Origin of the sequence: Chryseobacterium sp. 22458 (assembly GCF_052044975.1) — a bacterium.
Lineage (GTDB): Bacteria > Bacteroidota > Bacteroidia > Flavobacteriales > Weeksellaceae > Chryseobacterium.
The window spans coordinates 57,122-114,357 of sequence record NZ_JBQEOA010000007.1; the positions used below are offsets into that span (position 1 = coordinate 57,122).

Below are 57,236 nucleotides of genomic sequence, written 5' to 3' on the forward strand. Positions count from 1 at the left end.
AAACTGTTTCTTTCTCCTTTTTACAGGCTACCAGTAGAAATGCAGAAAATAAAATGATTAGGTATTTCATGTGTTGTGGTTTTAATATTTTTTAGCCTCTTGCTCTTTCCAGTAAGGTCATCATCAATAAAGAAAGAATTACCAGGCTTTCTTCTTCATCATCAATATCGATCAGTCTGTCAAGTTGGAATCTTCTTCCGAAGAATGAAGGCATTTTTTTCAGTTTAAAATAGGCTTTTCCATCAATTCCTGTTACCGTGTAAGACGGATTAAGGAAATATCCGGTAAACATTCCGATGATAGGAAGTTCACCCACAAAACTGTCCCAGAATCTTACCCAAGCGCTGTCTTCCTGAACTTTAAATTTCGGCTGGTCATTAGCATCAAGGATATCATAGCTTGCTTTCCAGATAGAACGCATTCCTTTTCTAGCCAGTCTTCCGAAGTTTTTATTATCAACAATGTCATTCAAAGAATAAGAAGCATTGAAATCAATCCATTTGTTGGCTCTGATTCTGAAAAGTTCCTTCGATTTGCTCTCATCATTGAAAACGATTACATCTTCCTTCAGTTTAAACATTTTCTGACGAACGTAAGCTACATAATTTCCGTTTTTGTCAGTGATGTTGAAGTCGCTTGCTAAGGTAGTGATTTTGAATTTGAAATCCAGCGGATAGTTAAGGTTGTTAAGTACCATGTTAGTTTATTTTTTTCATATTTAATTTAAGCCGCAAATATAAATGTTTTTTTAGAGTTCTATGGTATCGGATGGGATGGGAAATTTTAAAATATCAAAATGAGACATTGTGTGAACGGAAGTTGAAGATTGGAGACCCAAAAACTCCTCTTTACAATAGATCATTTTCCTCAAATAATCCTTATTTTTGTACTTATGGATTATCCAAGTAAAGTGCTGGCAAAAGCGGTTGATGAGATCTCGGGATTGCCCGGTATCGGAAGAAAGACTGCCCTAAGATTAGCATTGCATTTATTGAAACAGCCCAATTCCAGAGCCGTGAGCCTTGGAAACTCCCTGATTAATCTTGTCAACGAAATAAAATACTGCAAAGAATGTCATAATTTCTCTGATTTTGACATTTGTGAGATCTGCAGTAATGAGAAAAGAAGCGAAGAACTGATCTGCATTGTTGAAGATGTAAGAGATGTTATCGCCATAGAAAATACCGGAAAATATACCGGAAGATATCTGATCCTCGGCGGCAAAATATCTCCGATGGAAGGAATAGGGCCCGGTCAGCTGAATATTCCAAGTATTGAGAGAAAAGTGAATGAAGGCAAGGTAAAGGAATTTATTTTCGCTCTGAGTGCCACGATGGAAGGAGATACAACAGCCTATTATATTTACAAGAAATTTAAAAATGCTAATGTGAATTTTTCAAGCATTGCAAGAGGAATTTCAGTAGGGGATGAGCTGGAATATGCTGATGAAATCTCCCTGGGAAGATCAATCGTCAACAGGTTACCATACAACGAAAAGGATTAATATGAAGCTGTCCGTTATTATTGTCAATTATAATGTAACCCAATTGCTGCGAAACTGTCTTTTATCACTTCAGAAATATATAAAGGAAGTAGAATATGAGATTGTGGTTATTGATAATGCTTCTACAGACAGGTCGTGGAAAGAACTTATTCCTGAGTTTTCAGGTGTACAATTTATAGCTTCTGAAGTTAACGGAGGTTTTTCAAAAGCTAATAATCAGGCCATACAAACAGCAAAGGGAGAATATCTGCTGCTTTTAAATCCTGATACGGAATTCGAAGGTTTTTATATGAAAGAACTTCTGGATTTTGCTGATTCCCAAACTGATTTCGGATGTATGGGAGTTCGGATGCATGATGCGGAAGGCAACTTTCTGCCGGAAAGCAAACGCTCAGTTCCGGACATGTTCAATTCGTTTGAAAAGCTGTTCACCAATTTCAGAAAAAACAATTCGAAATCCTATTACAGGAATGATCTGGAGGAAAATGAAATTGCTGAGGTAGAAGTGATTACAGGTGCTTTTTTATTGGCTAAAAAAGAAGTGTATCAAAAGATAGGCGGTCTGGATGAAGCTTATTTTATGTACGGGGAAGATATCGATCTCTGTTATACTTTTTTAAGGAACGGCTATAAGAATTTCTATTATGGAAAAGCTTCCATTCTTCATCATAAAGGGGAAAGTACAATAAGGGATGAAGTATATCTGCAGAGGTTTTACGGAGCGATGCAGATCTTTATTGACAAATATTATAAAGACACAAAACCGATGCAATACTCATTTTTAAAAGCCGGGTTAAAACTTCGTCATCAGATTGAAAAGATCAGATTGAAATGATAAATTTTTCTACAGTTAACTTTTTATTTCTTTTTTTGAAAAATTGAATCTGAAGTATATTACAATAGAAAAGCAACTCAATTGAGTTGCTTTTATTGTATATAAGATGATCTTCTTATTTTGTAGGTGCTGCCGGAGTAGATACCGGAGCAGTAGTTGTTGTGGAAGAAGCCGGAGCAGATTTTTTAGCCGGAGCTTCTTTCTTGGCAGGTTGTTGCTGAGTTGCAGCGGCCTGTGAAGGTTTTCCTGTAATAACAACGCTTAAAAGGATAAGAACAATGATAGTTCCGCCCAGAGTCCATGTTGCTTTTTCCATGAAGTCATTGGTTCTCTGTACCCCGAACTGTGCAGAAGATGCACCTCCGAAAGTACTGGAAAGACCTCCTCCTTTTGGATTTTGAGCCATAACGATAATTACCAATAAGACACTGGCAATCATAACAAGAACCATCAATAGTGTAAATATAGTATCCATTAATTCTGATATCTTTTTGAATGGGCAAATTTAATCTTTTTTTACTGAACAACAAAAAAAGATGTCGCCAAATGTTGATAAAAATAAAAACGGCAACATTTGTTACCGTTTTTTCTATAAAAATACGATGTTGTTATTTAAAATCAGCATCTGTAGCTTTATTGATTTCATAGGATTTTACCTTCATAGTCATCTCCATTCCCATTTGATTGACGGAGAGTGTATAAGGCATTTTCACCCCGTTTACCTCTTTGTAGTCAGAGAACGTTGTAGGGATGGTCATTTCCTGCCCCTGTGCCTTTACTTTTTTAGTTTCTCCGGTTTTCAGCCCGGTAGCAACACTGTAGTAATAGGTTGTATTTCCTCCTTTAATTGCATAGGAATCTTCTCCATTGATTTTCTCAATTCCACCTAATTTATAATCAGCAGATTTTGCAAAGCTCAATTCTTCAAACAGCTCAGGAGTCTTTTGTTTTTCAGCAATTTCTTCAGGTGTGATGTCTACTTTTTTACCCATTTGCTCAGAATACCCTGTTTTTCCGTCAAATACCTGCTTCTGCATTACCTGTCCCATGGCTGTTACGGTGGTCACTTCTTTTCCCCCTTGTGCCTTAATGATTTTAAAATCAATATTCTGTCCCTGCATAGACATGGAAGCATTCATGGTGTAAGAAGAAATTTTAGCTACATTGGCTTTTCCTCCGATCGCATTGATGTATTTATCAACAACCGTTGAAACTGTTACGTTGGCATCAACTTTTTGTACAGTTGGCTTAGCTACAGGGTTGGCCTCTTTATCGAAATATTTTACCGGATATCCCAATTTCTCTAATCCTTCAGCGATATCTGATGCTTTACCGGCAATGAAAATTCTGCTCTGATTAGGAAGTATGGTTGTTTTTACAGCATTAGAGACGTCTGCAGATGTAACCTTGTCAATAGATTTCAAATAATTGGTGTAAAAGTCTGCCGGAAGATCCTGAACCTTTTGATTCAATGCAAATCTTGCAATGGTTTCAGGCTTTTCCAGAGACATGATGAAAGCTCCTTTCAGTTTTGCCTTGGCATTGGCAAGCTCTTCAGGCTTTACCGTTGAAATGGCATTAAGTTCATTCATCATTTCCTTTACAGCCTTATCTGTCACTTCATTTCTTACACTGGTTTCAGCTGAAAAATCAGGAGAATATTTACTGGCACTCATACTGGAATAAGCTCCATAAGTAAAACCGTTCTTTTCTCTGAGATTCATGAAAAGTCTGGCTTCACCACCCCCTCCTAAAATATAATTGGCGATGGTTGCAGAGAAATAGTTCGGATCTTTCATTTTAAGATTGTTGAGGTTGCTAACAGAAAGTACAGATTGTACTGCTGACGGTACATCAACTATATTAATCTCAGTTTTAGCCGGATTGGATGCCGGTTCTAAAGCTGCAAATTTTGTATTTGATTTTTTCCAGCCTCCAAAAGCCTTCTCAATCAATGGTTTTACCTGATCGTATTTTACATCTCCTACAATAACCAGGTAAGCATTATCCGGAGCGTAATATTTATTATAAACATTCTGAACATCTGCCAGCTGGATCTTGTTGATAGATTCTACTGTTTCAAATTCTCCTCTTGACGTATTTTTTCCATACATCAGGGCATTAGAAACTCTTTCAGCAATGGAAGAGGCATTTTTTTCATCAGCTTTCAGGCCTTCAATGATTCTTTCTTTAGCATTCTGAACTTCTTCGGCAGAGAATTTTGGATTGATGATAGCATCAGCCATAAGTCCCAATACTTCAGGAAAATATTTTGAAAGAGAATTGGATGCCGCACCATTAGACGAGAAGCTGATATTAGCCCCTAGAAAGTCAACTTTCTTATTGAATTCATCCTTGCTCAGGTTAGTGGTTCCATTGTCAAGCTGCTCTGCCATAAGTGAGCTTACCCCTACAATATTTCCTTCATAGTAAGGAGGTCTGTCCATAGAAAGAGTAGTGTTTACTCTGGGCAGTTTATTATTCTCAACAACCATTACAGTAAGCCCGTTGCTTAGCTGGAAGGTTTTGGGTTTTGCAATGTTGATGGCAGGAGTTGGCCCTGGTTTTGGCATTGCATTAAGATCTATTTTTTGGGCAGAAAGCATTCCTGTAAATAAAAATGCCGCTGCTATATAAGTGAATTGCTTTTTCATGGGGTAAATTATTTTTTCTCAGGAACGTAGTTGATGATAATTCTTTGGTTGGAGTTCAGATACTTTTTCGCAGCATTCTGAATATCCTGTCTGGTGATGGATCTGTAGATGTCAATTTCTTTATTGATCAGATTGGTATTTCCCATCAGTACGTGGTTGGTTGCCAATGAAGCGGCAATCCCCTGAATACTTGAATTCTGATTCACAAACTGATTTTCAAACTGATTCTGAATTTTCTGATAATCTTCTTCAGAGATCAGAGTTGTCTGAAGTTTTTTGATCTCCGCATCAATATCAGCCTGTAGAGTCTGCTTAGTGGTCTGTCCCATCGGGATAGCAAAAAAAGCAAAAATACTGTAATCCTCAAGCCCTTGATTGAAAGCAGCTACCTGAAGCGCTTTTTTATCCTGATCTACCAGTTTTTTATATAAAACCGATGATTTACCATTGCTTAAATAAGAAGAAAGCATATCCAGTACATAAGCATCTTTCTCTTTATTAGCAGGTGTTCTGTAAGCAAAAACGTATGCAGGAAGCTGAATGTTAGGATCTGTAGCTGTAACTTCTTTTTCCTGAGTGATCGGAGCATCTTTCGGGAAATCTTTCGGATAAAGAGTTCCTTTTGGAATTCCGCCGTAATATTCCTGAATCCATTTTTTAGTCTGTTCAGGTTTAATATCTCCAGCAACTACCAAAGTAGCGTTGTTCGGAACATAGTATTTTTTATAAAAAGCCTGGAACTCTTCAAGCTTGGCAGAGTTAAGATCTTCCATAGAACCGATCGTAGGCCAGTTGTATGGGTGGTTAGTAAAAAGGTTTTTCTGAATGGTAGGGAAAAGATTTCCGTAAGGCTGATTATCCATTCTTAATCTTTTCTCTTCTTTCACTACTTCTCTCTGAGTATCTACACCAATCTGGTTGATCTCTGCATGACGCATTCTTTCAGCTTCCATCCAGAGGCCAAGTTGTTCGTTATTTGAAGGGAAAGTTTCGTAGTAATAGGTTCTGTCGTTGGTTGTATTGGCATTATTTTGCCCGCCGTTTGAGGAAACGATCTTGAACCATTCGCCTCTTTTGATATTAGGAGTTCCTTCAAATAAAAGGTGTTCAAAGAAGTGTGCAAAGCCGGTTCTTCCTTTTACCTCATCTTTTGCACCTACATGGTACATTACCCCTGTAGTGACTACCGGAGCAGAATTATCCTGATGAAGAATGACATGGAGACCATTGGGAAGATCATACTCTTCGAATTTGATTTGCTGTGCATTCAGCATGAGCCCGAAGAAAGCTACGGCAGCAGCAGAAAGAAATCGCTTTTTCATAAAGTTAGAAATTGTTTGGCTTATTAGTAGGAAAAGTGAATTAAATGTTACATTTAAAAGCCTGTAATGTATTAAAAGTATACTTATGTTTTAAAAGAAACCTTAATAAACACCAGTGATGAATTTCAAAATTTGAATTCTCCTTTGAATACCTTAATTTTGTATTCCCAAAAATTTTTTTGCAGCATGGATTATCTGAAAGGACTCAATGAATCACAATATGAAGCCGTTACCTCTTTACAAGGCCCTTTGATGGTACTTGCCGGAGCTGGTTCCGGGAAAACACGTGTGCTTACGATGCGTATTGCCCACCTGATCCACAACGGAATAGATCCTTTTAATATCCTGGCACTTACCTTTACCAATAAGGCAGCCCGTGAAATGAAGGAACGTATTGCAAAAGTAGTGGGAGACAGTAATGCAAGAAGTCTTTGGATGGGTACTTTTCACTCGGTTTTTGCAAGGATTTTAAGAATTGAAGCACATTATCTGGGCTATCCCTCCAACTTTACCATCTATGATCAGCAGGACGCTCTGAATGTGATCAAAAAGGTACTGAAAGATATGAACATCGATGCCGATCTTTATAAACCGAAAAAAGTTCAGGCAAGAATTTCCACCTATAAAAATAACCTGATTACAGTAAAAGCCTATTTCAACAATCCGGAACTGATGGAAGCTGATGAAAAAGCCAATATGAAATTCATCGGTCAGATCTATCAGAGGTATGTGGAACAGTGTTTCAGAAACGGATCGATGGACTTTGATGATCTGTTGTTAAAAACGAACGAATTGCTGACCCGTTTTCCGGAAGTACTGGCGAAATACCAGGACAGATTCAGATACATCATGGTAGATGAGTACCAGGATACCAACCATTCCCAGTATTTAATTGTAAAAGCTTTGGCTTCAAAATTCGAGAATATCTGTGTGGTGGGGGATGATGCACAGTCTATCTACTCTTTCCGTGGGGCAAATATTTATAATATCTTAAACTTTAAGAAAGATTACCCTGATGCGATAACCGTATCTCTGGAGCAGAATTACCGTTCTACCCAGAATATTGTCAATGCTGCCAATGTTGTTATTGCCAAAAACCTGCAGCAGTTTAAGAAAAACGTTTTCAGTGATAATGAAGAAGGTGATAAGATCAAAATTTACCGCTCACTTTCGGATGCGGATGAAGCCAACTTCGTAGCCGGAAATATCTGGGAACTCCGAAACCGTGATCAGAGAAAGTACAGTGATTTTGCTATTTTATACAGAACCAACTCTCAGACCAGAGCATTTGAAGATGCTTTGAGACGTAAAAATATTCCATACAAAGTATATGGCGGGCTTTCTTTCTATCAGAGAAAAGAAGTGAAAGACCTTATCGGTTATCTGCGTCTTCTGATCAATGAGAATGATTCCGAAGCGCTAATGAGAATTATCAATTATCCGGCAAGAGGAATCGGGGAAACAACCCAGAATAAACTGATTGTTTTTGCAGATGCCCATAATGTTTCCGTATCTAAAGTACTGGACAATCTTCCGATGTATGCCCCTCAGCTGGGTCTCAACAACGGTGTTCTCAACAAACTGAATGATTTCTGGTCAATGATCAAAGCTTTCCAGGTATTACTGAAAACCGAGACGGCTTACAGTGTAGCAATGGAAGTGGCAAAACGAAGCGGACTGATCAAATTTCTGAAAGACGATCAGACCCCGGAAGGCATTTCCAGAGTAGAAAACGTTCAGGAATTAATGAACTCTATGCAGGGATTCATTGAAGAGCAGATGCAGCTGGAAGACGGAGATCCAAGCCTTTCGAATTTCCTTGAGAATATTGCCCTTTCTGCTGATACTCAGGATAAAAATCTTGAGGATGATATGGTTTCCCTGATGACGATTCACCTTTCAAAAGGATTGGAGTTCCCGGTGGTACATTTGGTGGGACTTGAAGAAAATCTTTTCCCGAGCTTCATGAGCTCAGCCACCAGAGAAGACCTGGAAGAAGAGAGAAGACTTTTCTACGTTGCCCTTACCAGAGCTGAAAAGCAGGCATTTTTCTCCTATGCGGTTTCCCGTTTCCAATGGGGGAAAATTACAGATGCTGAACCTTCGAGATTCTTAAGCGAAATTGATGATGAATATATTGAATTCCTTAATCCTGCACTGGAAAAGAGATTTATCAATAATTCCGGAGTGAAATCCAATATTTTTGACGAGCATCCTTCGGAAATGAAAAGCTTCAAAAAAGTTGAGAAAAAGAGTATTAACAGGGATGATCATTCAAAACCCACACCGGAACCAAGAAAGCTGAAGCCGGTGAGTACAGCCAAAATCATCAATCCGAGCGGAGCATCTTCTCAGGATATTGAAGTGGGTGATAAAGTAAGACATGACCGTTTTGGTATAGGAGAGGTTACTTTCCTGGATGGAACCGATCCCCAGAACATCAAGGCCAAAGTTGTCTTTATGCATGAAGGTGAGAAAAATCTGATCCTTAAATATGCAAAACTGACTAAGATTTAATTTCAAAATAAAAATATAAAGACAACGGATTCAATTATTGGATCCGTTTTTTTTATTTAAACGTAAAGTTCGCAGAGTTTCTATTTGAACTGTTTCATTTTTTGTTCGCAAAGTCGTTCCACTTAGCTAAGACAAATCCTCTGCTGAACGAAGTGTCGTTGCGGCCTGAAGAATAACCGATAAATACATTATTTCTTTGCGAGCGTAGCGTTTTTTATAAAATTCATTTTAAGGTTGACCTTCTGTAAAAACATGTTTTTTATGATATTTCCTTAATTTATCATAACTTTAAGTGAGGGATAGAAACAAACTATAATTATTTTTTAGAAAAACAAAGTCTATCTGTTTTGTAGACTAATAAATATATTTTACATTTGCACCTTGCAAAAACATAAATGTTCAATCAAAATTTCTAAACTATATGAAAAATAAAACTATTGTTTCGGCCTCTGTGTTATTTTTCCTGGGAGTTTTTACTTACGGACAGGAAAAGGACAGTATCAAAATAAAAAAAGACAGTGTCAAAACCAATATTGTAGAAGAAGTGGTGATCCTGGGATCAAGGGGAGGGGCAAGATCTAAAGTAGACAGCCCGGTTCCTGTAGATGTATTCAATGTAAAAGAATCATCAGTTATTCTTCCGCAAACCAATATCGGGCAAATCCTGAATGCTGTTGCCCCGTCTTTTACTTCTACCATTCAGACCAATTCGGATGGTACGGACCATTTGGATCCTGCACAGCTCAGAGGATTGGGACCGGATCAGGTATTGGTTTTGGTAAACGGAAAGAGAAGACATACATCAGCCCTGGTTAATGTGAATGGAACACCGGGAAGAGGTACGGTAGGAACTGACCTGAATGCCATTCCTTCTTTTGCTTTAAACAGAATTGAAGTGCTGAGAGACGGTGCCGCTGCCCAGTACGGATCAGATGCCATTGCCGGAGTCATCAATCTTGAGCTTAAAAAAGATACGGGAAAACTTGGAGGACAGATCAGCTATGGTGGAAATTTAACGCCTACAGCAAATGATCATACCGGAGATTTTGACGGCCAGAATATTCAGCTCGATCTGAATTATGGAAATAAAATCGGAACAAAAGGAGGTTTTTTTAACATTACCTGGACCTCACAGTTCAGAAATCCTACCTACAGAGCCGGAACAGAAAGCGGAACACTCTATAACGCTTATAATGCAATCGAACAAAGAGCCCTGAATGACGGAGTGAATCTTTCTTCACTTTTTACAGATATCGGCAATACGCCTAACTCGCAGCAGATTGTTGATTATATCCATCAATATGCACAGAACGTAAGTTATTTTACTCCGGATTTACAAAATAAAATACAGACTGCCAATACAATCGGAGCTTTGCAAAATGTACTGAAGACGGGAGCATTTACTACCGATGAACTTAATTACATTACAGATCAGGAACTTGCCTACAGAGGGCAGACCAGAAAGGACTTCAATATGCAGGTGGGGCAGTCCAAACTGAATAACCATCAGCTTTTTCTGAATGCTGAAGTACCTGTCAGCGATAACTGGAAGGTGTATACTTTCGGAGGGTATAGTTTAAGACATGGTACATCCGGTGGTTTTTACAGAAGACCGAGAGAAAACAGAACTTTTACCGGATTATATCCTAATGGTTACCTGCCTCAGATCGGGACAGATATTCAGGATATTTCAATGGCAGCAGGAATCAAAGGAAAATGGGAAGGATGGAATATTGATTTTAGCAATACTTACGGGCAAAATTCATTTACTTATAACATCAGTAATACAGGAAATACCTCGATGCGTTTTGCTTCGCCACAGGAATTTAATGCCGGAGGTTTAAGATTTTCACAAAATACAATCAATTTAGATTTCTCAAAAAAGTATGACGTTTGGGAAGGAATTAATGTTGCATTCGGTGCCGAACATCGCTACGAAAACTTTAAGATTACAGCAGGAGAAGAAGCTTCTTACGCTACTTATGATGTTTTCGGAAATGTATACAGAGATAATTCTCAACAAAGACCTACTGATTTCTTTGGGCAGCCACTGCCGGGAGGTTCACAGGTATTCAACGGATTCAAACCTGAGAATGCCGTAGATAAGAACAGACAGTCTGTAGCAGCTTATGCGGATGTTGAATTGAACTTTACCCATTGGTTACTGGTAGATGCAGCTGCGAGGTATGAAAATTATTCAGATTTCGGATCAACATTTAATTACAAATTGGCTTCAAGAATTAAGGTAGCCCCTGATTTTAATCTGAGGTTTGCAGGTTCCACCGGATTCAGAGCTCCGTCTATCCATCAGATCTATTATAATGTAACTTCCACTTTGTTTACCAATAATCAGCTGCTGGAAGTAGGTACATTCAGCAATGATTCTCAGCTGGCAGCACAGTTGAATATCCCTAAACTTAAACAGGAAACCTCAAAATCTGCAAGTATAGGATTTACTTATAGAATACCATCAGTAGGGTTGACATTCACTGCTGACGGATACTTTACAAGAATAGACAACCGTATCATTCTGACAGACCAGTTCCTGAGAAAAGATGTTCCTTCGGGAGCACAGACAGAGTTTGATAATTTTAGGATCAACGGTGCTCAGTTTTTCACCAATGCTATCGATACGGAAACCAAAGGACTCGATGTGGTTATTGCTCATAATACCAGATTTTCAGATTTTAAACTGGATAATAACTTTGCCATCAACCTGAACCAAACCAAGCAGGTAGGAGATATTCATTCATCAGGACTTTTACAGTCACCTGCACTGGAAAAGATTTATTTCTCTGAAAAATCAAGAGTATACCTGGAAGAAGCAGTACCAAGAGTAAAAGCCAGCCTTTCCAACACCTTATCATGGAAGAATGCAAGCTTCTATCTAAGAAATACCTATTTCGGGAAAGTAACCGGAGCTGATGTTCTGGATGCCAACGGAGACGGCATCGTTGAATTTAATGAGCACCAGAAAATTGCAGATAAAGTAATTACCGATATATCTTTGGCTTATCAGTTTACGAAGAACATAGGATTGACTTTAGGGGTAAATAATGTATTTGATATTTATCCTACCAAAAACCTTCCTGCTTCTACTAATAATGATCAGTTTATCTATTCCCGTTCCACATCCCAGTTCGGACAGAACGGACGATATGTTTTCTCAAGACTTAATTTCAATTTTTAATCAACTTTATACTTAAAAAAACGGATCCGGGAATGGATCCGTTTTTTGTTGAATTAAATATTTTGCGGATAAAACGGAGGAACTTTATGAAAAGATTTCAAAAGTCAATCCCTCAATTTATTACAGGAAACTGTCAGATTCATCCTAAAGCCTTATTCCACATTTTCAATTCATAAGCGGCCTCCCAGAAATGAAATTCCATTCTTGATGCCATGATGAATGCTTCTGTCATTCTTTTTCGGGTTGCTTCTGTGCTGTTTTCGGCTATCTTGTCACAAATGGCTATTGCCTGATCCACTGCTGCTGAAAATTCTTCTCCCGCATACGTGGCAATCCATTTTTCATAAGGATTATCAACAGTATTCTGGGTACGGTAAATATAATCGCCGACTTCCCTGTAAATCCAAAAACAAGGGAGTACTGCCGCTACAGCAATTTCTACTGATTCTAAAGCGGCTGTACTTCTCAGAAAATGAATATAATGATGACAGGCAGGCTGTAAAACTCCTTTATCACTTACCCCGAAATCTTTAAAATAAGATTCGTGCAGGGCATTTTCCACTACAATGGCATTTTCGGCAAAACGCATAAAAGCGAGTACATCCTGAAGGTCGGTGATCTTTGCTGCAATCAGAGAAAGCGTTCTCCCGAAATGTTCCAGGTACAAAGAATCCTGAGCCATATAAAAACGGAATTTCTCCTGTGGTAAGGAACCATCTGATAATTCTTTAATAAAAGGCATTTGCAGAATAGATTCATAGAGTTCTTCAATACTTTTCCAGGTTTGTTCAGACCATTTCATTTTTGATCAGTTTTTGAGGGTTAAAAAAGTGGTTAAGCGGGCCGTTTCCTAGTCCTGTCTGTACATCTGTTCCGTTTTTTATAGCCTGATAAGTATATTCCTGTCCTGAAGAAACAGCGTCATACAAAGTTTTTCCCTGAGCAATATAGGCTGCTATGGCAGAGGAAAGTGTACAGCCGGAACCATGGGTGTTATTGGTGTTGAATTTTAAGGTTTCAAAAGAATGGAAAACTTCATTTTCATCATAGAATAAAGAGGTAATTGTTGAGGTTTCCTGATGGCCCCCTTTAAGAAGAATGGTTTTACAGCCCAGTTTTTTTATCTTTTTTCCTGCTGTGTACAGATCTTCAAGAGTTTTTACCTGCATGTTTGCTAAAATGGCCGCTTCATCCATATTAGGCGTAATCACATCAGCAATCGGGAAAAGCTTTTCCGTGATGGCATTAATGGTTTCCTCTTCAATCAGCCTGTGACCGCTGGTAGCTACCATAACAGGATCAAATACCACCGGTATTTTTTTATATTGGGCAAGCGTTGAAACAATGGTATCTACAAGCTGCGGGGTATGAACCATTCCGATTTTAACAGCATCAGGAACAATATCATCCAATATAGCTTTGATCTGATCTGCTACCGCTTCCACAGGAATCGAATATATTTTTCTTACACCCTGGGTATTCTGTACCGGTAAAGCGGTCAAAACCGATGTCGAAAAACAGCCCAGAGCTGAAGCCGTTTTGATATCAGCCTGGATACCTGCACCGCCGCTTCCGTCAAATCCTGCAATGGTAAGTACTGATGGGTATTTGTATTTTTTCATTTTAAAATTTCATTTTTTAATTCATAAGCTGCCTTCTGAGGATGGTCTGCACCACATATTGCTGATACTACAGCAAGACAGTCAGCACCGGCATTGATAATGGCTCTTGCATTTCCGGAATGAATACTGCCAATAGCAACCAGAGGTTTTTCTGTCAGCTGTCTGATCCTGGCAATACCTTCAAGTCCCCATTCGGTAATGGTGTCTGTTTTGGTTTTTGTTTTAAATACAGGACTTATTCCCAGATAATCAGAGACAGCGGTTTGTTCATTGTCAAGCTGAGAGAGATGTTCAATCGAATAACCGATGATCTTATTTCCGGTACTAGGATGTTGCCTCAAAAGGGTAGGGGCCATGTCAGAGTTTCCCACATGGATGCCTGCCGAATTTACTTTTCCGGCGACCTCAATATTATCGTTGATGATGAGCGGAATATGATACTTATCTGTAATTTCAATAAGCTGTTTTGCTTTTTGGAGAAAAACCTCAGTACTGTCATTTTTTTCACGAAGCTGGATAACGTCTACACCGCCCAGAATAGCCTGTTCAGCAACTTCCAGAAAGTTTTTTCCCAGACAATCGGCTTCAGAGATTACCAGATACAGCTGATAAGGAAAAGGATGCACACTCATTTCTTATCGATTTTTAAATGACTGATGAATTCCTCTTCCGTGATATTGTACAGTTTGTCAATCAGGTTCATCTGCAGGCTTCCGGGACCTTTGCTTTCTTTGACGGCAATTTCACCTGCGATACCCAGTAATGCCATTGCCGCTGCCACACCTGATGTTTTGTCTTCCGAACATCCTGTAAATGCACCTGTCAATGCTGTTGCTGAACAGCCGAGCCCTGTTACTTTAGTCATAAGCGGATGGCCGTTCCTGATCATGAAACATTGGTCCGGACTTAGGATAATATCCGTTTCACCTGAAATACAGACAATAGTGTTGTATTGATTCACAAGAAGCTGAGCTGCTTCTAAGGCATCATTGCTGGCAGCGGTGCTGTCTACTCCTTTACTTACGGTGGTATTGATTTTAGCCAGAGCAATAATTTCGGAAGCATTTCCTCTGATAACGGTCGGACGGAATTCCAAAAGCTGTTGTAAAATCTGATCCCGGAAAGACGTTGCTCCTGCACCAACAGGATCCAGCACCCATGGTTTGTGGATTGTATTAGCGGTTTCAGCAGCTATAAACATAGATTCAGACCAATATTCATCAAGAGTACCGATATTAATGACTACAGCATCTGAAATGTTGACCATTTCTCTGATTTCAGATCTGGCGTGGGCCATGATAGGGGATGCTCCTGCAGCCAGAAGGGCATTGGCCGTATTGTTCATCACTACATAGTTGGTAATGTTGTGAACCAGGGGAGACTTTTGTTTTACAAGCTGAACTTGCTGCCAGAGAATTTTTTCCATTGTTTATCATTAAAATAAAAAATAGCTTCAGGAAAAAATCCAAAACAAAAGCACATTGGCCGGCAATGTAGTTTTGCTTTTCCCTACGTCGGTGTAAGCCGTATCAGGTTCAAAGGGACTCTCTCAATTCTTTTCAGAATACCCCTAAAGCAAAACAAATGTATAAAAATTATCAGAGCAGGCAAAGTCTGCAAAATATTTTAAAGGAGAAGTTTTACCTTTCCACAAGTTCCTTCACCTGTTCGCCATAGAAATCTGTTTCTGTAGTAGTGATTTTTAGCAGCTGGTACCATTTTCTGAAGGCTCCGATAAAGACGATAAGCATCAGTACCATGGCTGTAACGGCTAAAGCTGCCAATAAGTATTGTTCCTTGGGAATATAAATTGTAGTGACCTGAAGATAACCGGCCCAGAATGTAATGATGGCCATAAATACCCCCGGAATAGCAGAACATAATGCATATTTCCCTCTGTTCATCCTGATCAGCATTGTGGTACAGACGATGAGCCCGCATGCTGCCAACAGCTGATTGCTGATTCCAAATAAAGGCCAGATGCTGCTTACATTTCCGGTATATACCAGATATCCCCAGGCGAAAGTAAACAGTAAACTGCTGATAATAATTCCCGGAACCCAGTTTTTATCATTGAATTTAGGCATTACAGACCCCAGCATCTCCTGTAAAAAGAAACGTCCGACCCTTGTGCCTGCATCAATAGCCGTAAGAATAAATACCGCTTCAAACATGATCGCAAAATTGTACCAGTAAGCCGTCAGCTGATCCATATAGGGGATCTTATTAAAGATATGAGCCATTCCCACAGCCAGAGATACTGCTCCTCCTGTTCTTCCATGTAGATCAATGCCTATTTTCTGGGAATAATAATCAATATCTACTCCATGCAGAGAAGGGTGGGCTGCCAGGAAAGCGTCATAAGACTCTTTGGGTGTATTGATCGCAAAGTAGTCTCCCGGCATCAAAGTACATGCTGCAATCAGGGCCATAAGAGCTACAAAACCTTCAACAAGCATGGCGCCGTACCCTACAAAAAGAATTTCTCTTTCCCTGTTAAGCATTTTAGGAGTAGTACCTGTTGCAATGACTGCATGAAAGCCTGAAATAGCACCACAGGCAATTACTATAAAAATAAAGGGAAGTACAGGACCTCCTATGACAGGGCCTCCACCATTGATGAATGCAGTAAGCGCAGGCATCTGTACCGTAGGATGGATTACAATAACACCTACTGCAAGCATAATAATGGTTCCGATTTTTAAATAGGTAGAAAGGTAATCTCTGGGAACTAAAAGCAGCCATACCGGAAGAACAGAAGCCAGAAAACCATATAATGGAATCGCCACCGAGATTGTTTTGATATCCCATGAAAATAAATTGTTCATCGTAGCATTCTGCATAAGACCATGCCCGCCGATAATTCCTGCAATCAGAAGTATACCACCCAGAATGCTGGCAAAGAGCACACTGTTCTTTTTATACCGCATTATGAGTCCCATGATCACAGCAATCGGCATTGTGATGACTACCGTAAACAGAGACCATGAAGCTTCATGCATTGCATTGATGCAGGCCAGTGATAAACCTGCCAGTGTAAGAATAAGAATAAATAAAATAGCAAAACCTGCTACTGTACCTGTTGTTTTCCCTATCTCTTTGGAAGCAATTGTCGCAAGACTTTGCCCTTTATGTCTTACAGAGGCAAATAATACAACCATATCATGTACGCCGCCTCCCAGTACACATCCTATCAGGATCCATAAAGCTCCGGGAAGATAGCCGAACTGTGCTGCCAGAACGGGACCTACCAGAGGGCCGGCCGCTGCAATAGCTGCAAAATGGTGACCGAAAAGTACATTTTTATTCGTGGCAACATAATCCTTGCCGTCTGCAAATTCTATAGCGGGAGTCGTATTGTTGTCATTAAGCCGCAATACTTTATTAGCCATGAAGATCCCGTAAATACGATAAGCGATTGCAAAAATAAGTATTGATGTGAATATTAATGTTAGAGCATTTATATTATTCAGTATATCCATATCATTGATTTTTATCAGTTAATGATTGAAAGTATTGACTTTTTTATTGTAAATAATTTAAACAAAAGCCAAGTTAATTATTTTGTATATAAAAATGATGAATATGTATACTAAAATAGCAAAGTTATGATGATTTTACAGTTTTAAAAATATAATATATTGAATATAAATATTTTAATGTTTTGTTTTTATTATGGTGTGTATTTTTTTGATTTATTTCTTCTGTGAAACAATGAAATCCACAATCTGATCGGTCATTCTATCCAAAGTCTGCTTATCAGTTGTTGAAAAACTGTGAACACCATTTTCAATGATGATCAAAGAGGTCTGAACTTTTGCTCTTTTCAATTTTCTGTGCAGCTTTTTTGCCTGACTTAAAGGAACCACTTTATCTTTATTACCCTGTACAATTAGCGTAGGAACTCCGGTAGAAGCAAAATGAGCAGGCGATACGGTTTTTAGATAACTGATAGCTTCCTGCTGCTGTTTTTTAATATCATATCCTGAAATTCCTTTGACAAGATTTTCCTGCAACGAGATAATTTTTTTAGAGATCAATCCGATCATAGACACCGGGATGGTTCCTGCGCTGGTATGAAAAAGTGTATTCAGGTCAGCGGGCCCATAATGGTCAATCACATAATTTACATTGGCCGGATAACCGGTAAGTTCAGAACTTCCTATAAATTTATCCTCCTGGGTATAGGCCGCCAGTAAAGAAAGATGCGCTCCTGCCGAAGCCCCGAAAAGACCAATATTATTGGCATCGAAATTATATTTTTCTGAATTTTTTCTCACCCATCTTACAGCATCTTTGGTATCCTCTACAGGCAGTGGAAAATGCGTGTTATCATCCAGAAGAGTGTAGTTGATGCTCAGTATTGCATATTGTCTGGCAAGCAGTTTTGACATAGTGGTTTCAACATAATCATCAGCATGAATTACTTTATCTCCTTCTATCCAACCTCCGCCATGCACATAGATCAGTACCGGAAGCTTCCCGGAAGAAACATTTCCAGGCAGATAAAGATCCAGCATCACAGGATTTCCTTTTCTATTGGTTTTATATACAATATCTTCAGAAACCTTGGCGATTTCCGGAAGAAGAGTGCTTTTGACACGTTGGGGCTTGGCAGTTCCCTGTTGAAAGGACTGTGAAAAAAATGAATTTGAAAAACTTAAAAATAAAATAAAAAACAGGTTTGTAATAAACCTGTAGTGTGATATGTTGTGTATAGTTGAGTTCATAATAAACTTTTTTGGGAGTGTGCTATTTTACTAACTCCTCAAAAAGCTTACCAAAAGTAGTATTCAGATCTTTGGATTTTCCGGGATGAGGTCTTGAAGTCTGAACCACAGCACTTCGTACAGCCGTCAGCCATCGGAAACGTTCAGGTATATCCAGCAGGGCAATAGGACCACCATCTTTATCTCCGTTGGCAATTTTCTGAAAGCTTACCAGATTTTGAATAATGTCCTCATAATCCAGCTTGCTGTGCATCAGTTTGAATTTATCAGGGCACAGATAAAACTCCACTCTGATGAATTTCTCTTTCTTTGAAAACATCACGAGCCCGATATTGAAAAACTCCTCTCTTTCAACTTTGGGCACCAGGCGTATTACCGCATATTCATATATTTTATCCTCTTGCATTTTTAGCTTCGTTTACAAAGATTTGAGAATTTTCGAATCTGGTTTTTAAAAATCGGAAATAGATCTCACGGATCTCATCAGGAGTTTCATCAGCATCATTCCAATGTAACCAGTCTTCAGGAATTGAATTGACAATGTCTCTGAACAGCTCATCATTCAGCACTTCATGGGCAAACCGGTCAGCTTCGTCCAGCATTTTGGCTTTTGGAAGCAGTACATGATCCTTTACATATTTGAAAGGGGTTTTTGCTGCCGCATCAAAATTCTGCCATGAATGATGGAAATAGAACGAAGCACCATTATCAATGATCCACAGTTCCTTATGCCACATCAGCATATTCGTATTCTTAAAAGTACGGTCTATATTGGTAATAAAGGCATCCAGCCAGACGATCTTTGAAGCCAGAAGCGGATCAACACTTACACCGGGGTCATAAGTAATGGAGCCGGAAAGATAATGAAGCCCAAGATTCAGACCTTCTGAAAACTTCAGCAGGTCCTGTATTTCTTCATCGGCTTCCGTTCTTCCGAAGTCCGAATCAAGATTTACAAAAACCAGTTCCGGGATTTTCAGCCCCAGAGCTTCTGTAATTTTTCCGCCCAGAAGTTCGGAGATCAGCATTTTTACCCCATGGCCTGCACCACGGAATTTTAAAACATACTTAAAATCATCATCAGCTTCTGCCAGAGCGGGAAGAGAGCCTCCCTCCCTCAGCGGCAGAATGTAACGCATCACGGTTACAGTTCTTAAATTCTGCATGAAGCAAAAATAAGGTTATTTTTTAATAATTTTTTTGATGAATTCTTTTTCTTCCGTTTTATAATGTAAAAGATAAATGCCGGAAGGTAAGTGATGGAGTGGAATGGTATAGCCGGAATCAGTTTTGTTCATAGTGTGTGAGATGATTTTCCCGGCGGAATCTGTGACAGAAAGTACTTTAATGCTCTTTTTGGTGCTGATATTAACTACAGTTTGGGCTGGGTTTGGATAAATCTGAACCGGATCATCAGGAGTTGATTCCTTGATGCTGAGATTGCTGACTGTTACCCGTTTTGTTTTGGTCGTATTAGATCCGCAGGCATCGGTTGTAAGCTTTACATCATAATCTCCCGTAGCAGTATAGGTATGTAAAGGATTTTGTTGAACAGATGTATTACCGTCTCCGAAATCCCACAGATAAGTGGTGGCATTGACTGTTTTATTGGTAAACTGAACGGTAGAGTTTCCTGTGTACTGATAAACAAATCTGCTATGAACATCATTGGAGACTGCATTCCATGTGTCCAGGGTATTGTAAACCTCTGTTTTTACAATATTTTTGATAAACTGGGCCTGCATCGGGGTCAGATTTCCGATATAGGAAGCCAGCGTGGGATCTTTTTTGAAAATAATGGTGTAGAATGTATAGGCAGCTGCCATGGAACCCAGATAACTGGGATGTGACTGATCCGTATCATAAAGTTCTAAAGATGGGTCCTGCTGTCTGATGCTTCGCCATACTTTGCCAACCGGAGACAGGATGGCTTCATTGACTCGTGCCATTTCCACATAACGCTGATAGATCAGATTATCCATTCCTTCATAGGTACATACTTCAGGTTGAGTAGCACAACGTGTATCATCACCGTTTTTACGTCCCCATGTCATATAAAAAATGATATTTCCGCAGGGATTGGTTGATTTTATAAGTTCAGAAAGCTGTGCAGCATAGGGGTATACCTGACTTTGAACGACCTGTTCCGGAAAAGAAGGAAGCTGGCTTTGTTCCTGCAATACCACATAATCCCAGTTTCCCTGATTGAGCGTGGCGACAGTGGTACTGTTGATATGGCTCTGAAGCGTAGCCCCTCCCGGTGTCTGGCTTTGATGCTCCAATATATCACCTGCAGAATCGGCTACATTTTTGATCAGATTGGGCAGATTATTGACATTGGTATAGCTGTTCCCAATGAAGAATACCCTTCTGGATGTCTGGCAGACTGCAAAAGAAAAAGTAATTAAAAATAAAAAAAGTAGAGTTTTTTTCATAAATTTCAATTTAAATTAGCTTTATAAATATAAAGAATATTAAATAAAACCCATTTATTTTATGAATTTGATTAGTGAAAAGAATATATATTTAGAAAATAAAGAAACAAAAGGTTTTCTTGCTGATATTTTTTACATTGACACCGGAAAAAAACTGCCTCTGGTAGTCTTTGTTCACGGATATAAAGGATATAAAGATTGGGGCGCATGGGATCTGATGGGGAAAAAGTTTGCAGAAGCAGGGTTTTTCTTTGTTACCTTTAATTTTTCGCACAATGGTACCACAGTAGACAGTCCAAGCGATTTTGCAGATCTTGAAGCATTTGGGAATAATAATTATACTAAAGAACTTTCAGACCTTAGTGTTGTGATTGATCATTTTATCGATCATCCGAATGCAGACCCGGAAAAAGTGGTGCTGATCGGGCACAGCAGGGGAGGAGGAATTTCAATCATTAAAACGTTCGAAGATGAAAGAATCAACGGATTGATCACCCTGGCAAGCATAGATACATTGGAAAGATTTCCCACAGGACAAGCATTTGATAACTGGAAAAGGGAAGGGGTATACTATGCTTTAAACGGACGTACCCACCAGGAGATGCCTCATTATTATCAGTTTTATGAAGACTATGAGCAGAATATCCACCGTTTTGATGTGGAAAGAGCCACTGAAATGGCGAAGGCCCATATGCTGATCATTCATGGGACCAAAGATGAGGCCGTGGATGCAAAACATGCAGAACATCTTCATATCCTGAACCCGAATTCAGAATTGTTCCTTATTGAAAATGCCAACCATACTTTCGGAGCAAAAGAACCCTGGACGGAACAGCATCTTCCGGAGGATTTAAATACTGTGACAGAAAAATGTATTGGTTTTATCAAAGAAAAATTAAAATAAAACGTTTAAAACTACGTTATTATAAATTAACCACCCTATCAATATAATTATGAAAAAAATTATTGCAGGCGCATTTGCGCTTTCACTATGTGTTATTTCATGTAAAAAAGAGACAAAAACAGAGTCTTCTGTAAGTAAGGATACTTTGGCTACTGTAATGCCTAAAGATTCTGTAATCACAAAAAATGATTCTGTAGCATCACCTGCTCCTTCTGCTCCCGTTGCGGATAATATTATTACCAAAAATGTAGGTAAATATCCTCATGATATCAAATTATTTGAAGATAAAGGTATTTCAGAAAGACTGAAAAAGCTTACAGGAGCCCAGTATGATGAAATGGTGAAAAATTTCAACGTGGAAGGTCCTGTGACCTCAGAAAACGGAATTTATAAACTGACAGGATGTAAGCAACATGATTGCCCTGGATATGCAACAAGCATTTTCTACGATTCTAAAAATGATAACCTGAATGTTTCCATTGATAAAAACGGTAAGGTAACAGACTTTGCTGAAAAAGGGAAAATTACGGTCTCGGAATCATTGAAATCTAAGTAGAAATCAGAAGCTGGAGCTAAAGATAATAGTCGTGTTCAGAATCTATTGAAATCAAAAAGGACTATTTTCCAAAGGTTATTCATTTGGACAACAGTTATTCAAAAAACTTTTTGAACTTCCAGCCTCCAGCTTCTGACTTCCAACCTAAATAAAAAATCGGTCTGAAATTTCAGACCGATTTTTTATTGTATCGTGAGTAAGACCCACGCTTCTTCAACTTTGCTTTCCAGGAGTAATTTCTGTGCATCAAGATGAATCTTTTCATCAGCATGAAAGTCACCGGCAGGTAATACTTCAGTATTGGCAAGCATTCCAAGGTCATTTCCTGTAAATACTTTGCTGTATTTAATGGAATCTGGCAGCAGATCGAAACCAATTCCTTTTGTTACCAAAGGTTTCGGTACTTCAAAAAGACTGTTCTCATTGCTTCTGGAATACCAGTTGCTGCCTAAACGGGCTACCATGTCCAGTTTTTTCTGATCCAGATTTCCGGCTTCATTCAGGTATTCTTCTCTGATATGGATTTTCTGAACCTCACAGATCACCAGATTCCCGGCACCGCCTTGATCTCCCAATGGCTTTATTTCTAAAACCTTACATTCAAAGTTGACAGGGCATTCTTCAATCAGTTTGGGCTGTACAAGATCAGCATCTTTCATGGTAAGACCTGATTTGATAAACTCATTCACTCCGGTTTCATATTCTGTGGAAGCTAAAGAAATCTGCTGTACAATCGGAAAATTGACCGTTCCAATGACTACTTCAGGTACTTCATGAACATTTTCCAGTGTATGTTTGGTGGTATTATCACGAACTCTTCTCGATGGTGAAAAAATCAAAATCGGAGGAACCGTACTGAACATATTAAAAAAACTGAACGGAGATAAGTTATGATTACCATCTTTATCTACAGTAGAAGCAAGTGCAATAGGACGCGGTGAAACGGCCGTCTGCATGATGGTCTGTAGTTGTACGGAGGTTATTTCAGAGGGGATTACTGTTTTCATATTTTATAATTACAAAAATTATATAACCACAAAAGTCACAAAAGTTTTTAAGCTAATAGTTTTAATCTTTAAAAGTTCAAAAAAGCATGTCATAATATTTATTGACAAAAGTTTCCTGCCCTTCGTGATAAAGATTTTTTACATTAAAATTTACTAAGATACCTTTGGGTTTCTTCATTAAGTTTATATAATTCAGCAGTTGAGCCCGATGAATATCATTCAATTGAACAACTGATTTGAGCTCAACAACAATTGAATCTTCAACTAAAAAAATCACAAAAGAAATCACAATTTATTTCTTTTCCTTTATAATTCAGGGGAACTTTTAGTTCAGATTTAAAACTGATATTTCTTAATCTGAATTCTTCTTCCAGGCATTTATGATATACACTTTCCAATAAACCGGCGCCCAGAATTTTGTGAACTTCTATACAGGCGCCATTTATCTTATAGGTCAAATCGGTTAGATATGACTGAGTAATCATAATTCTTTTGTGACTTTTGTGGTTAAAGTTTAAAGTGTAGGAATAATTTTACCGGAAACTTCACCGAAACCTACTCTCACACCATCTTTCTCAGCCCATGCTTTCATGGTAACGGTATCGTTATCTTCAATGAATTTTCTTTCTTCACCGTTGCTTAATGATAGAGGATTCTGGCCTCTCCACGTCAGTTCAAGCATAGAACCGAAAGACTTTGGATCGGTTCCGGAAATAGTACCGCTGGCATATAGGTCACCCACTTCTACGTTACATCCGTTTATAGTGTGATGGGCCAGTTGCTGGTTCATATTCCAGTACATGTATTTGTAATTGCTTTCGCAGATCAGGTTCTGATCACCGTTTTCAGGTTGGATATATACCTCAAGGTTAATATCGTAATTTTTATCACCTTCAAATTTTAAATAATCCAGCACTTCAGGATCTTGTACCGGAGAAGCTGTTCTGAATGGTGCCAGTGCCTCAAGGGTAACTACCCATGGAGAAATGGATGAACCGAAGTTTTTTGCAAGGAATGGCCCTAGCGGAACATATTCCCATGATTGGATATCTCTTGCAGACCAGTCATTGAATACCACCATTCCGAAGATCGCATCTTCAGCATCTTTCGTAGAAATGCTTTCTCCCATCTCCGTATTTTTATTGACGATGAAAGCCATTTCCAGTTCAAAATCCAGCTGCTTACAAGGTCCGAAAACGGGTTTATCTGCATCTGCAGGTTTCATTTGTCCTTTGGGACGGTTGATTTCTGTACCTGAAACTACAATAGAAGAGGCTCTTCCGTGGTAGCCTACCGGTAAATGTTTCCAGTTGGGTAATAATGCATTGGCCGGATCACGGAACATTTTTCCTACGTTGGTAGCATGTTCTATACTGCTGTAAAAGTCTGTATAATTCGGGATGTGAACAGGCATCATCATTTTTACTTTGTCAAGATCATAAAACGCTTCTTCAATGGTTTTCTGATCTTTTGAAAGGGTAGAACCTTCCTGTAATAATGCCTGAATTTTTGTACGAACGGCATTGGTAACAGGCTTACCCAGTTCAATGAATTCGTTGATGGTATAGGCCTCAAAAACATTGTCGTCTAATCCTTCAATATCTTCGAAATATCCAAGATCATACAAAGTGGCAAGATCAATTACCTGATCTCCGATTCTTGTACAGCATCCGATGTATTCTTTATTAAAAACTGCGACTCCGAAAGGAATATTATGTATAGAAAAATCCGAATCTGAGGAATAGTCTACAAATGATTTCATAAGTTTAGATTTAGTTAGATTAAATTATCATCCTGAAAAGGGCATTCCGGGATGTTATTTTGCCTTCTTGGTATAAGATTGCTCATCAATCCATCGGGCTTTCGTATTGACATCAATGAGGTACAGAATATTGTCCTGCTGGGTCAATAGCAGGGTTTTGGTGACAGGCACAGGAACTTTTTTATTTTCAAGCATATCTGCCCGTAAGGAAATAATATTCTTTTTTCTGACAATATCACCTGTGAAAACATTGGAACTGCTTTCTCCGGTGGCTTTATCATCAAAAACTTCTACATACGTTGCCGCATTTCCTTTGATAATAATAAAATCTCTTTCTGTATGATCAGCTTCATCTTTGATGAAAACAAATTTTTTGTTGTCAATATTCACCTTTTCAAGATTCTGATTGATGCCTTTTCTTGCCTCAAGTCGGTCCAGAATTGCATTCAGGGTTCCATATTGAGCTTTTAGCCCTAATGTTCCAAAGAATAAAATTCCTATTAAAAATTTTCTCATATACTGTGTTTTATAAAAAAGTTTTGCCAGAACACTGTATCCTGACAAAACTTAAATTTTTTTAACGTAAAATTAAAGATTACCTCTTCTTTCCTGCTCTCTTTCCAAGGCTTCGAATAAAGCTTTGAAATTACCTGCACCGAAACTCTGCGCACCATGTCTTTCAATGATTTCGAAGAATAGAGTAGGGCGGTCTTCTACAGGCTTGGTAAAGATCTGAAGCAGATACCCCTCTTCATCATGATCAATAAGTATACCTAACTCCTGAAGTTTCTTTAAATCTTCATCAATGTGGCCCACTCTTTCAGGTACCATATCGTAATAAGCTTCCGGCGGGGCAGAAAGGAACTCTACACCACGTTTTTTCAGTTCGGTTACTGTATGGATGATATCCTTTGTAGCTACTGCAATATGCTGTACACCTTCACCTTCATAGAAATCAAGATATTCTTCTACCTGGGATTTTTTCTTACCTTCTGCAGGCTCGTTGATAGGGAACTTTGCATATCCGTTTCCGTTCGACATTACTTTAGACATCAAAGCAGAATATTCTGTGTTGATCTGTTTGTCATCAAAAGAAAGGATATTTACAAATCCCATTACTTTTTCATACCATTCCACGGTAGGGATCATTCTGTTCCAGTCTACGTTTCCTACGCAGTGGTCTACATACAGTAATCCTGCTTCTTCAGGATTGTAGGCACTTTCCCACTTTTCGTATCCCGGCATGAAAGCACCGTTGTAATTTTTTCTTTCTACGAACATATGAACAGTTTCTCCGTAGGTATAGATTCCGGACATTCTTACTTCACCATGCTCATCAGTTAAAGTTACGGGTTCCAAATATGGTTTTCCACCTCTTTTGGTAGTTTCTTCGAAAGCTGCATAAGCGTCATCTACCCAAAGTGCCAAAATTTTTACTCCGTCACCATGTTTCTTTACGTGTTCGTTGATAGGAGAGTCAGACTTCAATCCGGTAGTTAGTACCAATCTGATCTTTCCCTGTTGAAGCACATAAGATGCACGGTCTCTTACTCCTGTTTCAGGACCCGCATAAGCTACAGACTGGAAACCGAAAGCGGTTTTGTAATAATGGGCAGCCTGTTTTGCATTTCCTACATAAAACTCAATATAATCTGTACCGTTAATCGGCAAGAAATTTTCTGCTTGAGCAATTTTCTCGGCAAATGTAAGTGTTGACATATTTTCTCTTTTACTTTTATTTTATTGGTATGCAAATTACAAAAAACTTGGATATAGGAAAAATATTCCCTACTAATCCTTGAATTTATTTAACATAACGTTAAAGAAAAGTTTATTTAAGTATATTTAAGTTTCATCTGTGTGGAATCAACCGCTTACATTTGTAATACAAAAGACAAGTGAAAAAAAATATTTCGAACATGAAAGCCGCAGATCATCTCTGCGGCTTTCTTATTTTCAGACGGTTTCTATTTTTTTGTTTAATCTTCCGGCATCCGGGTTATAATTATCCCAGATTTTCCAGGTATTACCAATCTTTTTAATAAAATAAATCTGGGTACTCAGCTGGTTTACAAAGTGTTCCTCTCCTGTTTCCCCGACTTTGAACAGAAGATTCCAAAACTCCTGGGACTCCAGTATTTTTTTGTCCGGTTCATCCGTTACAATATTGATATCAAAAACTTCGTAATTGGAACGGTTGTTTTTCGTTACCAGATGAAAATCCTGATCACATAATTCTTTACTGAACTGTGATGCTCTTTCCAGAAAAGGAGAATCATCAAATACAAGATCTTTCAAAAGTTCCGTATTGTGAGCCGGAAACAGTTTGTAGAACTCAAATGCAGCAGCACAATAATCATAGACGATCTGGGTCATGAATGAATTGCTGTCTTCTTCCTGATGATCCTGTTGTCTGACAGTGTGAATATAATCATTGAGATCTCTATACCCAAGAAAGATGCATATTTTGTCTAAAGTTTTTAAAAATCTCAGATCACTGTGGGTTTTATCCTGATAGTCGTTTTCAAAGAATCGTTGTAGTGTTACATGTGAAATGGTACTTCCGATTTCAAACTTTTTTCCTCCTTTCAGCTCTTCAGCTTCAGACAGTTCATCTTTAATAATTTCGGAAAGAATAATATAATGGCTTCTCTTCCATTCATTCACATTCCCCAAAACAGAATTCCTAACCTTCGAATGCTTTACAACTTCTTCTCGTATCGAATTATATATAGTTTTCAATTTCCTTGTTTTTGAAAGAGTTTTATCAAATATACTGCCAAAATATTAAAGTTTTTTTTGTAATCTATAGGTCTGAGATAGAAATATGTTTTTAAAATCTCATGAAAAATACATATTGAAAAACCTTATTTGTTGATTATCAGTGTTTAAATCTTTCAAATGCTGCTCTCTCCAACATTTCCCTGTCGTCAGGATGGGCGATACTGATCAGCTCCTGAGCTCTCTGGCGAAGGTTTTTTCCATACAGGTAAGCTGTTCCGTATTCCGTAACGACATAATGGATGTGCCCTCTTGTAGTCACTACACCGGCTCCCTGTTTAAGATAAGGAACAATTCTGGAGACTCCTTTTTTCGTTCTGGCAGTGATGGCAATAATCGGTTTTCCGTCTTCACCTAATGCTGCTCCCCGCATGAAGTCCATTTGGCCGCCGATACCGCTGTACTGCATAGTTCCGATGGAATCTGCACAGACCTGTCCGGTAAGATCAATTTCAATCGCAGAATTGATGGCTACCATTTTTTTGTTTTTCATGATGTTGATGGGGAAGTTGACTTCACTTACATCCCTGAAAGCAAATACGGTATTATCATCCACATAATCATACAATTTTCTGGTTCCGAAACAGAAGCTTGTAATGGTTTTATTATCGTTATAGCCTTTGTATTTGTTGTTGATCACATCATTCTGGATCAGGTCAATAACGCCGTCACTTAGCATTTCAGTATGAATTCCCAGGTCCTTGTGATTGGTAAGGCATTTTAAAACTGCATCAGGAATGGTTCCGATACCCATCTGAAGGGTGGATCTGTCTTCAATAAGCTCTGCTACATTTTTTCCTACTAGCATTTCTTCAGGGCCTACTTTTGATCCGTAATCTACTGTTGGTAGCTCTTCTTCATGCCATACCAGCTTGTGGATCCTGCTGATGTGGATCATACCGTCTCCATGAGTTCTTGGCATTCTTGGATTAACGACTGCAACGATGATTTTAGCAGTGTCTACAGCTGATCTTGCTATGTCTACTGAAGTCCCCAGCGTACAGAAACCATGCCTGTCCGGTGGAGAAACTGTGACCAGTGCTACATCAAGGGGAAGAATGTTTTTTCTGAATAAAATCGGGATTTCACTTAAAAATACGGGTACAAAATCACCTCTGTCCGAATTGACAGCGTCACGCACCGGAGTGGATACAAACAGAGAATTGATAAAGAATTTGTCTTTATACTCAGGTTTTGCAATTTCTACATTTCCCTGTTGGGTAATGGAGACCATTTCTACATTCTCCAGCCTGTGTGACTGTCTTGCCAGCTCATCAATCAAATAATTCGGGGTGCAGGCACTTCCGTGGAAAAATACCCGGTTGCCGCTTTTTATGGTATATATTGCCTCTTCTGCGCTGATGTAATTATGCATATTTTATTTTTTTAACAGGGGGTTGACCATATTTTCTGCTTCATAAATGACCTCTCTTCTTTCAAAGATAATCTTATATTTTTACTTTTTCTAATTATTTTGCAGATATTGGAAAGGATTTTTATCATATAAAAGAAGGGAGTGTTTTATAAAAATAAAAGGCTAAATGCGTTGCATTCAGCCCTTTATTAATATGTTGATCGTATTTTTAATTGGAGATTTCAGTTTCTACAGCCTGTTTCATGCTTCCTGTTTCTGAGAAACGTAAATGCCAGCTGAATGCTTCTTCCAGCAGGTGAGGAGTGTGGCCTCCACGTTCGCAGGCTCTGTCAAAATAAGACTGTAATTCTTCTCTGTAATCCGGATGAACACAGTTGTCAATAATCTTCTGAGCTCTTTCTCTCGGAGCAAGCCCTCTCAGATCTGCCAGCCCTACATCTGTCACCAGAATATCAACGTCATGTTCAGTGTGATCTGTATGGGAGACCATCGGAAGTACGTGGGAAATATTATTACCTTTAGAAGCAGCCTGCGTCACGAAAATACTCAGATAAGCATTTCTTGCAAAGTCACCTGAACCTCCGATTCCGTTCATTATTTTTGTTCCTCCGATGTGGGTAGAATTTACATTTCCATAAATATCAAATTCGATGGCGGTATTGATGGCAATCACCCCAAGTCTTCTGATCAATCCCGGAGTATTGGAAATGTTTTGTGGTCTTAAAACAAATTTGTCCTTATATCTGGAGAGGTTTCCTAAAACCCTTTCGTAGCATTCTTTAGAAACGGTAATGGAAGATGCTGAAGCAAAGCTGAGTTTACCGGAATCTATCAGATCGAAAGTGCTGTCCTGAAGTACTTCGGAAAACATGGTGAGATCATAAAAATTACTGTCTTTAAATCCTGTAAGTACTGCATTGGCTACTTTTCCGATACCTGCCTGAAGAGGAAGGAGCCTGTCTGTAAGGCGGCCTAAACGAACTTCATTTTCAAAGAAATCAAGAAGATGTCTGGCAATAGCTGTGGTCTTTTCATCCGGTTCTGCAATATCTGCCGGGCTGTCTTTAAGATGGGTAAAAACAATAGCTTCAATCTTATCGGGATCCACCGGAATACTTTTTCTGCCGATTTTATTCCATGGTGCAACAATAGGGATAACGTTTCTGTAAGGATAATCCTCAGCCTGGTATATATCATGGATTCCGTAAACTTCTTCAGGAACTTCCGTATTGATTTCAATGATGATCTTTTTAGCCAGGGCTGCAAATGTAACGGAATTTCCAACGGAGGTGGTGGGAACAATACTTCCGTCCCTTTCTATATAAGCCGCTTCGATGACAGCTACATCAATACTTTGAAGATTTTTGGTGTGGAGAAGCTCGGCACTTTCACTTAAATGCTGGTCGATGAAGAGAATTTCGCCTTTATTGATCTTATTTCTTAAAACAGGATCTACCTGAAACGGCATTCTTTTTCTGATAACATCAGCTTCTGCTAATTTTCCGTCGGTACCGTGGCCCAGTGAAGCTCCGGTCATTAAAGTGATTTTAAGGTTCTCGGTTTTTCCTCTTTCCGCAAGGGCCGGTAAAATAGCTTTGCTGTCACCCGCTTTGGTAAAGCCGCTCGACCCTATGGTCATACCGTCTTTAATGATTTTTACAGCATTTTCTGCCGTTGTTACTTTTTGGTGTAGACTTTCTAATCTGATTCTTTCTAACATGTAATATTGATTTTGTTTTAAACCACCATTACTTAGGATGCGTCATGAAAAATAATGATGGTTAAATGGACTTAACCATACCTTACAAATTTAAGAAAAAAGACGCTTTAAATAAAGGATTTAAAGCGTCTTTTGTATGTATTCAGCAATACTTTTTCAAATTAAACAAAGTATTTCTCTTATTTTATTCCAGCCACGAAGTTTTATAGGAAGGATCTTCCACTTTTAAAGCTTCTTCCGTAATTTTTAACGGACGGAAAGGGTCTACCATTACGGCATATTCTTCCGTGAATTTTTTTCCGATACTTCTTTCCATCGCTCCCGGGTGAGGTCCGTGTACAATTCCTCCGGGGTGAAGGGTAAAGTCCATCAGGTCGATATGGTTACGGCTCATGAAATCACCTTCTGTGTAGAACAATACCTCATCAGAATCAATATTGGAGTGATTGTAAGGAGCGGGAATAGCTTGTGGGTGATAATCATACATTCTTGCACAGAATGAACATACCACGAAATTATGTCCTTCAAAATTCTGGTGAACCGGCGGCGGTTGGTGAATTCTTCCGGTAATCGGTTCGAAATTTTTGATATTGAATTTATAAGGATAAAAATAGCCGTCCCAGCCTACAACATCAAACGGGTGTGTTGCATAGATAAAATCTGTAATCTGGTTTTCTTTTTTTACTTTGATCAGGAATTCTCCTTTCTCATCCACAGGTTCTTTGAAAGAGGGAGCAATAATATCCCTTTCACAGAACGGAGAATGCTCCAGAAGCTGCCCGAATTCATTTCTGTATCTCTTCGGAGTATAGATAGGAGAGTGGCTTTCCAGTACGAAGAATACTCTATCATCGGATTTCAGTTCTACCTGATAAATAGTTCCCCTCGGAATAATAAGATAATCTCCGGTTACGAATTCAAGGTCTCCTACAAATGTTTTTAAGATTCCGGTTCCGTTATGAACATACAAAAGTTCATCACATTCTGCATTTTTGTAGAAATAATCCATTGATTTTCTTGGCTTGGCCAATCCCATTTTCAGGTCATTGTTCATCAAAAGGATCTTTCTGCTGTCCAGAAAATCGTCTTCAGGAGTGACATTCATTCCTTTGAACATTCTTGGAGTCACATTTTTTTCAACTGCAATTTTAGGCGTTACATCCTTTGGCTCACCGATCGATTTGATCTGTGTAGGACGGTGAATATGGTATAACAAAGAAGAAATCCCATGAAAGCCCTCTGTGCCGAAAAGCTGTTCATAGTAAAATTTATCTTCCGGAGACTTAAAGATAGTGTGTCTTTTTGGTGGGATATTTCCCGCTAGATGATATCTCATTTTACTTTCATATGTAGTTTCTCAAATTTAATCATTTTTCATGAATTAGCTTGATCAATATTTTTCCAGAAGTTTTGTAATTAAAAAATAATTGTTAGATTTGCCTAACAATTTTAATTTCATGAAGCGAATATTATTTTCTATTACTTTTTTATCATCATACTGTTTTGCCCAGGAGACAGACAGTTTAAATATACATTCACCCCAAAGTATGGATTCTGTGAGAGTTGCTAAAAGAGAATTCAAGACGAGTAATATAGAGGATGTAGTGGTTACCGGAACTATAAAGCCGATGAGCAGATCCAAAAGTCCTGTGGCTGTTGAGATCTACAGTCAGAAATTTTTTCAGAAAAATCCGACACCGAGTATTTTTGAAGCCATTGCCATGGTAAATGGAGTGAAACCTCAACTGAACTGTTCTGTCTGTAATACCGGAGATATTCATATCAATGGTCTTGAAGGGCCTTATACCATGATTTTGATTGACGGAATGCCGATTGTAAGCTCACTTTCTACTGTATATGGCCTGAGTGGTATCCCGAATAGTCTGGTGGACAGGATAGAGGTGGTAAAAGGACCTGCATCTTCTATTTACGGTTCTGAAGCAATGGGAGGGGTAATCAATATTATCACCAAAAATGCTTTGACAGCTCCTAAACTAAGCGTTGATCTTATGACGACAAGTTGGTTTGAAAATAATCTCGATCTTTCCACAAAATTTAATGTAGGTAAGAATGCGGCTTCATTATTAAGTTTAAATTATTTCAGCTTTAAAGAAAAAATAGATCAGAATAAAGATAATTTCACAGACACTACTTTACAGAGCAGGATTTCTGTTTTCAACAAATGGAACTTTAAAAGAAAGGAGAACAGGCAGGCTAGCTTCGCCCTGAGATATCTGTACGAGGACCGCTTTGGTGGAGAGATGCAATGGAATAAATCATTCCGGGGAAGTGACGAGGTATATGGGGAAAGTATTTATACGAACAGGGCAGAAGTTTTCGGGTTGTATGAATGGCCGGTGAAGGAACATATTGTAACCCAGTTTTCTTATAATTACCATGATCAGAATTCATTTTACGGAGCCAATCCGTTCAATGCCTTACAGAAAGTAGCTTTTGTACAAACCTATTGGGACAGAAGTTTCGGAAAGCATGATATCACAGCCGGCCTTACTTTTAAAAGGACTTTTTATGATGACAACACTCCGGGGACACTGGCATCAGACGGGATTACCAATGCACCTATGAAATCTCCGATCTGGGGAGCTTTTATTCAGGATCAATGGGAGATTAACGATAAAAACACCTTATTGCTTGGATACCGATATGATTATGATAAAGTACATCATTCAGTACATTCACCGAGGTTAGCATGGAAATTTTCTCCCAACCCCTATCATACGCTGCGTTTCAATTTCGGAACCGGATTCAGGGTGGTGAATCTGTTTACAGAAGATCATGCTGCTTTAACCGGTTCCAGGGAAGTAGTTGTGAAATCAGACCTTCAGCCCGAAAGATCAGTGAACGGAAATCTGAATTATATCTGGAAAATTCCTGTTGGAAACCGTTTGATAAATCTTGATGCTTCTGCATTCTATACGTATTTCAGCAATAAAATTGTAGGTGACTTTGATTCTGATCCTGATAAGATCATCTATGACAATCTTCACGGATATGGAATTTCCAGAGGGGCTTCCCTGAATGTAGACTTTGCCTTTCAGTTTCCTTTAAGCGTTAACCTGGGAGTAACCTATCTTGATGTTTATCAGAAATTTGATAATGAAAATCAAAAAACACAACAGTTGCACGCTCCAAAATGGAGTGGAACTTATAATTTAACCTATAAATTTCCAAGCAATCTGACCGTCGATTTTACAGGACAGTTCTACGGGCCGATGAGGCTGCCTGTTTTACCGAATGACTACCGGCCTGAATATTCACCATTCTATTCTTTAGCGAATATACAGGTCTCAAAGACTTTCAAATCCGGATTTGAAGTGTATTGCGGGGTGAAAAATTTATTCAATTTTACTCCTAAAGATCCTTTGATGAGACCGTTTGATCCATTTGACAAATATGTTGATGATCCCATTAACAATCCGAATCATTATACTTTCGATACAGCTTATGGCTATGCTCCAATGCAGCGCATCAGAGGTTTTCTGGGAGTGAAATACACTTTAAAATGAAAAAAATAGCTTTATTTTTAATGTTAGTGCCCTGTTTTTATCTGTCTCAGATGAAGACAGGCACTTTTTCTGAACTTGAAGTTTTGCGAAAAGAATCTTCCAAACCTGTAGTGATCCATCTTTATACGGACTGGTGTGCGGTCTGTAAAATAGAATCTTACCGTTTGAGTAAAGATAAAGAACTGGTGAATATGATGAATGATCATTTTTATTTTATCAATTTCGAGGCAGAGAAAACAAAAGAGAAAGTCCATTTCCAGAATCAGGAGTTTGAATATCTGCAGAATGGCAATTCCGGAATTCATGAATTGGCGCTGGCTTTGTCAAAAAATAAAAATCAGCCTGTTTATCCTTTATGGGTATTCCTTGATAAACATCAGAATCTGGTGTATTATCAGGAGGGGCAGATGACGCCTGAAAAAATGAAACAGAAACTGAAGGAGATTTCCGGTTTGTAAGGTGGTTGTTTGTTTATAAAGTTTTCTTTTTTATTTCTCGCAGATTACACAGATCCCGCAGATTTTTGATTTGATTGAACTTTAAAATTTGTGAGAACTATCCAATCTTTAAATTTTTAAATAATTAAATCTTTCAATTAGTTTAATATTGACCATCCGCATCTATCAACACCGCCAGTTGAATACAAGGTTCATCAGAGCGGTTGCTCCACGCATGATTGGTTCCCCGCTGAATTACTATATCACCCGGTTTCAGAAGCGTTTCTCCTTCTTCCATGATGAGATAAAGCTCACCGGAAAGAATAATGATATAATCCAGTGTTGGCGTTTGGTGCATCATCGGATGAGCTTGTCCTTTTTTAAGTTCAATCCCTAAATCTTTATCCGGTGGAACCACTACATATCGGAAATAAGTGCCGTTTTTGGGAGTTTGTGGAAATCCGGTATTCGGGATTCTGGTTTCAAATTCTAAGTTTGCCGGCATGGTTTGCGTATTCCATATATCTGAAATAATAAGTCCCGGAAAATGTTCTACAGCATTCTCAACCTGCTGATCTTCTACAATGGCAGATTTTCCTGCTCTGATTCCGGTAACGATACGTCTTGGTATTTTGTTCATTGCTTTATGAGTTTTTCATGACAAGTTTATGCCCCTGTGTCTGGTTATTTTTTAAAATGGAATGTGCCTGAAGGACTGTACTGAGAGACAAGTCTCCTATTATTTTAATCTGAGGCGGTGTAATCGCTCCGGTTTCGATCAGTTTTTTGATCTCTTTTAAACTGTTTTGGTAATAATCATACTTTTTGACCATGCTATATGTATAATTGGAGATATTCATCATTAAAGCTCCTTTGTTGAAAAGGATTTCATGAGCATCTTTTGTTACCAAAGCGGTGACATCTACATACGTACCATTGATTTTTAAAACTTCGGCTGTAACTTCAGCCATATAATTTCCTACCAGATCAATTCCGATATCAAAAGGCTGATCCTTATTGGCTTTTAAAATATTTCCGATCAGATCCTTTTCTTTATAATTAATAATCTGATGATCCTTTAACCCCAGATTGATAAGCATTTGCCTGTTTTCTTCACTCCCTGCAGTAACAATAAAATTTTTAAAATCATGAGCCCGTAAGATTCTGATTAAAAAAGATCCTACTCCGCCAGCTGCTCCGGTTATCAGAAGCGTCTGTTCCGGCTGTAGCTGCAACCTGTTAAAAATTTGAAGGGAAGTCAGTCCTGCTGATGGAATCGAGGCTGCCTGTTCAAAGGAAATATTTCCCGGCTTAAGGGCTACAATGGCTTCAGGAACGGCAATATATTCTGCATAGGTTCCGTTGCTTCCCATAGATCCGCTTCCGCAGAAGACTTCGTCTCCAATATTGAACTGAGTAACGTCAGCTCCTTTTTCTACAACAATTCCGGATAACTCACGTCCCAGGATCGGAGAACTGACTAGTTTTCGTTCCAGCTCATTTTCCAGCATCTGATAATCGATGGGGTTGAAGCCGCTTGCTATAATCCGGATTAGGACTTCATGAGTTTTCGGTTGAGGTTTTTCTGTAAAACCATCTTCAAGTTTAAAATTTTTGTTTAAAATAACTGCTTTCATAGGATTGATTTGATGTACAAATGTAAAACGGGAATAGTTTATATTTGCTACTAGTTAACTAATGGTAACTAGTTACCTTCATGAAACTATTATGGCAAAAATTACTGAAAACGGCATCGAAAGAGAAGCCAGCTGTACTGAAGAATTGTTCGCAATGCGGGATAGCCTGGATGTTCTGGGAGGAAAATGGAAACTGATGATCCTCAGATATCTGACTAACAGACCTGATCAGATGATCCATTTTAAAAAGCTGGAACGCAGTATTGAAGGGATATCCGCCAAAATGCTGAGCAAAGAATTAAAAGAACTGGAAACCAATCTTCTGATCACCAGAACCATTCAGGATACGAAACCTATTACGGTAACGTATGCTGTGACTGAATATGGAAAATCAGTATTTCCTGTGACAGAAACATTGGTAAATTGGGGAATACTTCATCGGGAAAAAATTAAAGAATCAATGGGGTAGTTATGAGATATTGGAAAACGCAAAGACGCAAGAATTTTCCTTTAAATATGCCTTAAGGCGCAAGGATTTTATCCTTGATGAAATTTAATTCTGTTGAATTTTAACTGAAACAAACTTGCTGAAAATCTTTGATTTTCTTGCGCCTTAAAGAGGTATATTATTAAATTTCTTTGCGCCTTAGCGATGACTAATAATATTGCTTCATAAGAGAGAAAATCAATTAATCTATGTCGATAAAAAAATCCCCAGACCCGTGTGGAGCTGAGAATTTTTGATAATACCAAATTGTTTATTAATTTTTATCTAGCCAGGACTGTATAAGTTCAGAATGATCTTTCACCCATTCTTTGGCAGTAGCTTCTTTATTTTTACTCTGTTCCATTTTCATTAAAAGATCAGACATGTTTTCATCATCAAAATGAAGTTTAGAAAAGAATTTTGCCAATTCCGGATGATCTTTTCCAAAGCTTTTTCTGGAATAGGTTTTAATCTGTTCTGCTTCTCCAAATATCTTTTTGGGATCGTCAAGAAATTTAAGCTTCATTTTACCGAACATCCAATGGGGCTGCCATCCTGTGACCACAATCCATTGTTTGCGCTGTATGGCATTCTGTAATTCTGTGATCATGGCAATGGTAGAGGAGTTGATCTGTTTGTAATCCAGTTGATAATCAACAATGGCTTTATCTGTACCGGTTGTTAACCCTGCTCCTTTCTCAATTCCTATGATTCTATGGTTGAACTGATCCTGATGCTGATTGAGTTCTTCAATGGAATTAACAGGAACGTATTCCGGAACTACCAATCCTATACGGCCGTTGTCATAATTGGTTCCAAGATGAGTTAATCCCGGAAATTTAGCGAGTTTTTTGGCATGGGTGTAAGGAAGCCAGACTCCCATGAAAAGGTCTGTATCTTCATTGTTCATCGAAGCCAGAATCATATCCGTAGAGGCTTTCTGAATAATGACATGATAGCCCTGCTCGTCAAGAATAGCTTTAGCAACATGAGTCATCGCTACATCTTCTGCCCAGCCGTCTACCATTCCTATAGTGATGTATTTAGAATTTTTTATGTTTTCACACGAATTTAATGCAGTAAAAATGAACATTAAAACGGGAAAAAAAAGGTATTTTAATTGTTTCATTTTATTGTTTTTTCTTTACAAATCCCTGGGTAATCCTGTCGAGGATGATGGCTAAAATCACAACGGATAAACCACTTTCAAATCCTAATCCGATATCCAGGTTATTAATTCCTTCCAGTACTTTTTCTCCTAAGCCACCAGCAGCAATCATCCCTGCAATAACCACCATGGATAAAGATAAGAGTATGGTTTGATTGATTCCTGTTAAAATAGTTTTCATCGCCAGAGGAAGCTCTACTTTAAACAAAATCTGACGGTTGGTTGCTCCAAATGCTCTGGCTGCCTCTACAATATCTTTCGGAACAGCTTCAATTCCCAAGGTTGTTAATCGTACTGCAGGCGGCATCGCAAAGATAATGGTGGCAAAAGCACCGGGAACCTTACCGATACTGAAAAATAATACGGCAGGAATCAGATAGACGAATGCGGGCATGGTCTGCATTAAATCCAGTAACGGGCGGATGATTTTGTCTGCTATTTTGCTTTTAGCAGCGAAAATTCCCAGAGGGATAGAAAGGATAAGAGCTGTAATCGTGGACACAAATATAAGGGCCAGGGTTTCCATAGTTTCTTTCCATAATCCCATTAAAAATATCAAACTCAGTCCGGCTGCGGTTACCACAGCGATACCTTTTCCGGCCTTCCATAGTGCCAATAGGGTAAAAAAGAGAATAATGACATAAAAGGGGGTGGTTGTCAGAATCCATTCAATTCCCATGATAGAAGAGTTTCCTATATGTTTTATGACATCAAATACAGGTTTTCCGTTTTCTGTGAGCCAATTGATTGCAGTTTCTACATATTGACCTATATCTATAGTTTTATTCATCTTATTGGTTGTTTGCGATTTCTTTTAATTCAATAATTTCCTCTTCGTTAAACTTGGTGGCTTCTATGACAAGAGATAACTGGGTAACAAGACCTAAAAATTTATTATCTTCATCAATAACAGCAATGGACGATTTATTTTCTGAGATCAGCGGAAGCATTTCTTCTACTGTTACCTCAGGATAAACTGAAGGAACATTACTGTTGATAATTGATTCTACTGTAGGTTCTTTCTTTTTAGCGATCCGGACCACATCATTAAGGGTTACAAAACCCAGAAATTTATTCTGAAAATCTACGACCGGTAGGTTTTCCAGGCCTGTGGTTCTCATTTTTCTTAAAGCTCCCTCAGGACCGTCTTTTCTGAAGCGTACCACCGTAGCTTTGTCGAACATCAGAGATCTGGCCGTGATGATTGTTTTACGGTCCACTTTTTCTACGAAAGCTTTTACATAATCGCTGGCAGGGTTGGTTAAAATATCTTCGGCTGTTCCTATCTGCTCTATGACCCCATCTTTCATAATGACGATACGGTCTCCGATTTTAATAGCTTCGTCCAGGTCATGGGTAATGAATACAATGGTTTTTTGCAATGTATTCTGCAGTTCAAGCATCTGGTCCTGCATTTCAGATTTTATCAGTGGGTCCAGTGCAGAGAAGGCCTCATCCATAAGCAAAACCTCAGGATTATTTGCCAAAGCTCTTGCTAACCCGACCCTCTGCTGCATTCCTCCTGAAAGTTGTGAGGGATATTGATTTTCGAAACCATTCAATCCTACAATATCAAGTGCCTTCTGCGCTTTTTTATCCCGGGATGCTTTATCTTCTCCTCTTATCTCCAGCCCGAAACCTGCATTGTCTAAAATCGTATGATGAGGCAGCAAACCGAACTTCTGGAATACCATACTCATTTCCGTTCTTCTTACTTCCAGCAGTTCTTTATTGTTTTTCCCGGTAATATCATCGTCATTGATGTATACTTTCCCTGAAGTAGGCTCATTCAGCCTGTTAAGGCAGCGGAGTAATGTAGATTTTCCACTACCTGACAATCCCATGATGACAAAGAATTCACCTTCATAGATTTCAAAACTTGCTTTGTTGATTCCTATGGTGCAACCTGTTTTTTCAAGAATTTCCTTTTTGGAAAAGCCTTTGTCTAAAAGTTCCTGTGCTTTTTCTTTGTTCTTGCCAAAAATAATAGTCAGGTCTTCCACTTTAAGTTTTACTTTTCTACTGTTTTCATTTTTTTCCATATTCAGAATTTTTGAATTAATAATTGATATAATAAATTGTACACCAATTCATTATATATGTTTAGCTTTAGTTGTTCTGCTGATGACGATAGGATAAAATAGTTTGCCGAGCTCTTAATCATAAAAGCTTCAACAAAAAAAATAATGCATAAGAACCATAAGGCTTTATGTTTATTTTAAATATTTCAATAGATTATACTCTAGAAAAAGAGTGTATTATGTAAAAAGAAATTAATCTTTTACATAGATTCTACAATTAAATTACTGATGAGGTAATTACAGATATGTGTACTGAACAACTTGAATGCCTACTTTGCATCAAAATGCAGGCCAGCATAAAAAAACTGTGTATCAATTTTTTATGACGGTGCAAATTTACGAATTTTATATTAAATGGATTTTTTTAGCAGTAAGGTGTTGATTTTTAGTATGTTTATAAAATGAGTTATAGTCCGTGATTTTTTTCTTTCCTGCTAAAAAATAAAAAAGTAAAGAGAAGATAAAAATAAAGTGATCTTTAGAGTCTGGACTGCGAAATTACTTGAGTAAAACGGCAATAATCGCCAGAATTGCGGGCAAAGCCTGTACAAAGAATATTTTCTTCGTTGCAGAAATTGCTCCATAAATTCCTGCTACAGCTACGCATCCTAAGAAAAATAAGGCTACATTGGTTTGCCACTGCGGATTTTTGATCAGAAAAGACCAGATCAGCCCGGCAGCCAGAAAACCATTGTAAAGCCCCTGATTAGCAGCGAGTCCTTTGGTAGGTTTAAACATTTCTGCAGGTAAAGCAGCTTTGAAAACTTCTTTTCCTTTCGTTTCCCAGGCAAACATTTCCATCCAAAGGATATAAAGGTGTTCCAGTGCCACAACAGCGATCAGAATTTTAGCAACGATTTCCATAATAAATATTTTCTCATTGTAAAACTAAAAAAATAAAGTTAAGTTTGAGTATTAATTTGTACAATGAATCCATTCAAAGCACATTTACATAAATTTATTACCATAACAGATGAAGAATATGCATCTATTGTATCATTTTTCGAGGTATTGGATGTAAAAAAGAAGCAAAATCTGGTGCTGGAAGGAGAGATCTGCCGGACCATGTATTTTGTAGTTAAAGGATGTCTCAGAAAGTTCTTTATCAATGAAAAAGGTGTAGAGCAAACTACAGAATTTGCTATTGAAAACTGGTGGATTACCGATACATTTGCTTACGAAAGACAGATATCAACAGATTTTTCCATACAGGCAGTGGAACATTCTTCTATTCTGGTAATTGATCTTGAGCGCCAAGAAGAATTGTTGAAAAAACATCCTGTAATGGAACGGTATTTCCGTATGGTCTACCAAAGAGCTTATGCCGCTTCAGAGCGTAGAATCCGGTATTTGTATGAAATGTCCAGAGAAGAACTTTATATGCATTTCAGCACATTGTATCCGTGGTTTATCCAAAGAATTCCTCAATATCTTATTGCTTCCTTTTTGAATCTTACGCCTGAGTATCTGAGTGAAATCAGGGCGAAGTTACGATCTTAAACCAGTTTAAGATTTTTACGGATCATAAACCGGAAATTTGTCATGTTATTAAAAGCCAATACAATGACAGATATCAAAAATCAATTTCCGCAGCTATTTTTAAGACTTGCTCTTGCTGTAACCATGCTTTCTGCAGTGGCAGACCGATTTGGATTTTGGAGCAAAGAAAATTCATCATGGGGAAATATGGAGCGTTTTAAAGAATATACAAGGCAGCTGACATTTTTTCTACCGGAAGCTTTAAGTACGGTTTCAGCCTATGCTGCTACCTTTTTAGAGATTCTTTTTCCTTTGATGCTAATCTTTGGATTTAAAACAAAGTTTGCAGCATATGGAAGCAGTATTCTGCTGTTGATTTTTGCCATATCCATGACCATTGCTTCAGGGCCTAAAGCTCCACTCAACTATTCTGTATGGGTAGGAAGTGCCGGAGCTCTCTTACTGGCGGTTCAGCAACATTATTCTTTAAGTATAGATCAATTAACCAAAAAATAATACATATTATGAGCGCAAGATTAAATATTGCAACATTAGATTCAGCAGCTTACAAAGCGATGATGGGATTAGAAGGATATTTACAGACCACTTCTTTAACTCACATTCAGAAAGAATTAATTAAAATCAGGGCTTCACAGATCAATAAATGTGCTTTCTGCCTTGATATGCACACCAAAGATGCCATCAAATATGGTGAAACTCCTCAAAGAATTTTTATTCTGAACGGATGGACAGAAGCAAAAGAATTCTTTACAGAAGAAGAACAGGTACTTTTGGCAATGACGGAAGAAATTACGCTGATCAGCCAAAACGGATTAACTGAAGAGACCTTCCAAAAGGCAAAAAAATTCTTCGATGATAGCCAGATTGCCCAGATCATTATGGCGATTGTAACCATCAATGCATGGAACAGAATTGCAATCAGTACGCATATGCCAATCGCTAAGTAGGTAAGAATTATCTATAAAAAAAAGAGCTTTTCAACACTGAAAAGTTCTTTTTTTATGATGTGAAATAGCAAAGCAGAAGGTTTCGTGGGCATTAATTCTGTAATTGATATTTTTTAAAATTAGGTGACCAGTACCTCAGATCCGGACTATTAATTACCTTTTATTTCTGAAAACTGAGAAAAAAATTAATAAACAGCAACCGGATTCACATTCACCTGGGTAGAACCTACATAGAGAGGTTGCCCCAGTACGAACAGGAATTCCCATACTTTTTGTTTTACCAGCGGGCGGCTGTCAATTAATTCCAAATTATAGATTCCTTTTTTAGCCAGCATATATTGGTTGATGGGAAACTCTTCCTTGCTTTTTGGATTTGGATAGACCTCAGAAGCCCAGGTGTCACCACCGAAAGCAACAATTCCCTGGTCAGCTAACCATTTTGCGGCATCCATTCCGATTCCCGGTTCAGTTTCTAAGAATTGTTTGTTGTCTTTACCTACCAGTTCAAGCCATCCTGTATTGAAGAGAATAACATCTCCTTTTCTCAAAGTAATACCCTGTTTCTTTAAAACAGATTTGATATCCTCAACGGTAAATTCTGTTCCGCCGGGTACAATTGATTTTCCATAATGAGTAGTCATATCAAGGACTACGCCTCTTGTAACGAAAGGAGGTACTTTTTCAACACCCAGTTTTTTCACACCTTCTACGGTTACAAAATCAGTAGCTTTATTTCCGTTGTAGTAAACATTATCAATACCGATGTGCCCGATACCATTAAGCTGGGTGCCAACTCCGGTCCATCCGTTGACCAATTCATCATTGAAGGTGAATTTGTTTGGGCCAATACTTTTTCCACCTTGTTCTCCCGGTTGAATATTATATAAATTGAAACTTCTGTGTCTGAAAGCCGGTAAGTTTTTATCAATAGGAACCGCAAGTGCTAACGTTTTACCCTGTTTTACCAATCCAAGCGCCTGTTTTACTACTTCCGGGGTTAATAAATTGGCTGCTCCAATTTCATCCTGAACTCCGTAAGCAGAAGGATACCATGATTGGTCTGCAGGATTGACAAGGGTCTGAGCATTTAATGAAACGCTGTTTATAGTCAATAATGTGGCTAACCCGAACATTTTGATCAGATTATTTTTCATTTTTTTATGATGTTTGAGGTTAAAAGAAAGGAAGCTGGAGGAGAGAAGAGGGGAGTTTCTGCCGTGTTTGAATCACTGTTATTCCCGCTTATTGAAATATGCTTCCGGGGTTACTTTCCTTTAAAAGAGAAAGGAAGCTGGAGGAGGGAAGAGGAAAGTTTTTGAAGTGATCAACAACTAATATTTTACTGATTAGATTGTTGTCATTATTTAAATTAAAAGACTGTAAGTCATCAATAACCTGACAGTGCTTCCATCCTCCCTCTTCCATCTCCCTACATTTAGATTAAATCTCGCTTAAAGCAGTATTGATGAAGTTCAGTTCTTCCTGAGAAAGGCTGATGTTCATTGCTTTTGCATTATCAATAGCCTGCTCTGCATTTCTGGCTCCTGCTAATACTACTGTGATGGCGGGTTGTAAAGTAGTCCATCTTAATACCAGTTGGGAAAGGCTGGCTCCTTTTTCCTGAGCAATAGGTTCAATTTTTTCCAGGAACGTTTTTACTTTATTTAAATCAAACTGAGAGAAATACCCGTTTCTGTGGTCGTTATCTTTTAATTTATTATCTTTAAAATATTTACCTGTTAAAAGACCTCTTTCCATTGGGCTGTATACGATGATTCCTGAATTGTTCTCTAAAGAATAAGGGACAAGATCATTTTCAATAGAACGGTTCAGCATACTGTAAGAAACCTGATTGCTGGCTAATTTTAAAGTTCTGTTAGCTTCTTCCATTTGGGCAACACTATAGTTACTTACCCCTGCTGCACGAATTTTTCCTTGCTGGATCAATAATTCCATAGCTTCCATTGTTTCGCTGATTGCTGTGGTGCTGTCTGGCCAGTGAAGTTGTAAAAGGTCAATATAATCAGTCCCCAGCCTTTTTAAGCTTTCTTCAACTTCTTTGATGATGTTTTCTTTAGACGCTAATTTATATACAGGAATTACTTTTCCTTCATCTTCAGCATCAAAGAAAAACTCTCCTTTTCCGTTGTTGCTTCCGTCCCATACCAGTCCGAATTTAGTTAGCAGCTGGATTTTTGAACGGTCTTTTCCTTTGATGGCTTCACCAATCATTTCTTCGCTTAATCCGAAACCGTAGAAAGGTGCCGTATCAATAGAAGTTACTCCATGATCCAATGATGCGTGAATAGAGCCAATAGAATCTTGCTTTTCATTGCCACCCCACATGTTACCACCAATGGCAAAAGCTCCGTGCGTGATTGCTGATAATTCTAAATCTGTATTTCCTAATTTTCTGTATTCCATTTTGTTTTAAAATTTTTATATGTAAACCACCCCGTCAAAAATTCTTTGAATTTTCGCCACCCCTCCGGAGGAGGGGAATTCTCGCCGTTTCAAAAGTGAGGCTTTTAAGAATTTTTTGTATTTAAAAAGAACTTAAATATTCTTCTCTGTATTCTGAATAGCCTCTTCTTAAGTGTTTGAAAGCTGTTGTGACTTTTGTGGTTAAAATTATTTATGATTTAATTCTTTTAAAATTGCTTCTCCCACACTTTTTGCAGATTGCGGATTTTGCCCGGTGATAACTCTCTGATCAGTAACTACATGGTTCTGCCAAAGTCCGGATTTTTCAAATTGTGCTCCTCTTTCTTTTAATTTGTTTTCCAGTAAGAAAGGAACAACATTCGTTAATTTTACTGCAGATTCTTCTTCATTGGTAAAAGCATTGATTTTTTTACCATCAACCAAGTACTTGCCGCTGTTCAGTTTGATATTTACCAATCCTGCCGGGCCATGGCATACCCCTGCAACAATGCCTCCGTTTTCGTAAATTTTTGAAGCAATATCTGCAAGGACTTTATTATCTGCAAGATCCCACATGGCTCCGTGGCCTCCTGCATAAAAGATGGTTGAATATTCTTTCGGATTCACCTGTGACGGCGTCATAGAATGATCGATCTTGTTTTTGTATTCTTTATTTTCCCAGAACTCTTTATTTACAGGATCTTTTAAATCGAATCCGTCTACCGGAGGAGTTCCGCCTTTAGGGCTTACAAAGTCAATTTCATATCCTGCGTGATGAAGAACTTCCCATGGATGTGAAACTTCACCCAGATAATATCCTGTATCTTCGCCTGTATTTCCTTTTTTATCATGGCTTGTAACGACGAATAAAATTTTCTTTTTCATATCACTGGATTTTTGGTGTTGTGCCTGGATAAATCCTATTGTAAAAAGGCTGAGAAATAAAAGTGTCAGTTTTTTCATATTTAAATGAGATTGGTGATATAAAGTTGAGGTATTTCCTGAAGTTTTTCATCAATCAAAGCTCCAAAAGCTTTAATATAAGGTTGCTCATTATGTTGGGCCAATCCTTCTTCACTTTTCCAGATTTCGTAAAATACAAAGTGGTTTTTGTCTTCAATTCCCTGGTGAAGGTTGTATAGTTCACAGGCTTCTTCTTTTCTTGTTTCTTTTACCATATTCTGAAGAACTTCCAATACTTCTGAACGGTGTTTTTCTTTGGCTTTTATAATTGCTGTAAGATGAATTTTCATATTAAATAAAATTTTCAATAGAGTTATAGATAGGGTTCCATTCCAGTTCTGTTCTGGCTTTGTCTGCACTGCATCTGCTGTTGGATGCAAAACCGAAATAGCCACCCGCAGGCCCGAAATTATCAACGGCATCCTGTATACTTAAAGATCGGGCAGGTTTCAGATTGTATTTTTTACTGATGATTTCTGCAATGTTTTTTAAAGAAGATTGTCCATTTTCTGCATAATAGATGGAACCGCCTTTTGCTTTTTCCAGGGCCAGTACATACAGCTCTGCCAAATCTTCAATATGTAAGTTGGACCAGATATTTTCGCCTTCACCAAAATAGACACCGTGCCCTTTTTTCTGAGAAAAATTAACTAAAGCCGGAATCTGGATACTTTCTTTTTTTATTCCCAGACCTTCTCCGTATACCATTGTAGGGACAATAACAATACTTCTTATATCTTTTTGAACAGATTGAAGAACATAATTGTTAATAAGCACCCTTGACGCCATTTCCAGTCTTGGAGTTAAAGGAAAATCTTCTGTAAAAACAAAATCACTTCTTTTACCGTTTTCCTTACCACCGAAAATGGCAGATCCTGAAGTGAATATGAATGTCTTATGGCTTCCTTCCATTGCTTTGATAAAATTATCTGCAGCATAGGCATCATCTGCAGAATCAGCATTATGAATTACAGCATCAACATCAGCAACAGCTTTTCTTATCAGATCTTCATTGTGAATACTTCCGATGATTGTCTTGATTCCTGATGATTCCAGCTCTTGTACCTGGGTTTCGTTACGAACCAATCCGGTTACTTCATAACCCCTTTCAAGCAGTTTTTTAGCGATGCTACCGCCTATATAGCCGGTAATACCTGTGATCAGTATTTTTTTCATGATACTAATTCCGGTTTTAATTCTTTTTCGAATACGTTTTTCACATGTTCCCTGTAAAGCTTCATATCACGCTCTATATTGGCATTCTTTTCCACATCATGGAAGTGGAAGCTCTCCATTTTTTCTAAAGACACAAAAGCATTCATTCTGTGGAACCCGAATAACGGCCCGTCATCTACACTTCTTTCATTGAAAAACTCTCCTGGAAGCGTAAAGGCTGTTGCAGGTGCATTCCAGCTTGTGGTCAGCATATATTTTCTGCCGGCAAGCATTCCTCCCGTTCCGTAATTGATCTCCGGATTGGCTGCATTTCTTCCGTCACTCATATAAATTCCTTTGGTATGACCTGCTGTGAAAACTTCATCGATGTATTTTTTCAACCCGTTAGGGAGCTGGAACCACCAGATTGGAGTGTGGTAAATAATATAATCTGCCCACACGAATTTTTTTACTTCTTCATGTTTATCATATCCCTCACTTACATTTGTCATTTTTATTTCTACATTTTCAAATTCCTGAAGAACTGCCAATGTGTTTTCTGCGATAGTCTGATTATATTTTCCTCCGGAATGTCCGAAGTTCTGCCCTCCGTTGATGATAAGTACTTTTTTCATTTTTTTATGATTGTTTAAATTTTACTCTGCAAATTTAGTAGAGTATTTTATATAATAAAAATAATATAAATTATATCAAACTATCATAATAATGATACATGTGTTTTTTGTGTCGATTAGCCGGTTTGTGAGATTACGGAATAAAATTGAATGCAGTGTTTTATTTAAATATTTTATAATTGCTAATCCGCTACTATTAGTAATAACAGTAAATTAATTGGTGAATACAAATTGATTGTTATGGTTAAATATCATATCCTTAAAGCGTTAATTTCATCCTGTGTCATGTACATTTGTTTGGCAAATTGAATGATAATGATACAGATAGCGATTTTCAGTGATGTACATGGGAATCTTCCTGCGTTGGAAGTGGTGTTGAAAGATATGGACCAAAGAGGAATTCATCAGAAGTTCTGTTTGGGCGACTTGGTAGATTTTGCTCCCTGGGGGAATGAAGTGATTCAAAAAATCAGAGATCTGAATATTCCCTGTCTGATGGGAAATCATGATGAAAGGATTGCTTTTAATATGCCTGTTTTTCGTTTAGATAAGCATTCTGAAGAAGAAACCAAGGCAAGATTTATTGCTATAGACCATTCAAAAAAACATATTACAGATGAAAACAAAAAATTTCTTTCAGGACTTCCTTTCCATTTAAAGTTAAACTATAAAATTGGGGATAAGCATTGGAATATCCAACTGGTGCATTCCACTCTGGAAAGCAATGATACTTATTTATACGAATCCGAAAATGATGAGATTTTTATCAATATGCTGGGTAAATCCGGGGCTGATCTGATTGTGATGGGACATACCCATCTGTCATTTAAAAAGCAGTTTGAAAATAATAAATGGGCCATCAACTGTGGTTCTGTGGGGCGATCTAAAGAAGAAAACAGACTGGCTTCCTATTTGGTTCTGGCGATGGATGAAGAAAAAATAATTCCTGAAATTGTACAGCTACGATATCCGTTTGAAAAAACTGCCCGTGAGATCGAAGAAAGCGCGATTCCGGATTATTATGCCTCCTTTTTAAGAAAGGATAATCTATTAATATTATAATTATTTTGTAAATTTGCATTATAATATTAATAAATAAGTCATGGTCAATTTAGAATGGTATCGTACTTTTAAGGCGATCTATAAAACCGGGACATTAACGGGTGCCGCTGATGCTTTATTCATTTCGCAGCCCGGAGTGAGCTTGCATTTAAGCTCACTGGAAGCGTACGTAGGATATAAATTATTCGACAGGACCGGAAGAAAAATGATTCCTACAGAGAGAGGAAAAGTATTATTCAATGCCGTAGCAGAGCCTCTGACAAGATTGGAGGATGTAGAAAAAAACTTTCAGAAATCTACAGAAAAGCATACCCCAACCATCAGTGTCGGAATGTGTTTTGAAACCTTTCAGACTACACTGGAGCAATATGTTTCTACATTACCTTTTAACCTGATCATCAGTTTTGGAGAATATCCGGAAATGCTGGATCAGCTTGATAAAGGTATTCTGGATCTTATTATCACTCCGAAGAAAGGATCTTCTCCCAATATAGAACATGAAGCATTCTCGTCTGAGCAGATCGTTTTGGTTGGAGGGAAAGACGTTGATAAAGCTGCTTTCAATAAAGTGCTGAAAACAAAAGATGCAGAACAGATTGAAGACTGGCTGAAGAATGAGAAATGGTACGGAACCACCGGAGATATGGAACATCTTTTCCAATACTGGACTTTAAATTTCGGGCATAAACCGAATTTCCGTCCCAACTATATTGTTCCTAATCTGAACTCCATCGTCCGTTGTCTGAAAGGAGGAACCGGGCTTGCTGTTGTCCCTGATTTCTTATGTAAAAATGCCATTGAGAGCGGAGAAATACAGCTGATCTGGGAAGGGAAGAAAAAACTTGAAAATACCCTTTACTTCGGATGCAGAAAGAAAACCAATTACCAAACGGAAATAGAGCATATCAAAGGATTATTCAGTAAGGTGATGGGTAAGTAAAACCATATCCCGCATCTGTAAACCGTTTTCATAAATAGGAGATGGGTAATTTTCAATAAAGAAATCTTTTCGTATTCCCGTTTGAATGAAGTTGTTTCTTTCATAAAATCTTATCTGCTGGAACCCTGTATCTGAGGTTCCTACTGCTAAGGTTTTATAATCATTGTCTTTGGCAATTTCTTTTGCCTTACTGATGAGAAGACTGCCGATCCCCTTACTTCTGTAGCTTTCAATAACGGCCATATTTTTTATTTCCAGCTCAATATCACTGTTTTTGTATAATGCCATCACAGCAATATCTTCATACCCTGAAGACAAAAGATAAATATCGGAACTGAAAATATACTGATTGATCGCTTCGATAGTTTCATCCGCCAGTAATAACAAGCTATACGGGATCTCCGAATCTGAACTGATCTTATAAAACGTAAATTCTTCCATCTACAGACTCATATGAATAAGTGGATAATCTTTTCCTGAACCATCTTTTTCCGACCTTCCTACTTTTTTGAATCCCATTTTTTCATAAAAGCCAATCGCCTGCGGATTTTGTTCATTGACATCTACTTTAGTGAGCCCTGTTTTTTCTTTCATAAACTGATAAAGTTCCTTTCCATAGCCTTTTCCACGCATATCGTTATGAATGAACAGCATTTCCAGGTTACCTTCCACTACTGAAGCAAAACCTTTGGCTTCATCATTTTCTGTAATCAAATACACCTCCAGATTGGGAAGATAATCTCTTGGAATAGCTTCTTTAAAATAGTTGAAATCCTCTTCAGTCAGGAAATCGTGGGTAGCCTTTACTGCAGATTCCCAGATTTCCATAATAGCCGGATAATCTCCCGTGCCGGCTGGTCTGATATGATGTGTCATGATTTTAAATTTACACAAAAATAAGAAAATAGTTGCGGTAAGCCAGAATATAAAATGTTGAAAAAAATGCCAAAGCACAAAGGTTATAGTGCATTATATCTATTTTTAAGGCACAAGAAAATCGAGACTTTCAGCACGTGTGCATAGATATGATTTCTGTATAATTTTTGGGTATAAATTTTATCGGAAATGAAACCCTTGCATCTGTAAAGACTCATTTTTTAACAAAAACGGTAAAATTGGTAAGTTGAAATCCCGATTTTTTATTGCAAATTTGTTTAATCACTTTATATTAAATCAAAAATCAAGAGATTATGCAAAAGAAAACCTATACAGGGCAACCTGTGGTCACTTTAAATAACGGAGTAGAAATTCCGGCTTTAGGATTTGGAGTATGGCAGATGGAAGATCTGAAAGAATGTGAGAATGCTGTGATTAAAGCCATTCAGACAGGGTACAGAATGATTGATACGGCTGCTATTTATCAGAATGAAACGGCTGTAGGGGCTGCTGTGAAAAACAGTGGCGTAAACAGGGATGAACTTTTCATTACTTCAAAAGTATGGGTTCAGGATCATGGGTATGAGAAAGCTAAAAGTGCTTTTCAGAGAACATTAGACCGATTGCAGATGGATTATCTGGATATGTATCTTATTCACTGGCCATACGGAGATTTTCTGGGAACCTGGAAGGCATTGGAAGAACTGTATCAGCAAGGGAAGATCAAAGCCATAGGTGTTTGTAATTTTACGGTTGAGAAATTAGAGGAACTGAAAGCTAATTCAACGGTTTTGCCTGTTATCAATCAGATTGAGTTGCATCCTGTTTTCCAGCAGAAAGAATTACAGGTTTATGACAGAGAAAATAATATTGTAACACAGCCATGGAGCCCGCTTGGAAACGGTAATGCGAATCTTTTGAACAATGAAGCTCTGAAAGCAGTTGCGGAGAAATACGGTAAAACGGTTGCTCAGGTTATTTTAAGATGGCATTTGCAGGAAGGGTTTGTTGTGATTCCGAAATCTGTAACACCATCAAGAATTGAAGAGAATTTTAATGTATTTGATTTCGAGCTGACAGAAAATGAAATGAATATCGTTCGTTCTTTAGATACAGGAAAAAGATTATTCTTTGACCCGAAAGATCCGGAATGGGAGCAGAAAATGCTGAAATCTGTAGCAGATATTTAATTGCAAATGTGGATTTATTCCAAAAGATTTGATAAAGATAAAAAATTAGTCACTTTAAACAGTGGCTATATTTTTTCGTTTTCAAAGTATGAAGGGTTTAGTTACAGGCTTTTAGCTATTGAATTTTTGATTGATGATGATTTCAATTATCTCCTTCAGATGAGCGTTGCTGAACATGAAGACAGGGCAAAGAATAATTCTGATCTGTTTCAGGAAAAGGGTAGGGTACCTGAAAAGATATTGGATTATCTGGAAATATTATTGGATTCAGATTTTAAAAGCCTGAAGCAGAATTATAATTTTTGTGATTATGATATTTCTGACATCGGCTCACAGCAGTTTCTGATCAATGTGGATGAGGATATTGAAGTTAATATCAAAGAAGAGCTGCCTGTAGAGTATTTTGAAACAGATGTTGAATTGTTTTTGTTTGAATTTAATGAGTACATGAAAAAATGGGTGGAAGAAAAATATGAAGCCTGGATTCTAAAGAGTAATGAGTAATATCATGAGGAACTCTAACCTCTATACCTGTTTTTTTCGTAAATTTTATTTAAAATAATTCTTATGTTCTGGCCCGATACAATCAGTAAAAAATTAGGGGTTAAATACCCTGTCATTCAGGCACCAATGTTTGGAATGAGTACGCCGCAAATGGTTGCAGCAGCAGGGAAAGCCGATTGCCTGGGATCACTGGCGCTGGCAGACCTTTCTGCAGATCAGTCTGTTGAACTTATCAGAGAAACCCGGAAGTTAACAGACAGACCTTTTGCTGTCAACATTTTTGCCCATCATATTCCTGAAATAACAGATGCTCTTAGGGAGAAATATCATAAAACAAAACAGTTTATAGAAGATCTGGCAAGAGAAAATAATATTGACGTCACTCTTCCTGAACTTAGTGCTATCCAGATAAAAAGCTATCATGATCTGATAGATCCCATTATTGATGAAAACTGTAAAATAGTAAGCTTTATCTTCGGAAGCCTGGATGTTGGAAGTATCCAAAAATTAAAAGCAAACGGAACGGTTCTTATCGGGACCTGTACTTCGGTAGAGGAGGCTTTGATTCTGGAAAGATCAGGGGCAGATATCATCTGTGTACAGGGAATTGAAGCAGGTGGCCACCGGGGAGCATTTGATGCAGACCATATTCCACAGATCGGAGGATTCTCATTATTGTCGCAGGTATATGATCATGTGAAAATACCTTTGATCTATGCGGGCGGTATTTATAATGCCGGAACACTACATGCAGCAAAAGATCTGGGGGCACAGGGTTTTCAGGTGGGAAGCCTGTTGCTGGTATCTGAAGAAAGTGCATTGAAACCTTTTGAAAAAGAAAGGCTTAAAAAGGTAAAAGAAGAAGATATTATGCTGACAAGAAGTTTTTCAGGACGATTTGCCAGAGGGATCAGGAATAAATATATAGAAACGGTTGAAAACTCAGGATACATTTTACCCTATCCCTATCAGAATAAACTGACCAATGAACTGCGTAAAGCAGCCAAACTTCAGCAGAATATAGATTTTGTGGGAATTTGGACCGGGCAGTCTATTCACGATTACAGTGAACATTCTACCACAGAGATCCTGAGAAATCTGATTGAACAGGTAGAGGCTGTTTAGAACATAAAAGTTCTGGTTTACATTAAATTTCTCGACTATGGCTTTTGAAAAACAGACTGAAAATTAAATGCATAGGATGAAGGACCGTTTTCCTGCAAATATTCTAAACGTTTCAAAGCTTCATCTATATCAGGGTATTCATCATTTTTAATCCACCACAATGCATAGTAAGCTTTTCCATATTTTTGAAACCATTCTTTTCTTCTTCTCAAAAAATCTACATGAAATGTTTTATAAGTGTAGTATTCCAAGGATTCTATGGTTTTCCATACAGATAAGTTGATCATGATTTGTTCATCATTTAATGGATTAAAGCCTGTAGCATTGTTTTCATCATCTTTCAGTCTCCAGATAAATCCATCACTTTCTTCGGCCAATTGGTTGACTGAATCAAGATGACTTACAAACTCAGTCATTATGGGATCTTCAATATTGGTTCCAATCATTCTGGCAATATTAATTTGTGCTAGTTGGTACATTTTTCTATTTCTTTTATTCTTATTAATATTGTGTAAAAATAGGTCCTGTACCATTAGTATAAAATAACTATCAATATAGATACTATTAAAAAAATGAAAAAAGAATGTGAGACTTCCTATATTAATGTTGATCAAAAATCTTATCCCTGTGCAGTAAGTTTTGTTATGGATCTTATTGGAGGAAGATGGAAAGGAGTTATTCTCTGCCATTTAAAAAATGGAGATAAAAGGTTTGGTGAGCTGAAGAAAGAGCTTTCTTTTATTACAGAGACAACCTTAAGCATCCAATTAAGACAACTGGAAAGAGATCAGCTCATAACAAGAACCGTGTTTGGGACCAAGCCTCCGGTAAAAGTGATATACAGCTTATCTGATTTGGGTTTGACATTTATCCCTTTACTTGATCATATTAACGATTGGGGGAAAATTACTTTAGAAACCAAAAAAAAGCTGTCTCAAAAGTGAGCCAGCCTTTTTTCTATTCGTTGAATTCAATGATAAGCTGGTTCATGGCTGAGCCGGTAAAGGTGGTTGTAGAGCCGCTTAAATCATTCCATCTTCTTTCTGCATTTCCGGAAGTATTATAGATGTGGGTGGAGCCTTCAGTTCCTCCCGAATTATTAGGTTCTCCCGTTGCAAACCAGTTTTCTGTAGTGGCAGGATTGGTAGACCAGTTCATTCTGAACTCTTCTCCGGTGATCCATTGAAGCCTGTCCGGATTACCCGGTCTCTTAATCTTATTAAAGCCAATCCATATATTGTTCCCCAGATTATATCCGGTTCCTGAAGCTACTATATTGGTTGCTACCCAGATTCTTTCAGCATCGCTGGGCATCGTAACCAGATAGCCACCCATTTGTTTACCAAAACTGAACGCATTGAACCAGTTGATTCCCTGTGTAAGCTGGTATGCACAGTAGGTATGATTATTTACAGACCATTTTTTACATCCCACTTCTGTAGCCGTTCCTCCTCCTGGTACTGAACCTGGTGGCTGAGGTCTTGCTGCTGCCGGTTGGGGATCGTAACCTAATATCGTATTATTAAATCCTGATGATCCGCTGCTGAGATCACTTCTGGAAATCTTTCTTACATTTCCGTTAGTGTCGGCAGAAAGTATATCATCATTGGTAGCTCCCTGTGGTAGAGTACGAATCCTTAATTCTCCGTTATTATCAAGTGACTTTGTCGGTGTTGTTGTATTGATACCTACCTGAGCGCTTATGAAATACGGTAAGACAATGAATGCTAAAATTGATTTCTTCATGTGGTTCTTTTTTATTATTCATTAAACTCAATGATGAGCTGGTTCATAGAAATACTTGAATTAGCAGTCAAAGTACCATTTAAATCATTCCATTTTCTTTCAGAATTTACACTGGTTGCAAATATATGGGTTGCCCCTTCTCCTCCTCCCGAGTTGTTGGGTTCACCGGGATTAAACCAGTTTTCTGTTGTTGCAGGATTGGTAGACCAGTTGATTTTGAACTCTTCTCCGGTGATCCATTGAAGCTGGTCCGGATTTCCGGGTCTTTGAATTTTATTGAATCCAATCCATATGTTATTGGCCAGGTTATATCCTGTTCCTGAGTTTACGATATTAGTATTTACCCAGGCCCTTTCTGCATCATTAGTCATAGTTACCAGGTAGCCTCCCATCTGTTTTCCAAAGCTGAATGCGTTAAACCAGTTAATAGGCTGTGAAATTTGATAGGCACAATACGTATGATTATTCCCGGACCATTTTTTACATCCCAATTCTGCCGCTGTTCCTCCTCCCGGTACTGATCCGGGCGGTTGAGGCCTTGTAGCTACCGGCTTGGGATCGTAGCCTAATATGGTATTATTAAATCCTGATGATCCACTGCCTAGATCACTTCTGGAAATCTTTCTTACATTTCCATTTGTGTCAGTAGAGAGAATATCATCAGCCGCTACGCCTATGGGTAAAGTGCGGATCCGTAATTCTCCATTGATGTCAAGTGATTTTGTTGGTGCGGTTGTGTTAATACCAACTTGTGCATTTATAGCGCAGGGTACTGCAATAAGTAGAATCGTTTTTTTCATTTTATGTTTTGTTTATTCTATCAAATATATAAAAATATTTTATGATAAATAATATAACTATCTGATTTTTAAATATTTATAATTTTATTTTGGAATTTTTTTAATATTCATATTTGTTTATATGCATATATTTTTAATTAATAAATTAATTTTTTATTAAAATGTTAAACATATTTGAATTATGTATGATAAATTATTTTTATTACTAAAAATGGTGTCAGAAAAGTGCTGCATCAATAAATGCAAAGATTATAGATACAGTATGACTTTGAAATCTATTAGGTTTTGAGATGTCAGCTATTATCAGCTGTTTTTTAATTAATTGAAAAACAGCTGTAAGGATGATATCAGCTTATTTTACTGATGTTATAAAATAAAAACTCCTTCCAGAGTTAACTGAAAGGAATTTAAGTATTGTGTATAAGTGGTTATTTGATGGTAAACTTCAAACCGGCTTATTTTGAAGATTCGTTTATTTTGTCAGATCCAGTCCTCCGAAGTTTCCGGAGCTCATCATCAGGTAGACTCCATCTGTCTTATCTAAAGTATTCCAATAGGCGTGAAGGTCATCGGCATTGGTGAATACCCTTAGGTTTTCATTTTTGAATTTCTCTTTGATGAATTCAGGAGAGATAGGTTCCATTCTTTTGATCTTCAAAGCATCTTCAGAGTAGAAAACAATGGCTTCATCCAAACCGTCCATAGCGTGATCATACTGTTCCAGGAAAGCTGGATTTAAGCTTGAATAGGTATGAAGTTCCAGGAACCCGTATTTCTTTTCATTCTTAAACTGTTCTTTGAAAGCTTTTACAGCAGCTTTTACTTTACTGGGTGCATGAGCAAAATCTTTGTAAAGCGTTCCTTTATCTTCTCTTTCCACTTTTTCAAGACGTTTGGAAGCTCCTTTAAAACTCATGATCGCTTCGTAGAAATCCTCATCCATGATCCCCAGTTGCTGGCAGATATGTCTGGCTCCTTCAAGGTTCAGCAGGTTGTGGGCACCAAAAACAGAAAGAGGAACATCTCCCATTTCGGTTTTTAAATAAACTTTCCCGTTGCTGATTTCATATTCCGGAGTTTTGTAAGGGATTTTTCTGAAATAATTCTCTGCATTTTCC

Annotated in this window: 60 protein-coding genes and 1 riboswitch (2 of these 61 running past the window's edge); of the genes, 18 read left to right on the forward strand and 42 right to left on the reverse strand. The window is 38.0% G+C overall.

Going from position 1 to position 57,236, the window contains the following annotated elements:
- Positions 1–70, reverse strand: partial view of a hypothetical protein gene (locus tag ACTJJF_RS19970; protein WP_440700785.1) — the start only. The gene continues 422 nt to the left of window position 1, outside the view; 70 of the gene's 492 nt are visible here — the first part of the coding sequence; it begins with the start codon at positions 68–70; its stop codon lies beyond the left edge, outside the window.
- A gap of 21 nt (positions 71–91) precedes the next feature.
- Positions 92–697 carry a hypothetical protein gene (locus tag ACTJJF_RS19975; protein WP_312302554.1) on the reverse strand — a complete coding sequence of 202 codons (606 nt, stop codon included), beginning with the start codon at positions 695–697 and terminating at the stop codon, positions 92–94.
- Positions 698–892: 195 nt separating this feature from the next.
- Here ACTJJF_RS19975 and recR point away from each other — a divergent pair, with 195 nt between their 5' ends.
- Entirely contained in the window at positions 893–1,504 is a 612-nt protein-coding gene (recR, locus tag ACTJJF_RS19980; RefSeq protein ID WP_312302557.1) for a recombination mediator RecR, read from the forward strand.
- Positions 1,500–2,339 carry a glycosyltransferase family 2 protein gene (locus tag ACTJJF_RS19985; RefSeq protein ID WP_312302798.1) on the forward strand — a complete coding sequence of 280 codons (840 nt, stop codon included), beginning with the start codon at positions 1,500–1,502 and terminating at the stop codon, positions 2,337–2,339. Before recR ends, ACTJJF_RS19985 begins: the two co-directional genes overlap by 5 nt.
- Positions 2,340–2,454: 115 nt before the next feature.
- Here ACTJJF_RS19985 and secG read toward each other — a convergent pair whose 3' ends face one another.
- The 3 genes from secG to ACTJJF_RS20000 form a co-directional block, all read right to left on the reverse strand.
- A complete protein-coding gene (secG, locus tag ACTJJF_RS19990) occupies positions 2,455–2,814 on the reverse strand; it encodes a preprotein translocase subunit SecG (RefSeq protein WP_312302559.1) in 360 nt (119 codons plus the stop codon).
- A gap of 133 nt (positions 2,815–2,947) precedes the next feature.
- On the reverse strand, positions 2,948–4,993 hold the full coding sequence (locus tag ACTJJF_RS19995; protein ID WP_312302561.1) for a M16 family metallopeptidase: 2,046 nt from the start codon (positions 4,991–4,993) through the stop codon (positions 2,948–2,950).
- An 8-nt stretch (positions 4,994–5,001) separates the two neighbouring features.
- Entirely contained in the window at positions 5,002–6,315 is a 1,314-nt protein-coding gene (locus ACTJJF_RS20000) for a M16 family metallopeptidase (RefSeq protein WP_312302564.1), read from the reverse strand.
- 186 nt (positions 6,316–6,501) lie between these two features.
- Between ACTJJF_RS20000 and ACTJJF_RS20005 the strand changes: the two genes are divergently transcribed.
- Together ACTJJF_RS20005 and ACTJJF_RS20010 are read left to right on the forward strand one after the other, a co-directional pair.
- Positions 6,502–8,832 carry an ATP-dependent helicase gene (locus ACTJJF_RS20005; protein ID WP_440700786.1) on the forward strand — a complete coding sequence of 777 codons (2,331 nt, stop codon included), beginning with the start codon at positions 6,502–6,504 and terminating at the stop codon, positions 8,830–8,832.
- Between the two features lie 421 nt (positions 8,833–9,253).
- Positions 9,254–12,022, forward strand: coding sequence for a TonB-dependent receptor plug domain-containing protein (locus ACTJJF_RS20010; protein ID WP_440700787.1), 2,769 nt, complete (start codon positions 9,254–9,256; stop codon positions 12,020–12,022).
- A gap of 139 nt (positions 12,023–12,161) precedes the next feature.
- Here the strand turns inward: ACTJJF_RS20010 and tenA are convergent, their stop codons facing one another.
- The 9 genes from tenA to ACTJJF_RS20055 all read right to left on the reverse strand — a co-directional run bounded on the left by tenA (position 12,162) and on the right by ACTJJF_RS20055 (position 20,809).
- Entirely contained in the window at positions 12,162–12,824 is a 663-nt protein-coding gene (tenA, locus tag ACTJJF_RS20015) for a thiaminase II (protein ID WP_440700788.1), read from the reverse strand.
- Entirely contained in the window at positions 12,811–13,644 is an 834-nt protein-coding gene (gene thiD / locus ACTJJF_RS20020; RefSeq protein ID WP_440700789.1) for a bifunctional hydroxymethylpyrimidine kinase/phosphomethylpyrimidine kinase, read from the reverse strand. Before thiD ends, tenA begins: the two co-directional genes overlap by 14 nt.
- The gene (gene thiE / locus ACTJJF_RS20025; RefSeq protein WP_440700790.1) at positions 13,641–14,276 is read right to left on the reverse strand and encodes a thiamine phosphate synthase; all 636 of its coding nucleotides are present in this window, start codon (positions 14,274–14,276) and stop codon (positions 13,641–13,643) included. The genes thiD and thiE overlap by 4 nt, the downstream gene beginning before the upstream one ends.
- Entirely contained in the window at positions 14,273–15,070 is a 798-nt protein-coding gene (gene thiM, locus ACTJJF_RS20030; RefSeq protein WP_440700791.1) for a hydroxyethylthiazole kinase, read from the reverse strand. The genes thiE and thiM overlap by 4 nt, the downstream gene beginning before the upstream one ends.
- A 63-nt stretch (positions 15,071–15,133) precedes the next feature.
- Positions 15,134–15,226, reverse strand: a riboswitch (TPP riboswitch).
- Positions 15,227–15,284: 58 nt separating this feature from the next.
- Entirely contained in the window at positions 15,285–17,126 is a 1,842-nt protein-coding gene (locus ACTJJF_RS20035; protein ID WP_249330986.1) for a carbon starvation CstA family protein, read from the reverse strand.
- Between the two features lie 213 nt (positions 17,127–17,339).
- The gene (locus ACTJJF_RS20040) at positions 17,340–18,374 is read right to left on the reverse strand and encodes an alpha/beta hydrolase (RefSeq protein ID WP_312302588.1); all 1,035 of its coding nucleotides are present in this window, start codon (positions 18,372–18,374) and stop codon (positions 17,340–17,342) included.
- A 22-nt stretch (positions 18,375–18,396) separates the two neighbouring features.
- The gene (locus ACTJJF_RS20045; protein WP_123841375.1) at positions 18,397–18,780 is read right to left on the reverse strand and encodes a DUF3037 domain-containing protein; all 384 of its coding nucleotides are present in this window, start codon (positions 18,778–18,780) and stop codon (positions 18,397–18,399) included.
- A complete protein-coding gene (locus ACTJJF_RS20050) occupies positions 18,767–19,540 on the reverse strand; it encodes a HipA family kinase (protein ID WP_312302592.1) in 774 nt (257 codons plus the stop codon). The genes ACTJJF_RS20045 and ACTJJF_RS20050 overlap by 14 nt, the downstream gene beginning before the upstream one ends.
- Before the next feature lie 15 nt (positions 19,541–19,555).
- Entirely contained in the window at positions 19,556–20,809 is a 1,254-nt protein-coding gene (locus tag ACTJJF_RS20055; protein ID WP_312302594.1) for a T9SS type A sorting domain-containing protein, read from the reverse strand.
- 61 nt (positions 20,810–20,870) lie between these two features.
- On the opposite strand from ACTJJF_RS20055, the gene ACTJJF_RS20060 reads away from it, so the two are divergent.
- Complete coding sequence (locus ACTJJF_RS20060) at positions 20,871–21,713, forward strand: alpha/beta hydrolase family protein (RefSeq protein ID WP_312302597.1); 843 nt, start codon at positions 20,871–20,873, stop codon at positions 21,711–21,713.
- A 49-nt stretch (positions 21,714–21,762) separates the two neighbouring features.
- A complete protein-coding gene (locus ACTJJF_RS20065; protein WP_312302600.1) occupies positions 21,763–22,269 on the forward strand; it encodes a hypothetical protein in 507 nt (168 codons plus the stop codon).
- Positions 22,270–22,451: 182 nt separating this feature from the next.
- On the opposite strand, the gene ACTJJF_RS20070 is transcribed toward ACTJJF_RS20065, so the two are convergent.
- The 10 genes from ACTJJF_RS20070 to ACTJJF_RS20115 all read right to left on the reverse strand — a co-directional run bounded on the left by ACTJJF_RS20070 (position 22,452) and on the right by ACTJJF_RS20115 (position 32,250).
- Positions 22,452–23,276, reverse strand: coding sequence for a flavin reductase family protein (locus ACTJJF_RS20070; protein ID WP_440700792.1), 825 nt, complete (start codon positions 23,274–23,276; stop codon positions 22,452–22,454).
- A 76-nt stretch (positions 23,277–23,352) separates the two neighbouring features.
- Positions 23,353–23,565, reverse strand: a complete 213-nt coding sequence (locus tag ACTJJF_RS20075; protein ID WP_440700793.1) for a GxxExxY protein — start codon at positions 23,563–23,565, stop codon at positions 23,353–23,355.
- Positions 23,537–23,761 (reverse strand): GxxExxY protein, encoded by a 225-nt coding sequence (locus tag ACTJJF_RS20080; RefSeq protein ID WP_440700794.1) that lies wholly within the window; start codon positions 23,759–23,761, stop codon positions 23,537–23,539. Before ACTJJF_RS20080 ends, ACTJJF_RS20075 begins: the two co-directional genes overlap by 29 nt.
- A 29-nt stretch (positions 23,762–23,790) precedes the next feature.
- A complete protein-coding gene (fahA, locus tag ACTJJF_RS20085; protein ID WP_440700795.1) occupies positions 23,791–25,038 on the reverse strand; it encodes a fumarylacetoacetase in 1,248 nt (415 codons plus the stop codon).
- 54 nt (positions 25,039–25,092) lie between these two features.
- Positions 25,093–25,554 carry a hypothetical protein gene (locus ACTJJF_RS20090; protein ID WP_312302609.1) on the reverse strand — a complete coding sequence of 154 codons (462 nt, stop codon included), beginning with the start codon at positions 25,552–25,554 and terminating at the stop codon, positions 25,093–25,095.
- A 72-nt stretch (positions 25,555–25,626) separates the two neighbouring features.
- Entirely contained in the window at positions 25,627–26,757 is a 1,131-nt protein-coding gene (gene hppD / locus ACTJJF_RS20095) for a 4-hydroxyphenylpyruvate dioxygenase (protein ID WP_065400713.1), read from the reverse strand.
- Positions 26,758–26,994: 237 nt separating this feature from the next.
- On the reverse strand, positions 26,995–27,780 hold the full coding sequence (locus ACTJJF_RS20100) for a hypothetical protein (RefSeq protein WP_440700796.1): 786 nt from the start codon (positions 27,778–27,780) through the stop codon (positions 26,995–26,997).
- A 139-nt stretch (positions 27,781–27,919) separates the two neighbouring features.
- On the reverse strand, positions 27,920–29,194 hold the full coding sequence (locus ACTJJF_RS20105; protein ID WP_312302614.1) for an acetyl-CoA hydrolase/transferase family protein: 1,275 nt from the start codon (positions 29,192–29,194) through the stop codon (positions 27,920–27,922).
- 208 nt (positions 29,195–29,402) lie between these two features.
- The gene (locus tag ACTJJF_RS20110) at positions 29,403–30,914 is read right to left on the reverse strand and encodes a succinate CoA transferase (protein WP_440700797.1); all 1,512 of its coding nucleotides are present in this window, start codon (positions 30,912–30,914) and stop codon (positions 29,403–29,405) included.
- A gap of 184 nt (positions 30,915–31,098) precedes the next feature.
- Positions 31,099–32,250, reverse strand: a complete 1,152-nt coding sequence (locus tag ACTJJF_RS20115) for a homogentisate 1,2-dioxygenase (RefSeq protein WP_440700798.1) — start codon at positions 32,248–32,250, stop codon at positions 31,099–31,101.
- Between the two features lie 121 nt (positions 32,251–32,371).
- Between ACTJJF_RS20115 and ACTJJF_RS20120 the strand changes: the two genes are divergently transcribed.
- Together ACTJJF_RS20120 and ACTJJF_RS20125 are read left to right on the forward strand one after the other, a co-directional pair.
- On the forward strand, positions 32,372–34,441 hold the full coding sequence (locus ACTJJF_RS20120; RefSeq protein WP_440700799.1) for a TonB-dependent receptor plug domain-containing protein: 2,070 nt from the start codon (positions 32,372–32,374) through the stop codon (positions 34,439–34,441).
- Positions 34,438–34,899 carry a thioredoxin fold domain-containing protein gene (locus ACTJJF_RS20125; protein WP_440700800.1) on the forward strand — a complete coding sequence of 154 codons (462 nt, stop codon included), beginning with the start codon at positions 34,438–34,440 and terminating at the stop codon, positions 34,897–34,899. Before ACTJJF_RS20120 ends, ACTJJF_RS20125 begins: the two co-directional genes overlap by 4 nt.
- 142 nt (positions 34,900–35,041) lie before the next feature.
- On the opposite strand, the gene ACTJJF_RS20130 is transcribed toward ACTJJF_RS20125, so the two are convergent.
- Positions 35,042–35,518: a cupin domain-containing protein gene (locus ACTJJF_RS20130; protein ID WP_440700801.1), complete on the reverse strand. Its 477-nt coding sequence runs from the start codon at positions 35,516–35,518 to the stop codon at positions 35,042–35,044.
- A gap of 4 nt (positions 35,519–35,522) precedes the next feature.
- Entirely contained in the window at positions 35,523–36,515 is a 993-nt protein-coding gene (locus ACTJJF_RS20135) for an NADP-dependent oxidoreductase (RefSeq protein WP_312302627.1), read from the reverse strand.
- A gap of 91 nt (positions 36,516–36,606) precedes the next feature.
- Here ACTJJF_RS20135 and ACTJJF_RS20140 point away from each other — a divergent pair, with 91 nt between their 5' ends.
- Entirely contained in the window at positions 36,607–36,984 is a 378-nt protein-coding gene (locus ACTJJF_RS20140) for a winged helix-turn-helix transcriptional regulator (RefSeq protein WP_047424526.1), read from the forward strand.
- Between the two features lie 292 nt (positions 36,985–37,276).
- Here the strand turns inward: ACTJJF_RS20140 and ACTJJF_RS20145 are convergent, their stop codons facing one another.
- From ACTJJF_RS20145 to ACTJJF_RS20160, 4 genes are all read right to left on the reverse strand, one after another.
- Positions 37,277–38,131, reverse strand: coding sequence for a glycine betaine ABC transporter substrate-binding protein (locus ACTJJF_RS20145; protein ID WP_440700802.1), 855 nt, complete (start codon positions 38,129–38,131; stop codon positions 37,277–37,279).
- A gap of 1 nt (position 38,132) precedes the next feature.
- Positions 38,133–38,960 (reverse strand): ABC transporter permease, encoded by an 828-nt coding sequence (locus ACTJJF_RS20150; protein ID WP_312302639.1) that lies wholly within the window; start codon positions 38,958–38,960, stop codon positions 38,133–38,135.
- A 1-nt stretch (position 38,961) separates the two neighbouring features.
- Complete coding sequence (locus ACTJJF_RS20155; RefSeq protein ID WP_440700803.1) at positions 38,962–40,212, reverse strand: quaternary amine ABC transporter ATP-binding protein; 1,251 nt, start codon at positions 40,210–40,212, stop codon at positions 38,962–38,964.
- Between the two features lie 537 nt (positions 40,213–40,749).
- A complete protein-coding gene (locus ACTJJF_RS20160; RefSeq protein WP_440700804.1) occupies positions 40,750–41,115 on the reverse strand; it encodes a DUF1304 domain-containing protein in 366 nt (121 codons plus the stop codon).
- A 63-nt stretch (positions 41,116–41,178) separates the two neighbouring features.
- On the opposite strand from ACTJJF_RS20160, the gene ACTJJF_RS20165 reads away from it, so the two are divergent.
- The 3 genes from ACTJJF_RS20165 to ACTJJF_RS20175 all read left to right on the forward strand — a co-directional run bounded on the left by ACTJJF_RS20165 (position 41,179) and on the right by ACTJJF_RS20175 (position 42,698).
- The gene (locus ACTJJF_RS20165) at positions 41,179–41,751 is read left to right on the forward strand and encodes a Crp/Fnr family transcriptional regulator (protein WP_440700805.1); all 573 of its coding nucleotides are present in this window, start codon (positions 41,179–41,181) and stop codon (positions 41,749–41,751) included.
- Positions 41,752–41,814: 63 nt separating this feature from the next.
- Complete coding sequence (locus ACTJJF_RS20170) at positions 41,815–42,246, forward strand: DoxX family membrane protein (protein WP_440700806.1); 432 nt, start codon at positions 41,815–41,817, stop codon at positions 42,244–42,246.
- Between the two features lie 8 nt (positions 42,247–42,254).
- A complete protein-coding gene (locus ACTJJF_RS20175) occupies positions 42,255–42,698 on the forward strand; it encodes a carboxymuconolactone decarboxylase family protein (protein WP_440700807.1) in 444 nt (147 codons plus the stop codon).
- Positions 42,699–42,883: 185 nt separating this feature from the next.
- On the opposite strand, the gene ACTJJF_RS20180 is transcribed toward ACTJJF_RS20175, so the two are convergent.
- From ACTJJF_RS20180 to ACTJJF_RS20205, 6 genes are all read right to left on the reverse strand, one after another.
- Positions 42,884–43,852: a cyclase family protein gene (locus tag ACTJJF_RS20180; RefSeq protein WP_440700808.1), complete on the reverse strand. Its 969-nt coding sequence runs from the start codon at positions 43,850–43,852 to the stop codon at positions 42,884–42,886.
- A gap of 286 nt (positions 43,853–44,138) precedes the next feature.
- Positions 44,139–45,122, reverse strand: a complete 984-nt coding sequence (locus ACTJJF_RS20185; protein WP_440700809.1) for an aldo/keto reductase — start codon at positions 45,120–45,122, stop codon at positions 44,139–44,141.
- A gap of 207 nt (positions 45,123–45,329) precedes the next feature.
- Entirely contained in the window at positions 45,330–46,007 is a 678-nt protein-coding gene (locus ACTJJF_RS20190; RefSeq protein WP_440700810.1) for a type 1 glutamine amidotransferase domain-containing protein, read from the reverse strand.
- Between the two features lie 80 nt (positions 46,008–46,087).
- Entirely contained in the window at positions 46,088–46,375 is a 288-nt protein-coding gene (locus ACTJJF_RS20195; RefSeq protein ID WP_440700811.1) for a putative quinol monooxygenase, read from the reverse strand.
- 1 nt (position 46,376) lies between these two features.
- Positions 46,377–47,261 carry an NAD-dependent epimerase/dehydratase family protein gene (locus ACTJJF_RS20200; RefSeq protein WP_440700812.1) on the reverse strand — a complete coding sequence of 295 codons (885 nt, stop codon included), beginning with the start codon at positions 47,259–47,261 and terminating at the stop codon, positions 46,377–46,379.
- Positions 47,258–47,875 (reverse strand): NAD(P)H-dependent oxidoreductase, encoded by a 618-nt coding sequence (locus tag ACTJJF_RS20205; RefSeq protein ID WP_440700813.1) that lies wholly within the window; start codon positions 47,873–47,875, stop codon positions 47,258–47,260. Before ACTJJF_RS20205 ends, ACTJJF_RS20200 begins: the two co-directional genes overlap by 4 nt.
- A gap of 315 nt (positions 47,876–48,190) precedes the next feature.
- Between ACTJJF_RS20205 and ACTJJF_RS20210 the strand changes: the two genes are divergently transcribed.
- Positions 48,191–48,937: a metallophosphoesterase family protein gene (locus ACTJJF_RS20210; protein WP_440700814.1), complete on the forward strand. Its 747-nt coding sequence runs from the start codon at positions 48,191–48,193 to the stop codon at positions 48,935–48,937.
- 40 nt (positions 48,938–48,977) lie between these two features.
- Positions 48,978–49,877 carry a LysR family transcriptional regulator gene (locus ACTJJF_RS20215; protein WP_440700815.1) on the forward strand — a complete coding sequence of 300 codons (900 nt, stop codon included), beginning with the start codon at positions 48,978–48,980 and terminating at the stop codon, positions 49,875–49,877.
- Here the strand turns inward: ACTJJF_RS20215 and ACTJJF_RS20220 are convergent.
- A complete protein-coding gene (locus tag ACTJJF_RS20220) occupies positions 49,851–50,318 on the reverse strand; it encodes a GNAT family N-acetyltransferase (protein WP_440700816.1) in 468 nt (155 codons plus the stop codon). The genes ACTJJF_RS20215 and ACTJJF_RS20220 overlap by 27 nt on opposite strands.
- Positions 50,319–50,753, reverse strand: coding sequence for a GNAT family N-acetyltransferase (locus ACTJJF_RS20225; protein WP_312302678.1), 435 nt, complete (start codon positions 50,751–50,753; stop codon positions 50,319–50,321).
- 314 nt (positions 50,754–51,067) lie between these two features.
- On the opposite strand from ACTJJF_RS20225, the gene ACTJJF_RS20230 reads away from it, so the two are divergent.
- The 3 genes from ACTJJF_RS20230 to ACTJJF_RS20240 all read left to right on the forward strand — a co-directional run bounded on the left by ACTJJF_RS20230 (position 51,068) and on the right by ACTJJF_RS20240 (position 53,572).
- Positions 51,068–51,943: an aldo/keto reductase gene (locus ACTJJF_RS20230; protein ID WP_440700817.1), complete on the forward strand. Its 876-nt coding sequence runs from the start codon at positions 51,068–51,070 to the stop codon at positions 51,941–51,943.
- Positions 51,944–51,949: 6 nt separating this feature from the next.
- Positions 51,950–52,447, forward strand: a complete 498-nt coding sequence (locus ACTJJF_RS20235) for a hypothetical protein (protein ID WP_440700818.1) — start codon at positions 51,950–51,952, stop codon at positions 52,445–52,447.
- Positions 52,448–52,510: 63 nt separating this feature from the next.
- Positions 52,511–53,572 (forward strand): NAD(P)H-dependent flavin oxidoreductase, encoded by a 1,062-nt coding sequence (locus ACTJJF_RS20240; protein WP_440700819.1) that lies wholly within the window; start codon positions 52,511–52,513, stop codon positions 53,570–53,572.
- Between the two features lie 35 nt (positions 53,573–53,607).
- Here the strand turns inward: ACTJJF_RS20240 and ACTJJF_RS20245 are convergent, their stop codons facing one another.
- Positions 53,608–54,051 (reverse strand): DUF3291 domain-containing protein, encoded by a 444-nt coding sequence (locus ACTJJF_RS20245; protein WP_440700820.1) that lies wholly within the window; start codon positions 54,049–54,051, stop codon positions 53,608–53,610.
- Between the two features lie 93 nt (positions 54,052–54,144).
- Between ACTJJF_RS20245 and ACTJJF_RS20250 the strand changes: the two genes are divergently transcribed.
- Positions 54,145–54,516 (forward strand): winged helix-turn-helix transcriptional regulator, encoded by a 372-nt coding sequence (locus ACTJJF_RS20250; RefSeq protein ID WP_440700821.1) that lies wholly within the window; start codon positions 54,145–54,147, stop codon positions 54,514–54,516.
- Positions 54,517–54,529: 13 nt separating this feature from the next.
- Here the strand turns inward: ACTJJF_RS20250 and ACTJJF_RS20255 are convergent, their stop codons facing one another.
- The 3 genes from ACTJJF_RS20255 to ACTJJF_RS20265 form a co-directional block, all read right to left on the reverse strand.
- The gene (locus ACTJJF_RS20255; RefSeq protein WP_312302694.1) at positions 54,530–55,318 is read right to left on the reverse strand and encodes a C-type lectin domain-containing protein; all 789 of its coding nucleotides are present in this window, start codon (positions 55,316–55,318) and stop codon (positions 54,530–54,532) included.
- A gap of 14 nt (positions 55,319–55,332) precedes the next feature.
- Entirely contained in the window at positions 55,333–56,118 is a 786-nt protein-coding gene (locus ACTJJF_RS20260; protein WP_440700822.1) for a C-type lectin domain-containing protein, read from the reverse strand.
- A 472-nt stretch (positions 56,119–56,590) separates the two neighbouring features.
- Positions 56,591–57,236, reverse strand: partial view of a UDP-N-acetylmuramate--L-alanine ligase gene (locus tag ACTJJF_RS20265; RefSeq protein ID WP_312302698.1) — the 3' end only. It continues 692 nt past the right edge of the window; only the last 646 of its 1,338 coding nucleotides appear in the window; its start codon lies off the right edge, out of view; the stop codon is at positions 56,591–56,593.

Bases quoted from the DNA above. Each gene is read 5' to 3' on its own strand.
- ACTJJF_RS19975 (WP_312302554.1), bottom strand. From the start codon at position 697: ATGGTACTTAACAACCTTAACTATCCGCTGGATTTCAAATTCAAAATC.
- recR (WP_312302557.1), top strand. From the start codon at position 893: ATGGATTATCCAAGTAAAGTGCTGGCAAAAGCGGTTGATGAGATCTCG.
- secG (WP_312302559.1), bottom strand. From the start codon at position 2,814: ATGGATACTATATTTACACTATTGATGGTTCTTGTTATGATTGCCAGT.
- ACTJJF_RS19995 (WP_312302561.1), bottom strand. From the start codon at position 4,993: ATGAAAAAGCAATTCACTTATATAGCAGCGGCATTTTTATTTACAGGA.
- ACTJJF_RS20000 (WP_312302564.1), bottom strand. From the start codon at position 6,315: ATGAAAAAGCGATTTCTTTCTGCTGCTGCCGTAGCTTTCTTCGGGCTC.
- ACTJJF_RS20005 (WP_440700786.1), top strand. From the start codon at position 6,502: ATGGATTATCTGAAAGGACTCAATGAATCACAATATGAAGCCGTTACC.
- ACTJJF_RS20010 (WP_440700787.1), top strand. From the start codon at position 9,254: ATGAAAAATAAAACTATTGTTTCGGCCTCTGTGTTATTTTTCCTGGGA.
- tenA (WP_440700788.1), bottom strand. From the start codon at position 12,824: ATGAAATGGTCTGAACAAACCTGGAAAAGTATTGAAGAACTCTATGAA.
- thiD (WP_440700789.1), bottom strand. From the start codon at position 13,644: ATGAAAAAATACAAATACCCATCAGTACTTACCATTGCAGGATTTGAC.
- thiE (WP_440700790.1), bottom strand. From the start codon at position 14,276: ATGAGTGTGCATCCTTTTCCTTATCAGCTGTATCTGGTAATCTCTGAA.
- thiM (WP_440700791.1), bottom strand. From the start codon at position 15,070: ATGGAAAAAATTCTCTGGCAGCAAGTTCAGCTTGTAAAACAAAAGTCT.
- ACTJJF_RS20035 (WP_249330986.1), bottom strand. From the start codon at position 17,126: ATGGATATACTGAATAATATAAATGCTCTAACATTAATATTCACATCA.
- ACTJJF_RS20040 (WP_312302588.1), bottom strand. From the start codon at position 18,374: ATGAACTCAACTATACACAACATATCACACTACAGGTTTATTACAAAC.
- ACTJJF_RS20045 (WP_123841375.1), bottom strand. From the start codon at position 18,780: ATGCAAGAGGATAAAATATATGAATATGCGGTAATACGCCTGGTGCCC.
- ACTJJF_RS20050 (WP_312302592.1), bottom strand. From the start codon at position 19,540: ATGCAGAATTTAAGAACTGTAACCGTGATGCGTTACATTCTGCCGCTG.
- ACTJJF_RS20055 (WP_312302594.1), bottom strand. From the start codon at position 20,809: ATGAAAAAAACTCTACTTTTTTTATTTTTAATTACTTTTTCTTTTGCA.
- ACTJJF_RS20060 (WP_312302597.1), top strand. From the start codon at position 20,871: ATGAATTTGATTAGTGAAAAGAATATATATTTAGAAAATAAAGAAACA.
- ACTJJF_RS20065 (WP_312302600.1), top strand. From the start codon at position 21,763: ATGAAAAAAATTATTGCAGGCGCATTTGCGCTTTCACTATGTGTTATT.
- ACTJJF_RS20070 (WP_440700792.1), bottom strand. From the start codon at position 23,276: ATGAAAACAGTAATCCCCTCTGAAATAACCTCCGTACAACTACAGACC.
- ACTJJF_RS20080 (WP_440700794.1), bottom strand. From the start codon at position 23,761: ATGATTACTCAGTCATATCTAACCGATTTGACCTATAAGATAAATGGC.
- fahA (WP_440700795.1), bottom strand. From the start codon at position 25,038: ATGAAATCATTTGTAGACTATTCCTCAGATTCGGATTTTTCTATACAT.
- ACTJJF_RS20090 (WP_312302609.1), bottom strand. From the start codon at position 25,554: ATGAGAAAATTTTTAATAGGAATTTTATTCTTTGGAACATTAGGGCTA.
- hppD (WP_065400713.1), bottom strand. From the start codon at position 26,757: ATGTCAACACTTACATTTGCCGAGAAAATTGCTCAAGCAGAAAATTTC.
- ACTJJF_RS20105 (WP_312302614.1), bottom strand. From the start codon at position 29,194: ATGCATAATTACATCAGCGCAGAAGAGGCAATATATACCATAAAAAGC.
- ACTJJF_RS20110 (WP_440700797.1), bottom strand. From the start codon at position 30,914: ATGTTAGAAAGAATCAGATTAGAAAGTCTACACCAAAAAGTAACAACG.
- ACTJJF_RS20115 (WP_440700798.1), bottom strand. From the start codon at position 32,250: ATGAGATATCATCTAGCGGGAAATATCCCACCAAAAAGACACACTATC.
- ACTJJF_RS20120 (WP_440700799.1), top strand. From the start codon at position 32,372: ATGAAGCGAATATTATTTTCTATTACTTTTTTATCATCATACTGTTTT.
- ACTJJF_RS20125 (WP_440700800.1), top strand. From the start codon at position 34,438: ATGAAAAAAATAGCTTTATTTTTAATGTTAGTGCCCTGTTTTTATCTG.
- ACTJJF_RS20130 (WP_440700801.1), bottom strand. From the start codon at position 35,518: ATGAACAAAATACCAAGACGTATCGTTACCGGAATCAGAGCAGGAAAA.
- ACTJJF_RS20135 (WP_312302627.1), bottom strand. From the start codon at position 36,515: ATGAAAGCAGTTATTTTAAACAAAAATTTTAAACTTGAAGATGGTTTT.
- ACTJJF_RS20140 (WP_047424526.1), top strand. From the start codon at position 36,607: ATGGCAAAAATTACTGAAAACGGCATCGAAAGAGAAGCCAGCTGTACT.
- ACTJJF_RS20145 (WP_440700802.1), bottom strand. From the start codon at position 38,131: ATGAAACAATTAAAATACCTTTTTTTTCCCGTTTTAATGTTCATTTTT.
- ACTJJF_RS20150 (WP_312302639.1), bottom strand. From the start codon at position 38,960: ATGAATAAAACTATAGATATAGGTCAATATGTAGAAACTGCAATCAAT.
- ACTJJF_RS20155 (WP_440700803.1), bottom strand. From the start codon at position 40,212: ATGGAAAAAAATGAAAACAGTAGAAAAGTAAAACTTAAAGTGGAAGAC.
- ACTJJF_RS20160 (WP_440700804.1), bottom strand. From the start codon at position 41,115: ATGGAAATCGTTGCTAAAATTCTGATCGCTGTTGTGGCACTGGAACAC.
- ACTJJF_RS20165 (WP_440700805.1), top strand. From the start codon at position 41,179: ATGAATCCATTCAAAGCACATTTACATAAATTTATTACCATAACAGAT.
- ACTJJF_RS20170 (WP_440700806.1), top strand. From the start codon at position 41,815: ATGACAGATATCAAAAATCAATTTCCGCAGCTATTTTTAAGACTTGCT.
- ACTJJF_RS20175 (WP_440700807.1), top strand. From the start codon at position 42,255: ATGAGCGCAAGATTAAATATTGCAACATTAGATTCAGCAGCTTACAAA.
- ACTJJF_RS20180 (WP_440700808.1), bottom strand. From the start codon at position 43,852: ATGAAAAATAATCTGATCAAAATGTTCGGGTTAGCCACATTATTGACT.
- ACTJJF_RS20185 (WP_440700809.1), bottom strand. From the start codon at position 45,122: ATGGAATACAGAAAATTAGGAAATACAGATTTAGAATTATCAGCAATC.
- ACTJJF_RS20190 (WP_440700810.1), bottom strand. From the start codon at position 46,007: ATGAAAAAGAAAATTTTATTCGTCGTTACAAGCCATGATAAAAAAGGA.
- ACTJJF_RS20195 (WP_440700811.1), bottom strand. From the start codon at position 46,375: ATGAAAATTCATCTTACAGCAATTATAAAAGCCAAAGAAAAACACCGT.
- ACTJJF_RS20200 (WP_440700812.1), bottom strand. From the start codon at position 47,261: ATGAAAAAAATACTGATCACAGGTATTACCGGCTATATAGGCGGTAGC.
- ACTJJF_RS20205 (WP_440700813.1), bottom strand. From the start codon at position 47,875: ATGAAAAAAGTACTTATCATCAACGGAGGGCAGAACTTCGGACATTCC.
- ACTJJF_RS20210 (WP_440700814.1), top strand. From the start codon at position 48,191: ATGATACAGATAGCGATTTTCAGTGATGTACATGGGAATCTTCCTGCG.
- ACTJJF_RS20215 (WP_440700815.1), top strand. From the start codon at position 48,978: ATGGTCAATTTAGAATGGTATCGTACTTTTAAGGCGATCTATAAAACC.
- ACTJJF_RS20220 (WP_440700816.1), bottom strand. From the start codon at position 50,318: ATGGAAGAATTTACGTTTTATAAGATCAGTTCAGATTCGGAGATCCCG.
- ACTJJF_RS20225 (WP_312302678.1), bottom strand. From the start codon at position 50,753: ATGACACATCATATCAGACCAGCCGGCACGGGAGATTATCCGGCTATT.
- ACTJJF_RS20230 (WP_440700817.1), top strand. From the start codon at position 51,068: ATGCAAAAGAAAACCTATACAGGGCAACCTGTGGTCACTTTAAATAAC.
- ACTJJF_RS20235 (WP_440700818.1), top strand. From the start codon at position 51,950: ATGTGGATTTATTCCAAAAGATTTGATAAAGATAAAAAATTAGTCACT.
- ACTJJF_RS20240 (WP_440700819.1), top strand. From the start codon at position 52,511: ATGTTCTGGCCCGATACAATCAGTAAAAAATTAGGGGTTAAATACCCT.
- ACTJJF_RS20245 (WP_440700820.1), bottom strand. From the start codon at position 54,051: ATGTACCAACTAGCACAAATTAATATTGCCAGAATGATTGGAACCAAT.
- ACTJJF_RS20250 (WP_440700821.1), top strand. From the start codon at position 54,145: ATGAAAAAAGAATGTGAGACTTCCTATATTAATGTTGATCAAAAATCT.
- ACTJJF_RS20255 (WP_312302694.1), bottom strand. From the start codon at position 55,318: ATGAAGAAATCAATTTTAGCATTCATTGTCTTACCGTATTTCATAAGC.
- ACTJJF_RS20260 (WP_440700822.1), bottom strand. From the start codon at position 56,118: ATGAAAAAAACGATTCTACTTATTGCAGTACCCTGCGCTATAAATGCA.